Below are 57,492 nucleotides of genomic sequence, written 5' to 3'. Positions count from 1 at the left end.
TTGGGCAACGGCGTAGGCGAGGTGAAAGACGGTGGTGGTCTTACCCACGCCGCCCTTCTGGTTGCAGAACGCAAAGATGTCAGCGGGCATGGTGGGTCTCACTTTCCATGGATGAATGGGACGAACTGGCGGTATTGCGGGTATGGGACGTCATGCACGCCTTGGAACCGAGGGATGAGTCGCACCCTGTAAAAGGGTCGGGTGAATTACAGGTGAGGGGCGCGATGCGTGAGTCGCGTGCCATAGGCGAAAGACGCGCCATAGTGGCATGAGAAGCATTTACCAACAACACATCCCGAGCTTGACTCTCTACCTTTGCAGGCATTGGAGGTATGGCCACTGCGGGATGTATGACGCCCGTCGCCAGCGAGTCATCTGAGGCACTCTTTGCGGGTAATTCAGGTACGTCAGTTTTGCGGAACGCCGCCGCACCGCTAGCGGGAGCGGCCTGCACCGGCGAACTGCCGCGCTCGAGCTGAAGCAGCCAAATATGTTGCTCTGCTTGGATCTTCACGGAATCGACGTTCACAACGGATATGAGTAAGCGAGCGGCGTGGACTGAAAGATCGAGGCCTGCATGACGGTTCGTCATGCAGGATAACTTGGTCATGTCAGCATTGCAGATGGGTCGAGAACTCAATTGGTACCTCCATAGTGGTGACGTATGAAAGACAAGGGACTTCGTTCGTTCCCTCCGGACCCCCCATGGCCCCTGAGCCAATTTCCGCACCCACGTTGTCCGCTCCACGCCCGATAGCCCCGCGCCTCAGTGGGCGCGCGGCTAATCGGTATCGCCACCGGTTCGATGATCAGTCGAGCTGGTGGTGCCTCGGGGCCGGTCTCCGAGGATTTACAAAGGGTGCACAGGCCGGCGGCAGGCTGGTGTTACGTCGGGCTCTGCCAGAAAACGACGCTGCTGCGGCACATCAGGCCTTGCTAGGAAGTCCCGTAGCCAAGGCTTGTGCGGCACGAGCAGAAGAACTCGACCGCGCTGTCGCGGGTCAAAACATGCGTCATCGCCCGCTCGGCCCCTGACCTAAATCGAGGGCGGAGAACGGTGACTCGGCGAAATGTCTTGAATGACTTATCAAGACGCTCTATGATCGGTGGCGAAGCTCCTTCCTCACGGGTTGTGGTTTCGACGCCCTCGGCCTCGGTGCTGGTAACACTGAGATTTTCCGGGGGCGTTTCAGTTTCCTGAGGGACAGTTGGCTCTCGGCCTCACGCGACGCCTGAGCTGGCGTCGGATTGCGCCTCGAGACCTTCGATGTACTCATCGATGGCCGTATCCGGGATCAGCCGGCGCTTGCCGACCTTCACGCTCCGGATTTCTCCGGACGCGATCTTGTTGAAGAAGTTGGAACGTCCAAGTCCCGTGCAAGCCATAGCCTCCGGGACAGACAACAACCGTCTGGGCATCTTCAGCACCTCCACTGAATTGTGTAGTAGAGCCACATTCTGCAGGACATTTCTGGTCAGTCCACGTGGTTCCACCACAGAGTACCAAGTACGTAGCCATCCCACAACGGGGAGACATTCTCCGCTAGACTGCGTAACCATGACGCAGTCGTGGGCGGAATCGATCGTTGCCCGGGTCGCCTCGGAAGTGCGCCGACTTCGAGGTAAAGACCACTCCGCTCTGTCCGCAGCAAAGCTTGCCGACAGGACGGTTGACTTCGGGTGGGGGATCTCGCGATCTGTAGTCGCGGACTTGGAGACCGGACGAAAGAAGAGCTTGGACGTCTCGGAACTCTTGATTTTGGCTGCGGCACTGGGAGTCTCACCAGCACAACTGGTCTATCCGGACCTCCCCAAGGGAAGAGTCGAAGTACTCCCAGGGCTCCAGCAGGAGTCTCACGATGCCCTCCGCTGGTTCAGCGGGGAGGCTGGGCTGATGCGGCCGAGCTCCGAGTGGACCGAGGAGGAATCCGACGCTCCTTTCGAAATGTGGGTACGTGACACCTTCGACCCGAAGAACGATCGCGTTGGGATCACTCGTGAATGGCTTGATGCGTTGAAGGCGATGCGGCGTGCTCGGGTGCAGCTCCGAAGCGGCCTTTCCAAGAATGAATCAGCTGAGCACATCGAGTCGATGCAATATCTGTACGAGGATGCTCGACGGCGTTCGGAAGAGCTCTTTAGACGGATGACCGAACTGGGCATGAACACGCAGGACGAAGAGGATGGCTAGGCAGCAACTGCCGCCACAGATCAAGAAGATCTACGTCACCAATCGGTCTACAGGCAGTACCGAGTTGCGGTATCAAATGACCGTCGACGCTGGTGGTGCCGACGCCACCGGCACCCGGGCGTCGAAGCGAACGCAGTTGCGTCGTCGATTTCTTACGGAGAAGGACGCTCGCGCAGCCCTATCCAAGGTGCTCGAGGAAGTCTCGAAGGGGACATTCGTTCCCTCCTCGACCACCACGGTCGAGGAGGCTTGCGCTGAGTGGCTTGCCGGACGACGCGTACGAGAGTCCACTAAAGCCGCGTACACCCATGCCATTCAACCGCTGCGCGATACTTACGGCGCGCTAGCGGTGCAGAAGTTGACCAAAGGTCACTTGGACGCTCTGGTGAACGATCTGTTGGCCGGCCGCTCGGTCAAGCCCGATGGCCAACTGCGACGTCCGTGGAAGGCCACTTCGATCAATCCGATGCTCAACCTTGTAAGCGCAGTCCTCACCGGGCTGATGCGAGAAGGGCGATTGGTACGAGACGTTGCCGCGCTCGTCGACCGCGCGCCCCGTGTGCACGTCGAGATGCAGACATTCACGGAGGACGAAGTGCAACGCCTCCTGGAAGCATCGACGTGCGATCGGAACGGCCACGCTTGGCTGCTTGCTCTGAGCGGCCTCCGACGCGGTGAGCTGTGCGGGCTTCGATGGAACGATGTCGATCTTCACGCCGGCAGCCTGACAATCAACAACACGCGAGTCTCGGTCAATGGACGTGTCGTAGAGGGCCCTCCGAAGACAGAAAAGTCCAAGCGCACGCTTCCCCTCACACCAGCCCTAAAATCCGCACTCGAAACTGCACACCGCTTGCAGGGTGTGGAACGAAAGAGCTCGACCTACGTCGGCCCTGGCACCTACGTCGTGTCCGACGCTGTTGGGCGACCTTTCCATCCCGATACGGTCAGCGACTATTGGCGCAGGCTATGCACCAACAGCAAGGTGTCCGACATCCGCCTCCACGACGCCCGCCACACGTGTGGGACTCTGCTGCACCTTCAGGGTGTGCCGATTGCCGTCATCTCGGCATGGCTTGGGCACTCGGACAACGCATTCACAATGCGCACCTACGTCCATTCCCAGAACCATGCGCTACTGGGCGCAGCCGACACTTTGCAGTCACTCGTCCAGCGTCGCGACGAGCCATCCGACGATGCGCGTTGACCGGCGTTTGTCCGCAACCGTCCACATAGGAGCAGGCGGTCTCACCAGGCGCTGTTCCGGCGAGTTCTGCGGCACTTGTGACATTCTGTGACACTGAGCTCGCCTAATCGGCAATGAATCTCATTACTAGTAGCTCAAAAAGCCAGTTCAGAACCCTTTTTCAGTGGAGCCTCCTAACGGGATTGAACCGTTGACCGCTCGCTTACAAGGCGAGTGCTCTACCGCTGAGCTAAGGAGGCAGTGAAGCGACGCAATCATATCCGTTCATCGGACGCTCAGTGTCAACAGGTACCTTGTCGGTGGATCACCCCAGCTACGTGTAAAGACGGTCATGACTTTCCTGCAAGACCTGACGGCTTCGTTGAGCCGTCTCACCGGTGAGCGTCGGGCCACCATCGATACGCCGACCGCAGCACCGTCACCTCTACGCCCGATCGACCTGACCGACGATGCGTCGGTCGCAGAGGTTCTGGACCTCGCAGTTCGCGTCGGCGAGGTGTTGCTGGCCTCCGGCACTTCGGCGGTGGATACGGCGACGCAGGTGCAATTCATCGCCGCGAGCTACGGCCTCGCGCGGTGCGACGTCGACGTCACGTACAACTCGATCACCCTCAGTGCCCACCGTGGCCCGACGCGTCCTCCGGCATCGACGATGCGCATCGTGCATTACCGCTCGATGGACTTCACGCGTCTGGCCGAGGTGGATCGTCTGATCCGCGCTGTGCGCGTCAAGATGATGCCGCCGAGTGCAGCGCTGGATCGGCTCGAGGAGATCACCAAGGCTCCACATCCCTACAACCGCTGGATTGCGACGTTCGCGTGGTCCGGCATGGCAGCGGCCGTCGGCGTCCTGCTCGGGGGTGGCCTCTTGGTGGCCGTGGTGAGCTTTCTGACGACGATGGTGATCGATCGAATCGGTCGGATCCTGAACCGAGCCGGTCTGCCGTTCTTCTTCCAACAGGTCGTCGGCGGGTTCATCGCGGCCACCCCCGCGATCACGCTCTACAACTTCCAGGACCAACTCAACATCAGCATCTCTCCGTCGATGGTCATCGCGGCCGGTGTCGTTGTGTTGCTGTCGGGCCTGTCTCTCGTCGGTACGTTTCAAGATGCGATCACCGGGGCCCCGATCACGGCGTCGGCCAGGTTCTTCGAAGTGTTGATGATGACAGCAGGAATCATCGCCGGTGTCGCGACTTCACTGCGATTGGCCGCCCTCATCGGCAGCGACCTTCCGCAGATCAGCAACCTGGCACCACCGGACATCCTGGAAGTACCGACGAAGGTGCTGGCGGGTGCGGCGGCGTCGTTGTTCTACGCACTGGCCACCTACGCCGAGCAGCGTGCGTTGCCGGCCGCGTTCATCGGCGGCTTCGCGGGCTCACTCGTGTACTTGCTGTCTCAGACATTGACCGTCGGACCGATCATCGCCTCGGCCATCGCGGCGACCGTCGTCGGGCTGGCAGGTGGCCTGTTGGCCCGTCGTGCACTGATTCCGCCGTTGATCGTCGCCGTGGCCGGCATCACGCCGTTGCTGCCCGGTCTGTCGCTGTACCGCGGTCTGTACGCGATCCTCAACGACCAACTGTTGCTCGGAATCAGCTCGCTGTTCGCGGCCCTGGGTGTCAGTTGCGGCCTGGCCGCGGGCGTCACCCTGGGCGAATGGGGTGCCCGCACGCTCCGTCGGCCACGCATCATCGCGCGCACCGAGGAGCTACTGCGTCCGACGCTTCGCCGCATAGAGGCACCGCGCCGACCGACGGTTCGTCGGCGGCGCGGCACGGGTACTTCGTAGAGCGGAGCTCAGGCCTCGGTGCTGGGGGTTCCCTCGGCAGAGGCGCGGGCAGCAGCGTCGGCTTCCATGGCCTCACGCAGGCTGCGCGGGCGCATGTCGGTCCAATTCTTCTCGACGTACTCCAGGCAGGCGGCGCGGGTGTCTTCACCGAAGACGACACGCCATCCCTGTGGGACCTCGGAGAACGTCGGCCACAGCGAATGCTGGTCTTCGTCGTTGACCAGCACGAAGAAGCGTCCGTCTTCGTCATCGAACGGGTTGGTACTCATCTCGCCTCACTCGTCGCGAACGTTTGATTGGTAAGTCTGCACCGTGAGGTGCCACACGACCCTAGCAACGCAGGTCGGGCCGTGGTGCCGTCAGGCCATGAAGAAGGTGCCGTCAGGCCATGAAGAAGGTGCCGTCAGGCCTTGGAGAGGGTGCCGTCAGGCCTTGAAGAAGTCGAGCATTTCCTTGTTGACGGCCTCGGGGCGCTCGAGATATCCGTAGTGCCCGGCGTCCGCGATCTCCACGAACCGGGCGCCCGGAATGGCGTCGGCCAACTCCTTGCCGAGGTAGGCGGGGATCATCCGGTCATCGGCGAATCCGACCGATAGGCATGGCACCGACACGGCAAGGTAGGCGGACGTCCGATCGAAATCGTCCTCCATTCCCAGCTGTGCGCGGACACCTGCCGAGGGCGACGACGCCGAGAACTCGAACAGATCGAGCCAATCGCGAGCACTGCGCCCGTCACGCAACGTCGCGGGCGACAGGTTCATCACTGCCGTCACCGCCGCCGAGTACGTTCCGGGTAGCTCGACCCGCTTGTCGTACAGCGCTCGTTCACCGTGGGCGAGGGTCTTCTGGAACTCGTCGACTCGGGCGTGACCGGCGAGGAACACCGCCTTGCGCACCAGATCGGGCCGAGCCAGTGCCAACTCCTGCGCGACGCGTGAGCCCATGGACGTACCGACCACGAACGCCTTCTCGTCGCCGTCACGAACGAGTTCGATGAGACCGGCCGTATCGGCGACCATGGCTTCGATGGTGATGCCGTGAGCACTCTCCGACGACGGCGCGATACCTCGATTGTCGAAGGTGCACACCCGGTACCCAGCCGCTGTGAGAGCGGGCACCTGATGCAGCTCCCACACGCGGCCGGGGCTGCCGGTACCCATGACGAGAACTACCAGGTCTCCACTGCCTTTGACCTGGTAATTGATGTCGATGCCGTTGATCTTGGCGATAGGCATAGGTCTCCTCACTGCTCATACGTTCGTCGGCGATCGTATCGTTCGGAACCGCCACGGGGTTACTCGAAGAGCCAGTGGGTACCCGCGATGACATGACTGACGAGAACGTAGCGGGCGATGCACGCAAGGGATTGCTCGACGGAATCAAGGGCAAAGCCAAAGAGGTCGTGGGCGCGGTGACCGGCAACGACTCGTTGACTGCCGAGGGCCAGTTACAGGCCGCCCAGGCCCGTGAACGCAAGGAGGCGCAGGCCACCGAGCGGGTGTCGGAGGCTCAGGCCTCCGAGGCCGGGGAGGACCTGGCCGATGTGCGCACCGCAGCGGAGAGCCGCCGTGACGCGGCCGAGGAGAACGCTGCCGTGACCGAGGCCAACGCGGCCCGCGTGCAGCAGACCCAGGTGGCTGCTGCCGAGCAGGAGAAGCGCGAGACGGTGGCGCAGGAGCGAGCGGCCGCCGAGGTCGACGCCCAAGCCGAGCAGATCGAGGCCAACGAGGATCGACGCATCGAGCAGGCTGCCGCAGACTCCGACGAGATGGTGGCCGCGCAGAAGCACCAGGAAGCACTCCGGCAGGCAGAGGCCGATCGCAAGAAGGCCGAAGAGCTCCGCAATCAGGCCTGATCCACTACCCCATACCAGGAGTTTCGCTACATGAGCGTTTTAGCCATACCACTGACCATCCTCCGTATTCAGTACAAGATCGCTCGCATTCCACTGCAACTGATCGAGACCAACGTCGTCGAGAAGATGAACGCGGAAGCACCCGCGCGTCTGGTCTACGAGCACACCCTCGGTTCGCTGGACCGCGCCGTCGGAAACCTGCTGGGTGACAAAAGCCTTGCCGATCGCGGCGAGACCCTCGTCGACAGCACCGAGAATCGAGCGGAGGCAGCACGCCTCGACGCCGAGGCCCGGGCCACGAAAACTGCAGCGAACGACGAGCTGAAAGCAGCCCGCGAGGCCGCCGAGAAGGATCGCCGTGCAGCCGACGCTGCTGCTCAGGAAGCAGCCCGCGACGCGCGCCAGGAAGCGGAGCAACGCAAGCGCGAGGCCGCGCAGGATGCCGAGCGCGACGCAGCGGCCAAAAAGAAGAAGGCCGACGAGCAAGCCGCAGCCACCGCGAAAGCCGCCGAGGATCGCAAGAAAACTCAGCAGGCTCAGGTCGACAAGCAGGAGAAGTTGGCAGCCGCGCCGTCGGAGGCCGCATTGGCCGAAGCAGCAGAGCGTTCCGAGGAAGCCGACGCCAAGAAGGACGAAGCAGAGCGGATCGAGAAGCTGTTCCTCGCGGAGAAGAACAAGGACTGAATGCTCGATCAGCTCTGTTGACAACCTTTTCCAGCCCCGCACCGTGTTCTCGGTGCGGGGCTGGATTGTTCTCGCGGTTGCTTATGCGATGCGGGTCGCAGCGACACCGGGATCAACCGATGATGCGAGCGAGGAACGCACCGATGTTGTCTTCGACTGCCGCAGTGCGGGTCTCGACATGGAAGTCTTCCTTGAACTGCCGACCCAGTGCCGGGGTCTTCTTCTTTCGTGCGTAGAGCGAGCATGCAAGATCCGAGCAGATGTACGTTCCGACGGTATTGCCGCGCCTGCCCGATTCTCCGGCTTTGGCGGCGACCATCAGCGAAACCCCACCGTTGGCGTGCATGGTGAGACAGATGCTGCACATCTGCGCCGTGCGGGGCCCTCCGGGCTTGTAGCGCAACGCGATTCCCCGCAGACCCTCCTCGGTGGGAACCACGATGTAGCTTCGTCCGGCGAGTTTCGGATCCACCCAACCGAGGAAGTCGAGATCGTCCCACGGCACCGCGTCGAAAGCGTCGGGAAGGGTGATCCGCTTGGCGTCGCCCTTGGACGAGTTGACGAACGACGACCGGATGTCGCGTTCGGAGATCGGTTCCATCGTCATTGCCTCCACTGCTCCAAGAGAGTATCGATTCCGTCGAGAATGCGAACCCAGGACTCCTGCGAATCGGGCGCACTGTGCGCGAACGAGCCCGATGCGTCGAGGCTCGCGTAGCCGTGAAACACACTGCCCAACAGTCGAACAGCGTGAACCTGATCCGCCTCGCTCAGCTGGTACCCGCGGAGAATCGCTTTCATCATCGCCGAGTGACGCACTCCCGCACTCGCACGAGCGGTGTCGTGATCGAGCGGAAACTGCGTCGCGGCGTAGCGACCGGGATGCTCGCGCGAATAGTCGAGATACGCATTCGCCACGGCAACCAACGCGTCCTTGCCCGCTCGGCCTGCGAGAGCGTCCGACACCCGGTCGGCCAACTCGTCCAAGGCCAGCAGTGCGATGCCGACATTCAACTCGTGCGAGTTCCTCAGGTGCGAATACAAACTCGCCACCTTGACGTCGAAGCGCCTGGCGATCTCACTGGCCGTGACGCGATCGAAGCCGACCTCATCGGCCAGGTCGGCTCCCGCGAGCACGATGCGCTGCGCATTCAGTCCGGCGCGTCCCATAGCGGCCTCCTCGATTCGAGAAGACCGTAACCGAAACTAATACCTATAGGCAAATCACTAAAGCCATCAGCGGCCCTGCCACGCCTCCCACAGCTGCGCGTAACGCCCACCGGCCGCGACCAGGTCGTCGTGCGGACCCTGCTCGAGGATCTTGCCGTGCTCGAGAACGACCACCCGGTCGGCCGCAGCAGCCTGCGTCAGGCGATGCGCCACGATCAATGTGCTGCGATTCTTCGTGGCGGCCTCGGCGGCAGCCTCGAGTTCTCGCGCACCGGAACTGCCCGCCTCCGCAGTGGCCTCGTCCAGTACAGCGACGGCTGGGTCGGCGAGAACCAAACGCGCCAGGGCCAATTGTTGCGATTGCGCCGCAGTCAACTGATGCCCACCCTCGCCGACGGCGGTATCGAGTCCATCGTCGAGCGCCTCGACCCACCCCCATGCCCCGACGGTTCGCAACGCCGCTTCGACGTCGGCGCGGTCGGCATCCGGTGCGGCCAACAGCACGTCGTCGATCAGCCTGCCGGCGAACACGTGCACTTCCTGACTGACGATTGCGACGTGTCGCCGCAGTCCCGCGCTGCCCAAGGCGTCCAGCGTTGCGCCGCCGACGCGAACCGTCCCCGACGTCGATGCCATGGAACCGGCCGCTATGGCGGCGATGGTCGATTTCCCGGCACCGGTGGATCCGACGAGTGCAACCGTCTCGCCGGCATCGACACGCAGGTTCACTCCGTGCAGTACTTCGTGACCCTCGTCGTACGAGTGCCGCAGCTCGACGACCTCGAGGGTGGCGTCGGCGGGAACGGAGCCGTCGCCCACCGGTCGCTCGTCGGCGATGTCGATGACGCCGACCAGACGCGCGAGAGACGCTCCTGCGGACTGGATGTCGTCGAACGTGTACATCAAGGTGCCGATCGGATTGAACAGCCGATGGAACAGCAGCGCCGCGGCCGTCGTCTCACCCACGGTGACGTATTCGCCTCGTACCAGCAGGAATCCGGCCAGCAGGATCACCGACAGGCCGACACACTCGGCACGGTTGCTCCGAGATCCGAATCGGGTGAACAGGCGGAACACGTCGACGCCGATATCGCGCGCCTTCGCCGACGAACGATCGATGCCGCTCAGATGGACGGCTTCGAGTCCATACGCCCGCACCGTCTTTGCACCCTGCATGCTGCTGACGAACGACTGCGCACGCTCCCCCATCGCCACGCGTTCTGCCGCATACAGCGGAGCCGACCGCGGCAGATACCACCGCAATGCCAGCACGTACATCGGTAGCGCCACCAGACCGGCGAGGCCGAGACGCCAGTCGATGCCGAGCATCGTGACGATGCTCAGAGACACCAGCAGGAGAGCTCCGACGAGCTGCGGGATCACTTCACCGATCGACTTGGCCATCACCGCCACGTCGTCGCCCACCCGAGAGAGCAAGTCGCCCTTACCCACTCGTTCCAGCGTGGCGACGGGCAGGTGAAGCGCCCGACCGACGACAGCTTCTCGCAACGACGCCAAAATCCCTTCCCCCAGAGTGCTGATGAGATAGCCGCTGAAACCGGTGAAGACTCCGCCGACCAGCGCGGCCACCGAAATCACCACGACCACCTCGACGATCGCCGAAGGTTCTGCGCCGTCGCGGACGCGGTCGACCAACACACCGAGCACGTACACCGGCACCAACGACATACCGGCGGCGACAGCGCCGAGCAGAAGTGTGGCTGCGGTGCGGGCCTTCCGCAGACGCAGCTGTTCCAGCAGCCACCGGCCGGAGCGGGAACCGGTGGCGATGGGAAGTAGTTCCGGGTCCGTCATCGCAGCACCGTCTCCTTGTACTGCGCGTTCGAGGCCGCGAGATCGTGGTGCGTTCCCTCGGCGACGACGCGTCCGCCGTCGACGACGAGCACGCGATGGGTCACCGACAGCAGCGCGGGGCTCGTGGTGATGAGGATGGTTGTCTGCGAGCCCTTTTCGGTGTGCCGTAACTCGGCGATACCGCGGGCGATGGAATGTTCGGTGACGGCGTCCACGGCGGTGGTGGGGTCGTGCAGCACCAGGACCGGCGCGTCGACCGACAGTGCTCGCGCCAACGCGACTCGTTGACGCTGTCCGCCGGACAGGCTGGCTCCGCGGTCGGTGACGGCGTGATCGAGACCGGCTTCGTGCAATTCGACGACGTCGGTGGCCGCGGAGGCTCGGAGGACCGTGTCGAGCTCGGAGTCGGGCCGCTCGCGCCCCGCGGTGACGTTGCTGCGGACGGTTCCGGCGAACAGGTCGGTCAGATGCGGCTCGACGAGGACGGTCTCGCGGGCCCGTCGGAGATCGATCTGCCCCGCCGAAATTCCGCCGATACGAACCGCTCCGGTGTAATCGGCGTCGGAGATCTGGCCGGACAGCAGTGCGGCGATCGCTTCGCCGTCCTGCGGCCGGTAGGCAACCACTCCGAGCAACTCTCCCGGAACCGCCCGGAAGCCGAGGCCGTCGAGCGATCGGAACCGGACGTCGTCGACGGTCAGTTCGGTACCTACCGGCACCGCGGACTCCGATTGCGGGAGAACGTGTTCCGCACCGAGGACGAGGGCGAGCCGGTCGGCCGATCCCCGCACCACGGCCACCACGCCGGGGATCCGCGACAACCCGGTGAGCGGCTCGATGACGAATTGCGACAGTCCGATGACGGTGATCAACTCACCGACCGAAATCCTGCCCTGCAACGCGAACCATCCTGCGGTTCCGGCAATTCCGACGGCGAGCAGCGCGTTGACCGTCGCCGCAAGGCCCTGATAGACGTTGTTGGCGCGAGCCATCCGCAGCGTGGCCGACAGTGCTGTTCGGCTCGACGTCACGAACCGCTGGGTTGCGGCGTCCTCGGCGCCGATTCCGCGCAGAGGCCGCACCCCGCTGACCAGATCGGTGGCCATCCCCGACACACTCGCGATCTCGGTTTGCTGAGCGGTTGCGGCGCGGGTGAGCAGCGGAGCGAGGCGCTGCAGCGCAATAAGGATCACCGGAGTGCCGATGACGACAGCGAGGCCAAGAGGAATGTCGACGATCAGCAGAGCCACTGCCGACGCCACCACTGCCACGGCCGCCGCGAAGACCCGCGCGATGAGATCGAGAATCCAGGACTCCTTCTCGGCGTCGGACGTCGAGACCGTCAGCAACTCTCCCGCCGCCAGATCGGTGCGCAGTCCACGGGGATCGAGGACCCGGCCGGCTACCTCCACGCGCACGTCGTGGGCCTCTCGCTCGATGGCGACGACGATGATGCGGGCACCGAACCGGAACGCATACGACAAGGTGACGAACAGAGCGGCCAGACCGACCAGCGAGATGATCATCGCGGTCACATCACCGGTGTCGATGGCCCGCGAGACGATGAGACCGATGGCCACCGGGACCATCGTTTCGCACAGCTGATGCACTCCGAACAGCAGAGAAGAGACGATCAGTCGCGCGCGGTGGCGTCGTACGGTGCGCCGCAGAATCGCGGAGCCGGTGGCCGGAGGAGGGGCCTCCACCACCGTTCGAGCATGGCGGAGCGGCACAGAATCGGTCATTTGCTGCAGCCTATGGCATCGGGAACTGGCGAGGGGGTGCCCCGTTTACATAGAGTCGGGGCCAGGAACACCACGAAAGTCCAGTAGAAAGTACGGAGAACGCCATGCCTGCGAAGACTTCCACCGACAACGACATCGCCGACGAGGACATCGTCCCACTCGAGTACGAGACGGCCAGCCAGGCTCAGCGCGTCGTCGCCGCCTACGCGACCGATGCGGACGAATGCCGCATGTTGTTGTCGATGCTGGGTATAGACCCCGTAGCGAAGACCGACTGACAGGTCTTCGCAGGTCTGTTTTCCCAGAGATCTACAAGCGGATTGGACAGTTGTGGCTGACGCCTCGCAGGGTTCGGATTTTGTCGTCGTAGCCAACAGGTTGCCGGTCGATCTGGAAAAGCTTCCGGACGGAAGCACGCGATGGAAGCGAAGCCCCGGCGGGTTGGTCACCGCTCTCGAACCGATCCTGCGCGCCAACAAGGGTGCGTGGGTGGGGTGGGTCGGCGTATCGGACGTCGACGTCGAGCCGTTCGTCGAGGACGACCTACAGCTACGACCGGTGCCGATCAGCGAGACGGAATACGCCCAGTACTACGAGGGATTCTCCAACGCCACCCTGTGGCCGCTCTACCACGACGTCATCGTCAAGCCGGTGTACGACCGCGACTGGTGGAACGCCTACGTCGAGGTCAACCGACGCTTCGCAGAGAAGACGTCGGAGGCGGCGGCGCAGGGAGCGACGGTCTGGATTCAGGACTATCAGCTCCAACTCGTCCCGAAGATGCTGCGGATGCTGCGCCCCGACCTCACCATCGGGTTCTTCCTGCACATCCCGTTTCCGCCGATCGAGCTGTTCATGCAGATGCCGTGGCGTACCGAGATCGTCGAAGGCCTACTCGGTGCCGACCTGATCGGTTTCCATCTGTCCGGCGGCGCGCAGAACTTTCTCTACCTTGCCCGACGCCTCGCCGGGGGAACTACATCACGCGGCACCGTGGGGGTGCGGTCCAAGCTCGGCGTCGTGCAGGTCGGCTTCCGGACAGTGCGCGTGGGTGCCTTCCCGATCTCCATCGACTCCGGCGACCTCGACACCAAGTCGCGCTCGAAGGCCGTCCGCGATCGCGCGAAGCAACTCCGCGAAGATCTTGGCAATCCGAAGCGGATCATGCTCGGTGTCGACCGACTCGATTACACCAAGGGAATCGACGTCCGACTCAACGCTTTTCGTGAATTGCTCGAAGAGGGCCGCGTCGACCCAGCCGAGAACGTCATCGTGCAGTTGGCCACCCCCAGCCGTGAACGCGTCGAAAGCTACGTCGCGATGCGCGGTGAAATCGAGCAGCAGGTAGGCCGCATCAACGGCGAGTACGGCCAGGTCGGCCATCCAGTCGTTCATTATCTGCATCGGCCGATCCCCCGCGACGACCTGCTGGCCTACTTCGTCGCCGCCGACGTCATGCTGGTCACACCATTACGTGACGGCATGAACCTCGTCGCCAAGGAGTACGTGGCCTGCCGCAGCGACCTAGGCGGCGCTCTGGTGCTCAGCGAATTCACCGGTGCCGCAGCAGAACTGCGCCAGGCGTACCTGTGCAATCCACACGACCTGGACAGCGTGAAGGACGCCATCACCGGCGCGCTGGAACAGGAACCCGAGGCCGGCAAACGCCATATGCGCGCCATGCGTCGGCAGGTACTCGCCCACGACGTCGACCGCTGGGCTCGGTCGTTCCTGTCCGCTCTGGCACAACCGGCCGAGGGCACCAACCTCAGCAGGTAGTAACAGACGTGAGGTAGGTCAGCTCTCGTCGAACAGTGAGGGACTGTCGCTCTCCGCCTCGGCCTGTGGGCTCGAACTCCCACTGCTCGACGCTTTGCGCACCACCTCGACCGTGGTGGTGCGTACCGACAGCCGATGCCCGTCGTGGTGTTCGAGCAACGCCAGACCCTGACGAATCTCGAGCACCTTCCACGGGCCGGCGTGCCCGGACGCCTGAACCAGGTCGCCTGGTGCGATCTCGGAAGCCACTGTTGTTCTCCATTCAGCGAGCGAGCGGGTTCGAGCAAGTCTGTGACACACACCCTATCGGGCACCGTCCGGCGTCCACTCACTTGCTCGTCGAACAACTTAGGAGTAGTCATGTAATAGTTGTAGATATACAAGCAATAGTGCGGAGGCGCACATGGCCGAGCTGACCCGACGGCATCGATATCTCGTGCTCGGCATCTGCTGCCTGAGCCTGTTTCTCGTCAGTACCGACAACACGATCGTCAATGTGGCACTGCCGTCGATGCGCACCGACCTCGATGCGTCGGTATCGGGCCTGCAGTGGATCATCGACGCATACACGCTGGTCGTGGCCTCCCTGCTGATGCTCGGCGGCTCGATGGCCGACAAGTTCGGCCGCAAACGCTTCTTTCTGATCGGCACCGGAACGTTCGTGCTCGGGTCTCTGCTGTGCAGCATTGCGCCGTCGCTCGGATGGCTCGTCGCCTTCCGCATGCTGCAGGCCGTTGGCGGCTCGATGATGAATCCCGTCGCGATGTCGATCATCACCAACACGTTCACCGACCCCAAGGAACGTGCCGGAGCCATCGGCATGTGGGGTGCCGTCGTCGGAATCTCCATGTCGGCAGGCCCTGCCCTCGGCGGCGTCCTCGTCACCGGTGCCGGTTGGCAATCGATCTTCTGGATCAATGTCCCCGTCGGCATCTTCGCGCTGGCGATGACGCTGAAGTTCGTGCCCGAATCCAAGGCCGATCACGCGAGAAAGTTCGATCCGGCCGGCCAATTCCTCATCTTCGCGTTCCTGGCATCACTGGTGTTCACCATCATCGAGGGTCCCGCGAAGGGATGGGGATCGCCTCTGATCGTGCTCACCGGTGCCGTGGCGATCGGATCCCTCGTCGGCCTGCTGGTGGTCGAAACTCGCATCGAGGAACCGTTGATCCAGCTGAAGTTCTTCCGCAGCGCACCCTTCAGCGGAGCGACGGTGATCGCGGTATGTGCATTCGCGTCCCTCGGCGGATTCCTGTTCCTCAACACTCTGTACCTGCAGGACGTGCGGGGCTACTCGCCACTGCATGCCGGTCTCTACACTCTGCCGATGGCCTTGATGACGCTGATCTTCGCGCCGATCTCCGGGCGCATCGTCGGCAACCTTGGAGCGCGCCTTCCGTTGCTCGTTGCCGGAATCGGATTCGTGACCTCGGCGCTCATGCTCACCCGACTGACGCCGACGACCTCGTTCGCATGGCTGGCCGTCGCGTACGTCATCTTCGGAATTTCGTTCGGCATGGTCAACGCCCCGATCACCAACACCGCAGTGTCCGGGATGCCGCGCAGCCAAGCCGGAGTGGCGTCCGCCATCGCGTCGACCAGTAGGCAGGTGGGCCAATCACTCGGCGTGGCCGTCGTCGGTTCCATCGTCACAGCGAGCATCGTCGGTGAAATATCCGACGGCTTCACCGCTGCCGCAGTTCCCGCGTGGTTCGTCATCGCCGGTGCCGGCGTGGTGGTCACCGTGCTCGCCATCGTCACCACCGGTCGATGGGCCCGCTCTACCGCCGAGCGTATCGATCAACCGGTACTCGTATGACCGACTCGGAAGCCGCCCACGTCTGGCGCGAGATGCGCGCCCTGATGCTGGAGAAGCACGACACCCGACGAGCCGTCGCCGATGCCACCGGCATGAGCTTCCTGCGGGCGAAGCTGCTCACCAAACTCCTCACGGGTGACCGGACAGTCACGGAGCTGGCCGAAATCCTTGCGTCCGATGCGCCGTACGTTTCGCTCAATGTTCGCGAGCTCGAGAAACGCGGATTGGTCGTCCGCACCGAAGATCCGGACGATCGCCGACGCCGCATCATCGGACTCACCGAATCCGGCCGCCGGCTCGCGGAGAGAGCCAGAACCATCGCCGACGCACCGCCGCCGGATTTCACCGCCGTGTCCGCTGAGGATCTGGCCCATCTGCGACGGATTCTGCAGCTGCCCTGATTGTCCGGGACAGCGTTTGTCAGCGTCGGATTGCCTCTGATGGTGTGCCGATTTCGACGAGTGCGCGCACGGTGGCCGCTTCCATTCCGGGGGATCCGCACACCAGAATTTGGCGGTCAGGGAAGGGGCCCTGCGTGGCGACGACGTCGGCCACACTGCCTTCCCAGCAATGTTCCGGCTCGAAAAATGAAGCTGTTGACGCCATTTCGGCATGAATCCGATCGCTCCATCGGTCCGAGGCCCACGGCTCGTGCAGTTGATCGACGACGGGCACGACGGTCAACCACTGCAATTGCGACGCCATCAACCACAGCATGTCCCCGGCATACAGATCGCGAGGCGACTTTCCGCCGACGAACAACGTCACGTTCGGTGGCTGCTCCCAGCGTGTGAGGTCGAGCAGAATCGCTCGCAACGGAGCCAAGCCGGTACCGCCCGCGATCATGACGACATCGCGACCCGAATCATCGACATGCAGGCCTCCCTGCGGATCACTGATCTCCCAGACATCGCCGGGCCGAGTCTCGTTGACAATCCCACCGCTGACCCAGCCTGCCGGAACGGCTCGAACGTGAAATTCCAGTTTGCCGTCACGCGAGGGCGGCAGCGCCGGTGAGTACCGCCGCGTCGACGCAGAATTCTGCGGAACCTTCACCGACACGGATTGGCCTGCCCTGAACGGAACCGCGTCGCCTTCGAGTCTGATCACCGCGAGGTCGTTCCGAAGGCGATGATACTGAACGACTGTCGATCTCCACCCCTGCATGAGAACCAGGATAGGTGCCCTCGCCGGGTGTCTCGCACACGCGCGCAGGGTTCGCGCCGGGTCGAGGCCGCAAACGCACGCGCGTCTGTTGAATGCGCGCGGATCAGTGACCGAATCGCTCACGAGAATGCGCGCACCTGACAAACGCACACGCGTTTGCGGGAAACGGGGATCTAGCGCTGGTGTTTCGGCTTCCAGACCACCAGAGCGTTGCGTTGAATGGGCACCAGGTCTCGGCGGTAGCTCGCGTGCACGGCGGCCAATTCCTGAGCCAGTTCGCTGATGCGCGACTGCAACGCCTCGACCTGATTGGTCAGTTCGATGATGCGCTTGATGCCGGCGAGGTTGACGCCCTCGTCCTGAGAGAGACGCTGCACTTCGCGGAGCAGTGCGACGTCACGCGCGGAGTATCGTCGACCGCCGCCAGTGGTGCGGTGCGGGATGACCAGGCCGAGCCTGTCGTAGGTACGTAGAGTCTGCGCGTGCATGCCGGCCAGCTGCGCGGCAACCGAGATCACGAAGATCTGGGCGTCGGGATCAGCTTGAGCTCCACCAGCTTTGGCAGATCCAGCCTCGGGAGGGACCGACATCACACACCTGCCCACCCGGCCCGCGGGTCGAATCCGCTGGCCTTCTCGGCTTCCAGATAGTTCTTCAGAGCGTCGGTAGCAGCATCGTCGAGTTTCTGCGGGACGGCAACTTTGACGGTCACCATCAGATCACCGGTACCGGATTTCTTCGGGATACCGCGACCGCGCACGCGCAGCACTCGGCCGTCGACCGTTCCCGGTGGCACCTTCACACCGACGCGGCCGTCGAGGGTGGGCACCGACAGCGTCGTGCCGAGCACCAGCTCGCCGTAGCTCACCGGGACGGTCACCGTCAGATCGTCGTTGTTGCGGCCGAAGACCTTGTCGGGTTGGACCCGTACGGTGACGAACAGATCGCCCGACGGCGCACCGCGAAGCCCTGCTTCTCCCTGACCGGCGAGCCTGACCTTCTGGCCGTCGCTGATGCCGGCCGGTACCCGCACGGTGATGGTTCGGGTGCGGTTCTGAACACCGGTTCCGCGGCAGTCGGCGCACGGCTCATCGATGATGGATCCGCTGCCTCGGCAGTCGTCGCACGGCTCGCTGAAGCCGAACGCGCCTTGATTGCGGTTCACGACGCCCTGTCCGTTGCACCTGGGGCACACGCGCGGGCTCGTTCCGGGCTTGGCACCGCTGCCGTGGCAGGTGGTGCACGAGGACGGGCTGGTCAACCGCAAGGGGACCGTCACGCCCTGTGCCGCTTCACGGAACTGCAGCGAGGTCTCGGTCTCGACGTCGCTACCGCGTCGGGGACGGTTGTTCTGGGTGCGTTGCTGCCCGCCGCCGCGGTTGAACAAGCCACCGAACAGGTCGCCGATTCCGCCGTCGCCGCCGCCTTGACCGAAGATGTCGCCGACATCGAACGTCTGGCCGCCACCACCGAATCCGCCTGCGCCGGGCGAGAATCCACCGCCGCCGCGGCTACCGAAGCCGCCGGAGGCGAACAGCCGTCGGGCCTCGTCGTACTCTTTTCGCTTGGCTGGGTCGGCGAGGACGGCGTGCGCCTCGCTGACCGCCTTGAACTTGTTCTCGGCCGCGGCATTACCTGGATTGGCGTCGGGATGGTTGTCCCGAGCCAACTTTCGGTACGCCTTCTTGATTTCTTCTGCAGACGCGCTGGAGGAAACGCCCAGCTCCTTGTAGAAGTCCTTCTCGATCCACTCCCGCTGGCTCACCGGGCGTCTCCTCCTCTCGCGCTATTTCTTTTTACTGCTCGTCGGACGCGGGTGCGTCCGATTCTTCTGTTGCTGCATCCTGGCCGGTGCCGTCCACGACGCCCACCATTGCGGTCCGCAAGACGCGCTCGCCGAGCTTGTAGCCCTTGCGCATCAGCGTTCCGACGACGGGACTGCTGCCGTCGCCCTCGTGGGAGACGGCCTCGTGAATGGCCGGGTCGAAGGCGTCGCCCTCGGCCCCGAAGGTGGTCAGGCCGATGTTCGAGAACACCCCTGCCAACTTGTCTGCCACAGACTTGAGCGGTCCGGTCTCGAGATCGCCGTGCTGGCGAGCCCGCTCGAGGTCGTCGAGAACCGGAAGCAGCTGCGAGACGACGGATGCTTTCGCATTCTCCGCCCCGGTCTGCTTTTCCCGATCGGTACGACGACGGTAGTTGGCGTACTCCGCCGACACGCGCTGCAGATCTGCGGTGAGCTCTGCAACCTGCGTGTCCCGCGGGTCTTCCACTACCTGGGCGTCGACCTCTGCATCGTCGTCCCCTGCGTCAACCGAGCCGGGCTGGGGCGCAGTACCGGTGCCCGCAAGGGGCTCCGGAACTGCGTCACCTTCCCGTACTTCACCGGTCTCGGGATCGATCTTTCGCTTGTCCACGAAAGTGACCGGTTCTTGCTCGGTGTTGTCGGACGTCACTTCTTGTCCGTGTCGTCGGCCGGCTCGTCGACAACCTCTGCGTCGACGACACCGTCGTCAGCGGCCTGCGCGCCACCCTCTGCGCCGCCCTGCTCCGCGGCCTGAGCCTCGTAGATAGCGGTGCCCAGTGCCTGCGACTCGGTCGAGAGCTTCTCCACGGCGGTCTTGACTGCCGAGATGTCGCTGCCCGCGAGAGCCGTCTTGGCGTCGGCGATGGCGGTTTCGACGCGTCCCTTGAGCTCGGCGTCGACCTTGTCCTCGTTGTCCTTGACGAACTTCTCCGTCTGGTGGACGAGGGACTCGGCCTGGTTGCGGACCTCGGCCTCTTCGCGACGAGCCTTGTCTTCGTCTGCGTGAGCTTCCGCGTCGGCGACCATGCGGTCGATCTCTTCCTTGGACAGGCCGGAGCCGTCCTGGATCTTGATCGTGTTCTCCTTGCCGGTGCCCTTGTCCTTGGCCGTGACGTGCACGATGCCGTTGGCGTCGATGTCGAACGTGACCTCGATCTGCGGGACGCCGCGAGGAGCCGGGGGCAGCTCGGTCAGCTCGAAGGAGCCGAGGAGCTTGTTGTGCGAGGCGATCTCGCGCTCACCCTGGAAGACCTGGATCTGCACCGAGGGCTGATTGTCGTCAGCGGTGGTGAAGGTCTCGGAACGCTTCGTCGGGATGGTGGTGTTGCGCTCGATGAGCTTGGTCATCACGCCACCCTTGGTCTCGATGCCGAGGGACAGCGGCGTGACGTCGAGGAGCAGAACGTCCTTGACCTCACCCTTGAGGACACCGGCCTGCAGTGCAGCGCCGACGGCCACGACCTCGTCCGGGTTGACGCCCTTGTTGGGCTCGCGTCCACCGGAGAGTTCCTTGACCAGCTCGGAGACCGCGGGCATACGCGTCGAACCACCGACGAGCACGACGTGGTCGATGTCCTTGACAGCGATGCCGGAGTCCTTGACCACTGCCTGGAACGGCGCACGAGTGCGGTCGAGCAGGTCGGAGGTGATCTTCTGGAACTCGGAGCGGCTGAGCTGCTCGTCGAGGAAGAGCGGGTTCTTGTCGCCGTCGACCGTGATGTAGGGAAGGTTGATCGAGGTGCTCTGCCCGGAGGACAGTTCGATCTTCGCCTTCTCGGCAGCCTCACGCAGACGCTGCAGAGCCATCTTGTCCTTGGTCAGATCGATGCCGTTCTGAGCCTTGAACTTGTCGACGAGCCAGGTGACGATGCGCTCGTCCCAGTCGTCGCCACCGAGGTGGTTGTCGCCGGACGTCGCACGAACCTCGACGACGCCGTCGCCGATTTCCAGCAGCGAGACGTCGAACGTGCCGCCACCGAGGTCGAACACGAGAATGGTCTGCTCGCTGTCGCCCTTGTCCAGGCCGTATGCGAGTGCGGCCGCGGTGGGCTCGTTGACGATGCGCAGGACGTTGAGGCCGGCGATCTGGCCGGCTTCCTTCGTGGCCTGACGCTGTGCGTCCTCGAAGTACGCGGGAACGGTGATGACCGCGTCGGTGATTTCCTCACCCAGGTAGGCCTCGGCGTCGCGCTTGAGCTTCTGCAGCGTGCGCGCGGAGATCTCCTGAGGGGTGTACTTCTTGTCGTCGATCTCCACGGTCCAGTCCGTGCCGACGTGGCGCTTCACGGAACGAATCGTGCGGTCGACGTTGGTGACCGCCTGGTTCTTCGCGGGCTGGCCGACCAGCACTTCACCGTTCTTGGCGAAAGCGACGATCGACGGGGTGGTGCGTGATCCCTCGGAGTTGGCGACGACAACCGGTTCGCCGCCCTCGAGGACGGACACGACCGAGTTGGTGGTCCCGAGGTCGATACCGACCGCACGAGCCATAATGTTTCCTCCTGTTATTGCTGGGGTTCAGTCCCTGGGTGAGCGAACTCCGCTCAAGTTTGCACAACGCAATCTGTCGCGTCAACTTCCAACTTGAGCCTCATCCACTCAAGGCTGCTGACCTGCACAACGGAGGGTGTGGCGAATTTGTTCCCGAGTGCGCCTGCGGCGCAGTGGTGCGGTTGAGTGCCGCCTGGGGCACCTAACCGCACCACTGCGCGGAGCGCACAACGCCGCGACGATCAGCAAGGATCGTCGCGGCGCAGCGGGGAGAAAGTGCGATAGGAAGAACTACTCGGCAGGCTCCTCGACCGGTGCGGGGATGCAGTTGACGCTGAGCAGTCCGGCGGTGATGTTGTTCATGAAGTCGGCGTCGAGCGCGCTGGCGAAGGCTGCTGCACCTGCGGGGCGGGCGACCCACTCACGATCGCCGGAGGGCACGGTGTACGTCGCCGCCTGGCCTGCCTCGATGGTCGCCTCGGTGTTCTGGCCCTGAACGCCCGGCAAAGCGCCGTAGTTGACGTTGACGTTCGACGCGTCGTCCGCGCCGACGTTCTCGACCTTGACCTCCAGTGCGACGAAGCCGCCTTCGGGTGCGTCCTCGACCGTGGTGTCGCAGACGGCGGCCATGGTCACCACCAGGTCGGGGCTCTCGAGCACCACGGAGCCGAGGGGCATCGGAGGCTCTTCCGCTTCGGGCTGGGCCGAGGCCGTGGGCACGAGGGCAACCGCACCGATGGCGGCGGCCAGTGCGGCCGTCGAGGCCAGGACAGATGTGCGGGCAAGACGTCGCATGGACAACTCCTGTAGCTGTGGGGGTGTGACTGATGAGTCTGATGTGACTGAAGGGACAGTTGGTACGTATCCCACTATGGCCCACAAGAAACAGACATTCCACACCAGGCGGTCTCGATTCGATGACGTTCGCATATCGAAGGAAAACGACCCCAGCGAATGACATTGGTGTGATTCGACGTAGATCTCACCGGTCTGCGTGCAAGGTTTCACGGGTTCGAGATAAGGGGAACCACAACTCTGCGGATCGGCCGCGCCCTACGTAGGGTTGAGGAAAAGCGAGGCTACGGAGGCACATGGATCCCGAAGTGCAGCACGAACCGAGCGAGATCACCTACGACGAGAAGTTCTACCCGGCTCGGCCGAAACCACTTCGACCCTCGGTGCGCCGTGCCAACCGAACCGGCGGCCCTACCCCGGACAGCGAACCGGTGGCCTCGAACCCCGAATACGTGGACTGGCTCACCGAGCAGTCGATGCTGCGCGACGCCAAATTGATCGCCGAGCAGCTCTCGGGCAAGGGCAGTATGTGGCAGAACCCATATGCAGATCCCGACCCGCGCGCCGCCGTCGAGCGCGCGCCCGTGTGGTTCACCGCGTACCCCATCTCGGTGATCAATGCTCCGCAGACGAGCTTCCTGAGCACCCTCGGCGACGAGAAGCTGTGGCAGGCATTCTCCGAGATCGGCGTCACCGCAGTGCATACCGGCCCGGTGAAGGTGGCGGGCGGCATCCACGGCTGGCGGCCGACCCCCTCGGTCGACGGCCACTTCGACCGCATCGGCATGCAGATCGACCCCGCCTTCGGCTCGGAGGAAGAGTTCCGACGGCTCTGCGTGGTGGCCTCGGCGTACGACGGCATCGTCATCGACGACATCGTCCCCGGCCACACCGGCAAGGGTGCCGACTTCCGACTCGCCGAGATGGCCGTCGCCGATTACCCCGGCATCTACCACATGGTCGAGATCGAACCGCAGGATTGGCATCTGCTGCCACGAGTGCGCGCCGGTGCCGATTCGCAGAACATCGACGCCGATGCCGAGGCCAATCTCGCCCGCGCCGGCTACATCATCGGTCAGCTGCAGCGAGTGATCTTCTACGAACTCGGCGTGAAGGAAACCAACTGGAGCGCAACACCTCCCGTCGTCGGCATCGACGGCGTCGAACGTCGATGGGTGTACCTGCACTACTTCAAGGCCGGTCAGCCCTCGATCAACTGGCTCGATCCTTCTTTCGCCGGCATGCGATTGGTGATCGGCGACGCGTGCCACTCCATCGCCGATCTGGGCGCAGGCGCTTTGCGCTTGGACGCCAACGGTTTTCTCGGCGTCGAGCGACGAGCCGAAGGACCGGGCTGGTCCGAGGGCCATCCCTTGTCCGAGGCCGCGAACCACCTGATTGCCAGCGTGGTGCGCAAGATGGGCGGGTTCACCTTCCAGGAATTGAACCTGACGATCGACGACATCAAGGCCATGGGTGAAAACGGTGCCGATCTGTCGTACGACTTCATCAACCGACCCGCCTATCAGCATGCCCTCGTCATGGGGAACACCGAATTCCTCAGGCTCACTATGACTTTGGCCTGCGATCACGGTGTCGACACAGCGTCGCTGGTACACGCTCTGCAGAACCACGACGAGATGACGTTCGAGCTCATCCACTTCGCGACGCTGCACGCAGAGGACGAATTCGCCTATGGCGGAGAGTCGGTCAAGGGCTGCGACCTGGGCGACCGCATTCGCGGTGAACTCACCGACCGACTCACCGGACGCTGGGCACCGTACAACCGAACGTTCACGACCAACGGAATCGCCTGCACCACAGCCAGTGTGATCACCGCTTCGCTCGGTATCCGCGACCTCGATCGGATGGACGAGCAGGATATCGAGACGGTCAAACGAGCCCACTTGCTGCTCGCGATGTACAACGCACTGCAGCCGGGCGTGTTCGCGCTGTCCGGCTGGGACTTGCTGGGCGTTCTTCCTGTCGCGGCCGAAGAGGTCGAGGATCTCATTCGAGAGGGAGACACGCGCTGGCTCAACCGCGGTGCACACGACCTGATGGGGTATTTCCCGGACGCGGTGCGCTCGGAGTCGGGTATTCCTCGCGGACGCAGCCTGTACGGGTCGCTACCGGAGCAGTTGGCCGACCCGCAGTCGTTCGCCCGTCAGCTCGCGCGAATCATCGAGCTGCGCAACAAGTACGGCATCGCCACTGCGCAGCAGATCGACATTCCGACGGTCTCGCACAAGAGTCTGCTGGTGATGGTGCACGAGCTCGGCCAAGGCACGATCCAGGCCACGGTGCTGAACTTCTCGTCCGACGAGATCAGCGCAACCATCCAGTCCAAGCACCTGGTGCCCGGCACCTGCGCAATCGATGTCTTCGACGACAACGAGATCGCGACGGTCGACGAACTGCACAGTTTCCCGATGAACCTCGGCCCGTACGAGGGAGTCGCGGTGGTGCTGCGGTGAGACGGCCGCCGGATCCGATTGCTGGGTCGACGACTCCGCGCCCCGACCGGTAGCTACACTCCGTCGCACCGTAGTCGACAACTCATATCGGGGGATTGAATGTCGGGCACTGCCCTCTATGTGACCGGCATCCACGAATCTCTGGCGGCATTGCTGCCGATGCATGCACCGGAGTCCGGTACTCGTGCCTTCCGAGGACTCGCTGCCTCCGGAAAGACCTACTGGATCAAGGTGCCGTTCCAGGATCAAGGACCGAGGATCCTCGCAACCGAACAAATTGTGACTGCTCTCGGTCACTTGATCGAGGCCCCGGTCCGCGACACCGCACTGATGGACATTTCCGACGACTGGTCGGGTCAGTTGTCGGGATCAGGGCTTACCCTCAGGGCCTGCGTCGCTCACGCTTCATTGGAACTGAACGATGCAGAGGAGCGACGCGATCAAACGTACCTTCGGGACGACGACAATGCTCGTCGTTGGCCGAAGTGGGCCGCTCTGTGGGATTGGTGCTTCGGCAGCGACGAGCAGTGGTTGTACGAGCACGGCGATGCGAATCGAAGTATGTGGAGCTTCGACCACAACATGTGGATTCACGACGCTCGAAATTGGGACGCCGATTCGTGTCTTCGATCGCACGACGTTCCGTGGCGTTGGCGGGGATCCTGGGATCAGTTCGACAAATCGGCGATACTGGATACAGCAGACCGACTCGAAGCTGTGACGAGAGCGGATCTGGTGGGAGCGTGCTACGCCCTTCCTTTGGAGTGGGGTGTACCAAAACCCGACATCGACGCCTTGATCGACATGCTGGACTACCGTCGAGCAGGGGTGTCGGCAAGGCTGAGACTGAATTCGACAAGTTGACAGGGAAGGAAGGAACGATGCGCTACTCCTACTGGATCCTCCGTTACCTGCCTGACGCCGGCCGTGGCGAGTTCGTCAACATCGGATTGCTCGTCGGACGAGATGGTGCCGATTGGGCCGCTCGTACCGTGGAATCGTTCGACAGGGCGAGTCGGCTCGGTGGCAGTCTCGACTCGGCCAAGTCGTGGGCGCACTCGATCGAAAGTCTGGCTGCGCGCGAAGTCGAAGCTCTGTCGGGCCTGGTGCTGAGCGAACACACCGTGCACGACTGGGTGGGATTTCACAACAACGTAGTTCAACTGAGCGCTCCCTTACCCGTTGTTGCCGAATCAGCGGAAGCCGCCATCGACCTTCTCTACCCGCGGCTCGTTCTCGAACACGAGAAGGCCGCACGTTCGACCTCTCATTACGCTGCTTTGGCAAAACTGGAGGCGGCGTACAACCGGATACGTCCCGACCTTGCTCTCACACGCAAGGTGAAGGTCCGAGCGGGCAAGCAAACCCTGGATTTCGATTTTGCTTTGTCCGGACCTCGAGTGGAAGAAGTATCGCGAGTCTGGGCGTTCGACCTAAAAGAGACAACGCCATTGGTGGACCGTGTCCTCGCATGGGGATTCAAGATGCACGAATTACGCAGTTCAGGTGGCGAGGTGCGTGGACCCAACCGCCTCGAGGTCGCTCGCGATGTGCCGGTGAAGGTTCTGTACGTACCGCCGCGAAACGCAGATCAGATTGCGTCCTTCGAGGTAGCGCTGGACGCATGGAAGACTATCGGCGCAGTCTCGTTTCCCGTCGATCGTGCGGATCAATTGGCCCGGGCAAGCTGACGGGCAGACCCCCACAGGCCGATAGACTCCTGCACCGTGGCAGACGAACCGAACGATTCGACAGCGAACAGGCCTCGGCCTGTTCGCCCGCAACCACCGCGGCCGGAGGTGTCCGTCGAGCCGCTTCGGCCACGGCAGGAGACCACGTCCTCGGTTCTGCCGAGGCTGGCGACCGGACTGTGGACGTGCACTGCGGTGCTGGTGTTCGCGTTGGCGGTAGTCATCGCACTGAACTGGGAGGCTGTACTGTCCGGCGTAGAAACTGCAGTCTCGCAGCAGGACTCGACGGCCAGCGCGGCCGACATCCGCAACACCGCCTCGGCCACGCTGTTCTCCAGCGGTGCCGCTGGATCGGTACTCGTACTGCTCGGCTTCGTCGCACTCAATCTGTTGCGCGGCGCGGCGACGTCGTCCAAGGTTCTGATGGGCGCAGTCGGGATCTTGACCGTCGGTGCGGCCGTCACGTTCTCGACCTTCGTGTCCGACGCCTCCGCGCTACTCGGCGGCGTTCTGCTGTGGGGACCGTTCGTGGTCGCAGCAGCGGCAGCCGCTGCGACCGTCATCGCCCTACTCCCCCGGAGACACTCCTCCCGGTAAGGCTCAGGCCGCCAGGGAAGCGAGTATCCCCTCCGCGCTGCGGGCGGCGAGTGCGCACGAGCCCGAGGTGAACTGATCCAGCAGCGGGTGCTCGGACAAGCCGCGCCACTTGCGCACGGCCGCCAGCGCGGCTTCTCGTTGTTGGGCGAGACCAGCATCGGGTGGCAAGTTCAGCCGTTCGGTGGCGGAAATACCGAACCCACCGATGATGCGCTGCAGATCCAGCAGGCCACCCTCCGGGAGTTTCGGTGTGGTGGAGCGCAATCGGCCCAGCAGGCGTAGTTCCGCAAAGCCGTGCACGTCCGCCAGCATCCGGCCGGCCTCGGTACGCAGGGCATGCGATTCCGGCCGAAACTCCAAAATCCGCTGCAGTGCAACCAGCGCCGAATGCAGCTTGAGTTGATCGGCCCGTTGTCCGAACTGCACGTCGATCACCGAGCGTAGTTCGCTCAGGCCGCTCCGCTCGATCAGATCAGCAGCAAGCGTGGGCGAATCGCGCACCCCGAGCCGAATCAGAGTGACCGCCATACGAATTCCGAACAGGCCGAAGCGGTCGACGATGCTGGCTCTGAGCGCGGCGTCGACCGGCAGCGTGCTCTCGGGGCGTACGAAGCGGTCGGCCGAAAGCATTGCCAATTGCAAATCCTCCGTGGGCACCGTCGCCAACATCTCGAAGGCAGCAAATTCGCTCTGCCGCAACGTTTCTGCACCGAGTGCGAGCAGACCCGCAACCGGGACCACTGCCTGACACAGGCCGGTGGCTTCGAGCTCGGACGCGAATCGCGCGGCGACCTCCTTGGCCGACATCATCGCGTCCATCCGTCCCGAGCCGACCTCGTCGGCCCGCGAGACCACACCGATGACGCCGAGGGGTCCGGAGTCGCCGCCCACGTGCGCCCCGATCTGCCCGAGAAAGGACACGTCGGATGCGTTGAGCGTGCGAAGCAAATAGACGACGGCGTCGGCTCCGGAGGACGAGTTCTCGGGAGTGAGCATCGCCAATGTGCGCGCGGAGACATCGCGCGAGAGCGACGACGTGCCGGGTGTGTCGATGATCGTGGTCTGCGCCAACGTGCTGGCCGGCCATTCGACATCCAGGCGATCGACCTGCGCAGCCGTCAACGACCCCAGATCGAAGGTCAACCGGCCGTCGCGCCGCTGCACCGGTACGTTCGCGGCGCGGTCACCGTCGTACCAGGCCGTCACGGCGGGGGTGACGCCGTTGCGGTACCACGTGACGACTTTGGTGCACTCTGTGGCATCGGTCGGTGCAATGTCTTGCCCAACAAGCGAATTGAGCAGTGTGGACTTGCCGGCCTTGAGCGATCCGGCCAGTGCCACTCGCAGCGGCTCGTCGAGGCGGTACAGGCACTCGTCGAGCATCCAGGACGCCTCGGCGTCCCCCGCGTACGTCGACCTGGCAGCCGAGATCAGGTCACGAGCGCGGTTCAGAGCCGTCGCGCTCATACTGCCTCGTTGTCGACGAGAGCCTGTGCGCGAGCATTCAATTCGGCCGCCACCCGCATGTCCTTCTCCAACTGCGCTATCCGCGCAGCGCGGTCGGTGTTGTCGGCGGCGGCGGCTTCCTGCGCAGAACGGAGCGACTCGTTCAGCGACCGCAACGTCTGCTCGGCGATCGAGGTGAAATGATCACGCAGCACCCGCTGTATCTGCCGCAGACGGTCTTTGGACTCCTTGCCCACCTGAAAACTCACGTCGTCGGTGAAGCGTCGGATCGCCATCTTGGCCTCGGAGCGGCGTGCCTTGACGCGGTTCTCCTTGTCCTCCTTGTACGCCTTGGTGCCCAGCAGGACACCCGCGCCGATCGAGATCGGGTTGAGCAGACTCAGTCCGACGAATGTGGTGATCAAACCGAACATCAACACACCGCCGTACGAGCCGCGCATCCCCACGAGGACCTTCTGGGTGATCCCCACTCGGCCGGATTCCAGCTCGGCCAACGACGAGACGGGTTCGAGCACATTGTCGAGATCACCGAGGTCGAGATCGGGCAGCGCCGCCGCACCGGAGGACGCGAAATGCTCGGCCACCAACTCCGAGAGCCACAGTGCCCGTTCGTGAGCCCACACGAAGTTGTCGCCGACCGACGCGGCGATCTGCTCCTCGAGCCACTCGCCGAGTTGCGGCCAGTCCTGACCCGGATCCCCCTCGTCGACGGTCTCTTCCGCTTCCCGAGTCACGCGGCGCAGCCGGTCACGCAGATCGTGATCGATGTCGGAGGCAAGATCGGCAATGCCGTCACCGAGCGTCTGCTGCCACTGCGACGAGCGCTTGTGCAGTTCCTCGGCAGCGGACTTGGCGCGTTGCAGACCGGCCACGGCCGCAGCCGCCCGCTCCGGATCCTTCAGCGCCGCAAGCTCACTGCCGAACGACAGGGACAGGTGCTCGGTGACGGAGCGAACGTCGAGCGAGACCGAGGCGCGCGCCAGCACATCCGCGCGGGCCACCACGTCGTCGCGCAGAAATGCATAGAGCTGCTGGAAGCCCGACTCGGCGTTGAGCTCCTCGTCGTTCAGACGCAGTGCGTGAGAACGCAACAGTGACGAGACCGGAAGCATCTGCACGTCGAGACCCGCACGCTCGAGGTGGCCGCGGTTGGCCTCGACGATCTGCCGCCAGTGCGGATACAGATCGATCTTGGTGATCAGCACGGCCACAGCAGGACACAGGCCTTGCACCTGCCGAAGAAAGGACAGCTCCGGCTCGGTGAACTCACGGGACGCGTCGGACACCACGAATACGGCGTCGGCCGACGGAATGAGACCCAATGTGCCTGCAGCGTGCGGGTTCCCGTGCCCACCGACACCCGGTGTATCGACCAGGACCAGGCCATCGGCGAGCAGTGGACTCGGCACCCCGATGTCCAGACGCAACACTTCGCGGCCCTGAGCTCGTGGACTCGCCGGAGTCACGGTCGTGATCTCTTCGAGAGGAACGTCGACGCGAATGGGCTCGCTGCCCGGATCTGCCAGTACGAGCTGCGCGGAGAAGCTTTCGGCGTTGGACACCACCGTCGGGATGGCCGTGGTCTCGTCGTCGCCCACCGAGCACACCGTCAGATTGAGGAGCGAATTGACGAACTGGCTCTTGCCCTGTTTGAGCGGACCGACCACGATGATGCGTCGCCGCGGATCCAGGACCCGCGTTCGCGCTGCCTCGACTCGATCGACCAGGTCGGATCTGCCCGCCGATGTGGCCACCGCCGCGGTGCGACTCAGCAGCTCGGCCAGCTCCGTAGATTGCCCGTCCATACGCTTGTGTTCACAACCATTCTCGTCGACTTCCGCAGTACCAGGCGTCACTTTCGCGCCCAGGAACGAACTCTAGCGACGACACGGCCCCGAGTGTGACGAACACACTCGGGGCCGTGCACGACCGATGCTGCGAACGATCAGGGCTGCAGCGGGTCGAAGTCGTGATCGACGGTCACATGTCCCAGCGAATCGGCTGCCGAGTCCACCGAGCCGTTCAGGCTGCCCTCACCGAACAGGCTCGAGTCGCTCTCGGCCTCGCCGAAGACGTTGGAGTCGACGCTCGACCAGCCCGTGCCGGACCCGGTTGCGCTGCTGTCGAAGGAGCTGGAGTGCTCGAACGATCCCGACGCAGCCGAGGAGAGGCTGCCGCCTGCACTCGCCAGTCCTTCTGCACCGGATTCCAGACCGCCGGTGAGGCTGCCTGCTGCCTGGCCACCGAGGTCGGCAGCGGAATCAAACCCGCCGGCCACGGACCCCGCAGCGTCGGCACCAGCATCCAAACCCGCATTCACTCCTGCGCCCAAGCCGCCGCCCACGGTCGAGGTGACCTCGCCCCCGAGCGATGCGCCGGTATCGAGACCTGCGCCGACGTTCGACGCGATCTCGCCACCCACCGAGGTGCCCGCGTCGACCGCTCCACCCACGGCTCCTTCGAGGCCACCGGCCACCGAACCTGCCGTGTCCAGGCCGGTGTCGACCGCGCCACCCACGGCTCCCTGAAGGCCTGCGCCCACGGAACCTGCCGTGTCCAGGCCGGTGTCGACCGCGCCACCCACGGCACCTTCGAGGCCACCGGCCACCGAACCTGCAGCACCAGCGGCACCTTCGAGACCCGCCGCGGCAGATGCTGCTGCGTCGGCACCGGCGCTGATGCCGCCGGTCACGGTTCCTTCGAGTCCCGCCCCGGCCTGAGCTGCCGCGTCGACGCTGCCCGACACTCCGCCGGCAATTCCGCCTGCGATGCCGCCACCGAGGCTGCCGAGTCCGGCGAGCCCTCCGGTGAGACCTGCTCCGGCGTCGGCCAGTCCCGAGAGACCTCCGGTGACGCCTGCACCCGCGTCGGCGACTGCTGCCAACCCACCGGTGACATCCGCACCCACGTTTCCGACGGCTCCGAGGCCGCCGGTCACGTCTGCGCCGACCTGGCCGAGTCCGGCAAGTCCGCCGGTGAGACCCGCGCCCACTCCGCCGAGTCCGGCCAGTCCGCCGGTCAGTCCTGCGCCTACTGCGCCCACTCCGGCCAGTCCGCCCGACAGGTCTGCGCCCACTCCGCCTACTCCGGCGAGTGCTGCGTCGACGGTTCCGGTGAGGTCGGCTCCGGCGGCCACTGCTGTATCGATTGCTCCGGACAGTCCTGCACTGAGCTCGGCTCCGGCACCGAGTACGGCTCCGAGGTCGAGGGCTGCGCTGGTGTCGAGCACGGTGTCGAGTGCAGTGCCGAGCTGAGCTCCGGCAGTGCCGCCGACGCCGAACGCCGCGCCGAGGAGGCCTTCGAGATTGCCGGCGACTCCGCCTGCAAGTCCACCTGCGAGATCGCCCGACAGTGCACCGTCGAGGCCACCCATCACACCACCGGCGAGTCCTCCACCGATGCTTGCACCTGCGCCGATGACGCCGTCAACCGCGGTGTCGATGGCTGCGGTCAAGCTGCCGATCGCGCTGGTGTCCAGGTCGAGGGCCGTTCCCAGTGCGCCACCCACGAGCGCACCGACGTTTCCTCCTGCTGCCAGCAGGGCGTCCACGTCGAGGTCTGCGAGCGCACCGGCGTCGAGGACGGCTCCGAGTGCGGTTCCGATGGATCCTGCGATGGCACCGTCGGCTGCGAACAGCCCGCCGAGGCTTCCGCCGACGCCACCGGCGATGTCGCCGACCAGCGCGCCACCGGCACCGAGGGCACCGTCGAGTGCGGCACCGATGTCAGTGGTGAGGTCGGCACCGACAGAGCCGAGACCGGACAGTGCGCCGCCGATTCCGGCGGTCAGAGCAGCACCCAGGTCACCCGCGATGTCGAGTCCGGCTCCGGCACCGAGGACGGCGTCGAAGGCTCCGGCGAGCGCCGTGCCGAGCTCGGCCCCGACGGTTCCGCCGACTCCGAAGATCGCGCCGAGCGCGCCGCTGAGTCCGCCCTGGATGTCGGCCAGTGCGCCGAGGTCGACGGCTCCGGTCGCACCGATGGCGGCGTCGAGGGCTGCCTGCAGCTGCGCGGTGATGTCGCCGCCGATCGCTCCCCCGATGTCTGCGCCTGCCCCGAGGAGGCCGGTCAATGCTGCGCCGAGGCCGACGGTTCCGCCGAGCAGCCCGTCGAGATCGAGCAGCCCGTCGAGGTCCAGATCCACACCGCCGCCGAGGCCTGCACCTGCGCCGATCAAGGCGTCGAGTGCGCCACCGAATGCGGCACCGAGTTCGACGCCGATCTGCCCGCCGACCGCCAGTGCTGCGGCGAGTGCTGCCTGCAGCGATCCGGCCAGTTCACCCGTCACGTCGATTCCGCCGGTCAGGCTGCCGCCTGCTGCGAGTCCGCCGCCTGCAACTGCGCCCGCGGCCAGTCCGAGTCCGGCCGACACTCCGCCGCCGAGGCTTGCGCCTCCGGCGAGTGCGCCGTCCAGGCCGGCCGATCCCCCGGCTCCCAAGATGGCCGACAGCTGGCTGCCCGCTCCGGCGAACAGGCCCGACTCGGCAACCAGGGGTGCCACCGCGACGATGTCGGCGTGGGTCACGTCGCCGAGACCGGCGGCGGCCAGCGTCGTCTCGGGGTTGGCGCAGTAGGCCGCTGCGGCCTGGTCGTCGCGCAGCAGGCCGAGAATGAAATCGAGTACGGCGTTGGTAGCCATCGTGGGTCTCCTTGACGAGTGGTACTTCGTGGTTGATCACAAAGCTATGCATCGGCGAGCTCGCGCCCAACGGGGCCGATCCCCCTACTACCCCGGGGGCCGCCAGGGGGCTTTCGTTAGGGGATCTGGGCGCTTTAGGGGATTTCACTCGTTTCACGCTCTAACCTGCTGTGAGACGTAACGAACAGCGAACGCAGTCCGACAGTGCGAGTGACGGCAGTACCACTGACGGCTGGGGCGAGATGAAGGCGGCGACACCACTATGAATGCAGGGCTTGGCATACGCATCGGTTCGGTGACGGCAGCTGCTGCACTCGACACCGACCCCGTGACCTCTGGGGTCAAGCGCTCTGCACTCGATCTTCGTCCGGGTGTGGCGCCGGCCCTGGCCGAGCTGTGGGACCGATCCACGCGACATCTGATCAGCGGATTCGCCGATCGCGTGGGCGACCCGGTGGAACTGATCGACGACGACGGCCGTAGTCACCGTGCCGAGGATCTGTACGCCACCGCTGCTCGCGCACTCGTGGCCGAGGTGTCCGCCGGAGTCGATTCGGCACCGGCCGTCGTCGTTGCTCACCCCACCCGGTGGACGGAGTACACCACCGAGGTTCTCGGCGGGGCGCTGGACCGCGCCGGACTGACCGACGTCACGCTGGTACCCGAATCCGTCGCCACGATGCGCTGGCTCGAGGTCGATCGCGGACCACAGGCCGACGGCCTCGCGGTGATCTACGACCTGGGTGCCAGCGCACTCGACGTCACCCTGATGCGGACGGGCACCGACGCAGGCGTCGTCGGCAACGGCGTCCACTCGCAGGAGTTCGGCGGTGCGCAGTTCGATCACGCGATCATGCAGTACGTCCTCGATACCGTCTCGGGAAGTCAGGCCTTCGAGTTCGATCCCTTCGACCCGGACACCGTCGGCGCGTTGGTGGAACTGCGAGCCCGCTGCGGCGAGGCCAAAGAGCAGCTCTCCTACGACACATCCACCTCGCTCACCGTCGACCTGCCCGGCTTGCACACCGAGGTTCGGCTGGTGCGCTCCGAGGTCGAGGAATTGGTGCGCGCATCCCTGCTCGCCTCGATCGGGGTCGTTCGGGATGCCGTGTCCTCCGCAGGTCTCGAGATCACCGACATCGATCAGGTAGTGCTCGTGGGTGGCAGCTCGGCGATCCCCCTCGTCGCCGAGCTCATCTCGTCCGAGCTACGCGCTCCAGTGGTGGCCGGGCCGCGTCCGGAATTGACCGTCGCGATAGGAGCCGCGATACTCGGCAGCGACATCGCCGACGCCACCGCAGCCGACAACGCCGCAGCACTGGCGGCAGTGCCCACCATGGCTGTGGCGTCCGCTGCGGCGGCCGCGCCGAAGGCCCGCCCCACCCCGAGGCCGGCACCGACACCCACTGCGGTCGAGTCCGACCCCGGTATGTCCGGCCGCAAGAAGGCCGGCCTGGTCGCCGCATCCGTCGTGGTTCTCGCACTGCTGGCCGGCGGCGGTCTGTCGGTGGGCACGGCGTTGACCTCCGACAACACCGCGCCGACCGAATCGAACGCCGAAGTCTCGAGCACGGACGCGCCGGGAACCACCTCCGCAGTTGCCGAAGCCCAGCCGACGACGGCTGCCCCCGGCGAGAACGACGCTGCTGCAGTCGGATCCGACGGCACCCCGACGACCACGGTGGTCAACGCCGACGGCACGGTGACGCAGATCGATCCGGTCACCGGTGCACCCGTCGCCGGATCCCCGGTCGCCGGTGCCCCCGCTCCGGCACCTGCCCCGGCCGGCAATGGTGCGGCGACCGTGCCGACCATCCCGTCGGTCGCGGCCCCGACGGTTCCCAACTATCAACCACCTGCAGTGCAGGTTCCGCAGGCACCGAGTGTCCAGATTCCGAGCTACCAAGGCCCCACCCTCGGTGGCGTCGGTCAGGGCCTGGGCGGTGTGGTCGGCGGGGTCGGTACCGGACTGGGCGACGCGGTCGGTGGCGTCGGGACCGGTGTCGGTGACGCTCTCGGTGGCCTGACCGGCCGCTGAGTCGATCGTGACCAGCATCCGACCCTCTCTCGTCGGTGTCGAACGCGCCGATCGTTTTGTTCGTGATGTCCTCGACAACAGGGGTTTTCACGTTGTCGTCGGGGTGAACGGGTCCGGTCGATCCGCTGTTCTCGACGCGATCGCAGCGTCGGCGGATCCGTATCCGGGCCGTATCGCCGACGCGCCGTCCGGCTCCACCATCGTCGTCGACGACGCGCATCTCCTGGCCGAGCAGCGGTTGGACGAGATCGCCGCGGCCGCAACCCGATCGGACATCACCCTGATCGTGGCCACCGCACCGCGCGAGTTCGATTCTCGTATCGACAAGTTGATCGCGTCCGCGGGGGCCGGTCGTCTGACGCTGGCTCCGCTGGACAAGACCTCCATTTCCGCACGTGCAGCCGCCACCGCACGGCCCATCTCGGCGGCGTTGGCCAATGCGATCGCGAAGTCCACCGGGGGAATTCTCGCCGTGGTCGACGCGGCACTCGCGGCGCTCGACTCGGAGCTCGCCGACCCGGCACCCCTACGTGCGGTCTCCGAAGCCGTTGCAGCGCAACATCGTCGGATGTTGCTCGACGCCAACGACGATACTCGAGCACTGCTGCTCGCCGCTCGATTCGGGATCGTCCCCGAGCCCGCTACCGCCGCACAGCTCGTGGGGCGCTCGAGCGACATCGAGTCCTCGGTCGATCTCGCCTGCACCTCCGGCGCGCTCGACGCCACCGGAGCGTTGATTCCCGCCGCGGAAGGGCCATTGATCGAGCTGATCGGCGACCGGCGCTGCCGCACCCTGCTCGATTCCGTCACCGACATCGCAGTCCGATCCCGCCTGCTCGACGCCACCGCCGCGCGAGCGTTGGCGCAGCGTGGCGTCGTCCATGCCGGTCTCGCGGATTTCATTGTGCAACAAGCCGACTCGGCGTCGGTCGAGGCTGCCGGCGCGCTGTACGACGCGGCTGTCGACGCCGGTTTCGATCCGGCGGTGCTCGCGGCCCGCAGATCCGAGGTCGCGGCTGCCACCGGAGATCTGGACGAGGCGGCGCGCTACGCCGATGTGGTGATAGACAGTGCCGCCGTCTGCGATGGCGCGGATCTACGCACGGCGGTGCGGGTGTCGGCGTCGGTCGCCGCACAGCGCGGAATGCTCGCCCGCAGCGCGCAACTGTTCGGCTGGCTCGGCGAGGATCGGCTCGGGCCGGACGCGGTGTGGGCGGCGCTCTCTGCTGCCGCAGCCGGAGATCGCGGTGCCGCAGACCGGTCGATGGCTGCGGTGTCCGCGCTGGCACCCACATCGAGCACTGCGTCGGGCACCTTGCTGGCGGCCGGCGTGCTGGGGTCCATCGATTCCCGTAGTGCAGCCGCCGCGAGCGTTGCCGCGCATTCGCTGATGCGCGCAACCACGTTGACCGGCAACACATCCGGTCGTTCGTGCAGCACCGATACCGCGGCGGCCGTCGCGGCACTGCACGCTGTGCATTGCGGCGACCTCGCCCGTGTCGATTCCATCCTGGCGCGGGCGCTGCCCGAACAGCGTCCGGGATCCGAGGCGCACACCCGCTTGCTCCTCGTCGGGGCCTGGGCGTCCATGCTGCGGGGGGATTCGGCCGAGGCGAGCTCCACGCTCGACACTCTGCGGGTTCCTTTGTCGCACATGCGCAATCAGCTCTTCCTGCACGCAATCCGAGTGGGTCTGGCTCGCCGATCGGGTGATGCAGGCTCGCTGATGACGGCATGGACCGGCGCACAGAACGTCATCGCCGAGTACTCCGCAGACCTGTTCGCGCTGCTGCCACTGGGCGAATTGCTCTTGGCTGCAACCCGACTCGGTCAGGTCGACCGCGTCGAGCATCTCGTGGCGCAGGCCACCGACCTGCTCGCTGCGCTCGGAGATCCGCCCGTCTGGGCGTCGGCGCTGCATTGGTACCGGGTTCAGGCCGCCATCGTGGCCCAGACCCCCGATGCGCTGGTGCCGCACGCCAGGGCTCTCGCCGCAGCCGCTCCCACTCACCCGTACAGCGCCGCGCTCGCCGCGGCCGGTCGCGCCTGGCTCGGCGTGTTGCAGGGCAGGCCGGATCCGACCGAGGTGGAGATGTCGGCGCGCACACTCACCGCGTTCGGACTGCCCTGGGACGGGGCCCGATTGGCGAGCGAGGCCGCGCTGACCGTCACCGATACCGCGACGGCCACCGCGCTGCTCCATATCGCGAGGTCGTTGCGCCAGCCCAGCTCGGCGGGGCGCGAGGGCCCGAGGTCGACGCCGCAGCCGACGGGCTCGCTGAGCGAACGTGAGGCCGAGGTCGCCGAGCTGCTCGTACTCGGAGTCACGTATCGCGAGGTGGGCAGCCGCCTCTACATCTCGCCGAAGACCGTCGAACATCATGTGGCGCGCATACGGCGCAGGCTCGGGGCGGAGTCTCGCTCGGAGCTCATCTCGATGCTGCGCGCCATGGGATACGGAGGCTCCACCAGCACATCGAGCAGCGATGTAACTGTGTGAGGGCCCGGAGCGACATAACGACCGACCACCGGTAACCGATCAGAACAGGCAGCATCCCCATGACCGAGCAGCCCGGCAGTGTGACGATCGGCACACCGGACGTCGGTCTCTACCTGCACGACGATCGCGCCGTCGCGGCGGTGTCGCATCCCATCGCGCCCGGGCCGTCGCTGCATCTGGCGTCTCTGCACTCCACCGTGCTCAACACTCATCCCGACGGCACCGTCTCGCTCGGTGACGCCACCGACGAGAATTCCGAGGCGTACACGCACTTCCTCGACGCTCTCGCCGACGGCGTAGGCGTCTCGGGCAGCAAGGGCACCGTCTTTCCGGCCGAGCAGTTGACGTCGATGGCCCTGTTGTGCCTGCTCACCGAGGTGGCGTCGTCGATCGATCGGCACTCCGGCGAGCTCGCCGCCGCCGCGACCTACCCGGCCCGCTGGACGGCCGAGCAGGTGTTCTCGTTGCGTTCGGCGATGAACGCGCACGGCCTCGCGCACGTGGCGTTGGTGGCCGAAGCGGAGGCCTTGGCCGCGTGGAACGCATCGGTAGGGGCGACGCTCGAGAGCAAGGACACCGCCGTCGCCGCGGCGCGCGGTGCTGCGATTCTGGCCGCGGCGTACCCCGTCGACGCCGTCACCGAATCGTTCGCGGTGCTGACCCCGACACGATCCGACCGTCGGCCACTGTTCGCTGCGGCGGCGTTCGCCGCGGCACTGACCGTCGGCGCGGCCTTGTTTGCGCTGCAACTGGGCGCGTCCACCGACACCGCGGTCCCCACCATCGACAGCGCACAGCTGATTCCGCCGACGACGTCGTCCGGGATCGGAGCGGGCGGCCCGATCGACTTCCCCACTGTCGTCGTCGAGCCGGCAGCCGACATCGCTCCCGCCGTAGCCGGTCCCGTCGACACGAGCGAAGCGACGAGCCCGACCGACACCACCGACACCGACACCACCGACACCGACACCGACACACCGCGACGGGAGCCGGACCCGACCGAGATCGACACGCGCCCGGCAGTCGAGACGCCCGAGAGCAGCGACCGCGAGGAACCGGCCGATACCGTCGACGAAGTCGAACCCGAGGCCCCGGTCGAGAACGACACCGACACCGGCGACACGGACACCGGCACCGACACGGACACCGACGAGTCGCCCGAACCGGAAGCGACCGACCCGCAGTCGAATACCGAGCAGGCACGTAACTCAGGGACAGAGGGCACTCCATGAGCGATGCGGGGCATCTCGGGATCACCGTCGGCAACACCAGGTCGGTGGCGGTACACCGCGTCCGCGCCGAGGACGAGCCGACGGTCGTCGTGGTACCGACGACTCTGCGATTCGACGAGGACGGCCGCGCCCACCTCGGCGAGCCTGCCGAGACTGCGCCCTTCACCCGGTTCGTGGACCTGGTCGGTCAGCAGGAAAACCGCGAACCGGACGCCGCCGTGTACCGCGCCGAGGACCTGATGGCCAACGCGGCGAATTGCCTCGTCTCGATGATGACTGCCGAGGGAGAGTCCGCCGACACCCCCGTCACGACCATGACCTACCCGGCACGGTGGCCACGCGAGTGCGTCGCACTGCTGCGTGACGCCCTCGATCACACCGGCCTGGCCGCAGTCGCACTGGTGCCCGACGCCAAAGCCGCGAGTACCTTCGCCCAGCGCAATCCGGGCACCGGTGCCACGGTGATCGACATCGGAGCCACCGGCACCGACATCTCTACGTATCCCGGCGGTGGAACGGTGCGCACCACGGCCGTCAGCGGAGACGTGTTCACCGACGCTTTGTTCGACCACGTGGTGACCGATCGTGAGCACATCGATCTGTCCGACGCCGCAGTTCGGGCCGCCCTCGCCGGCGTCGTCGCCTCCTGCGAGGCAGCCAAACATGCGCTCAGTACCGACGAGGACGCGGTCATCTCGGTCGATCTGCCCGGCCAGTCGCAGTCCACGACGGTGACACGAGCAGAGTTCGCGGACCTGGTAGCGCCCTCGGTGCGCACCCTCGATGTGCCGCAGGCCGGCACCGTGGTGCTCACCGGCGGCAGCGCAGTACTCGAGCCGGTGGCCACCGAGATCGCCGAACGGTCGTCGGGTCGGTTGGTCGTCGAGCCGCTCGCCGCGCCCCGAGGGGCCCTGCTGCTCGCCGAGGTCGACGACGTCGACGGCAACTCCCTGGTCACCGGTGCCGCGCCGATCGTGACCCGAAACGATGGCAACGACGCCGCCGATACCGACGCCATTCCTGTTGTTCCGCAGTCGAAGTCACTCGCCTTCTCGGAGGCGTTCCCCGCGGTGGTGCCGGTGTTCGAGACCTCGGGATTTCGGTCCCAACCGATCGAACAGGTCGACGAGAACGAGTCGCACACCGGTGCCGTGGCTGCCACCGCTGCTGCTGCGCCCACCGAGCCGAAGAACGAACGCAGCGAACGCTCACGCACCATCGCCACCATCGTTGCCGGTGCCGCGGCAGGTGTGGTGATCGTCTTGGCGATCGCCGCGGTGAGTGGGGTGTTCGGCAGTGACCCCGCTGCTCCGCCCCCGGCCGTCACCGACGCCGGCTTGCCGGTCGTCACCTCGACCCGCGCCCCGGTTACCACCACCGTTCCTCCGGCTCCGGCCGTCATCGCGCCGGAGGTGGTCGACGAACCGACGGTCGAGCAGTTCATCCCACCCCAGCCGGCTCCATTACCTGTTCCGCCGCCTGCGCCGATCCCCGCGCCCCCGCCCGTCGTCGAGACCACCGCCGACCCGGTGCCCACCACGACCGCGACGACGACCACTCCGGCCGAGACGACGACGCCCGCTGCTACCACCACGACCGCAGCAACCCCCACGCCTACCGACGCCGAGATCGTTACCCCCTGAGCTGCGCGAACACTGGTTCGGTGACCGATGCCCTATGGTGGGGCGCTGATACCAAGCACCCGATGAAGGGATTTCATGCGTAACACCGGGGCTCTGCGTGCTGCAGTGCTGTGCTCGACGGCTTTCGTAGTTCTTGCGTCGTTCTCCGGAACGGCGGCAGCAGAACCCGTCGTTCAGTCTCCTGCCGATCGGCTTCCCGCAGAACTCGTCGAGGCTGTGCAGCGTGATCTGAAGATGTCCCCGCAGGAGTACCTCGATCGCGCCGCTCGCGCCCAGGAACTGTCCGCTTACGCATCGGACTTCCGCGCCAGCCGCCCAGCCGATTTCGCCGGCGCATGGATCGGACCCGACGGCAATGCCGTCGTCGCCGTCACGTCCCCGGCCGCAGCGCAGGCGGTGGCCAAGGACGGTTATGCCACAGCTCAGTCACCGGTGTCGGCGGACGGGCTCGAGAAGTCGCTGGCAGACCTCAACGGGTGGATCGCCGGACTTCCCCGGGAGATCTCCGAGCAGATCAACGGGACCGCAATCGATTTCATCGACAACCAGATCGTCATCGACCTGGCCAACAGCCCGATCGGCAGCGCACTCAACCTCCCGACGTTGCTGGCCAACATCAAGGTGATCCTCTCCCCGGGTGGAAACAAGCCGGTCGACCCGACTCCCATGGGCGGCGACACCTACGTCACCAGCACCGGTCCCATCGCCGACGCTCCGCCCACCGACATCAGCGTCTGCTCGTTCGGGTTCAACGCCGTCGACGAGTCCGGTGACGCCGTCAATCTGACTGCCGGACACTGCAATCCGAACAAGGCCAGCGGCATCGGCGGCGCGCCGGTCTATCTTCCCGATCCCGCCGACGTCGCGCGCAGCACGCAGATCGGGTCGTTCGAGCGGTCGAGCCTCGGCGCGCAGGACGGCCTCGACTGGTCGGTGATCTCCCTGAACGAGAGCGGCATCGCGTCCGGCCTGGATCGTCCCACGGTCCGCGGAGCCAACGGCAGTACCGTCGCGATCACCGGAACCGCAGCGCCCGTCATCGGAGCGCCGGTCTGCAAGTCGGGTCAGTCGTCGTCGTTCACCTGCGGAGTGGTGGCCGCCGACCGCGTCGAGACACAGCTGTACATGGAGGACGGCACCTCCCGAACGGTCCGTGGATTCGCCAGTACCGCGTGCACGCTGGCGGGCGACAGCGGCGGTGCCATCGTGACCGGCACGCTCGCCCTCGGCATCACCAGTGGATCCAACAGCGGCGGAGCACCGGACTGCAACGAGGCGAACTTGGCGTTGGCGCAGTACGGCGGCACCGCAAGCCTGGGCATCCCCATCGATCAGGTCGTCGACGCCACCGGAGCCACCCTGCGAACCGAGTGAGCCAGTAGGTTCGCAGCCGCGCACCCCCTATAGTCGTACGGGAAGTGAACGGCATCACAATCGTGGATGCCTTCGGGGGAGGGGTAGTCATGCGTCGCCGTGCGCTGGGGTTGTCGATCATTGCTGTGTCGTGCCTGCTCACGACGGCGGTGTCTGCTCCTGACGCAGTTGCCGCGCCCGCGGTGACAGGTTCGGCGTTGCCGCCCGAGCTGGTCGACGCCGTCGCCCGCGATCTCGCATTGACTCCACAGCAGTTCCTCGATCGCGCCGACGCGGCCCGCCGCCTGGCGGAGTTCGCAGCTGCTTTCGGTTCCGAGAGTGTCACGGGTACGTGGCTCGATGCGGACGGGCAGCCGGTGATCTCGGTGGCGGACGGCCCCTCCTACACCGCGGTGTCCGACGCCGCGTCGGCCAACGGATTCACCACTGCCGCAACCGGAATCGAGATTCCGGAGTCCGTGCGCAGCACCGTCGATCCGCTGCTCGAGCTGCTGCCCTTCGATCTCGCCGACACTGCCGGTCCGATTCGTGCCAGTTCCTATCTCGGCGGAGACAGCTTTCTCGCGGGCACCCCGGCCGGTCTCGGACTGCGCTGCTCGCTCGGGTTCAATGCCGTCGACGCGGTGCGCGGACCAGTCAATATCACTGCGGGCCACTGCGATCCGGCCACCACCGGTTCCGCAGCGTCGACCGGTGCTTACCCGATGTACGGGAGTCTCATCGGATCGAAGTTCGGCTCGTTCTACCGAACCAACCAGACGCACAACGACTATGCGTTGATCGAGATCGACGATGCGAACGTCGGAGGGTTCGAGGGCAATGCGGTGCGCGTGCCGGGCTCGGCACCGCTTCACGTCACCGGAACGGTGGATCCGGTCGTGGGGGCACCGGTCTGCAAATCCGGCTCCAGAACCGGATTCAGTTGCGGCACAATTTTATCCACGGGCCAACAGATCGCCATGGGTGCGGCCGTCATGGAGCGTAGCTTCTCCACCTCCATCTGCGCTCTCCGCGGCGACAGTGGTGGACCGATCGTCAGCGGCACCCTGGCCGTCGGCATCGCCAGCGCATCGAATGTGGGCGATCAACCGTCCTGCGAAATCGCGACGGTGTTCAGCATGCTGCAGGGCCAACGACCGGAACTGTTCGCCACACCCATCAACGAGGTGCTCGCCGAGAACCCCGGTCTGGTTATCCGGACGTCTTAGTTCCTCGCCTGTCTCAGACGAGAGAGAGCCGCGTAACCGACCCTGCGCGCGTGCGCGAACCTGGGCGACAGCTCCCACCGACGCAGCACGCCGACAAGGGCTCGCGATCGCACCGTGCGCGCGGGTACGCCCACCACAGCCAACACCTCGTATGACGAGGTGGACCAGGACTTCTTGATGTCGTTGACACCGACACCCAGGTCCAGCACGGTCACGTCGAGTTCGTCGTGCGTCTGGACGAACCATTCCATCATCTGATGCCCGGGTTGATACTTCGCGACCTCGGGATCGTAGTGCGTCAACCACGCTTCGAGCCGCGCTCCGGTACGAACGCAGATCTGATGAGCGCGCCACTGCCCGTCGACGCTCACCCCGGAAAGAGCCAATCTCCCGGCTGCTGCCTCACGAGCCAGGAAATCCTTGGCCGACGCCGAAGGATCGGCGGGCGATTGCTCCGCGAGGTAGTCGGTGCGGTCGGTGCGATGCGTCGACGCGGCCGCGAGTCGAGAAATGTCGTCCCACCGACGCTCGAAGTGCGCCGCGTCGCGGACGGCCTCCATCGTGAGGGGAGTTCCTGCCCGCTCGGCCTGCCGTCTGTACTTCCCGAGCCGCTTCAGTGAACTGCGGCCGCGCACATGCCCGGCGGTACTTCCCTCCGGCACGTCGATCACCGGAACTCGCTCCCGCACGATCGCCTCGGAACTCCACCGCGGGTGCGCCCCGAGCGCCGCGACGGCGGTCCGGTTGCCGATCATCGAGTCCGCATAGAAGGCCAGACCACGATCTGCGATGGCATCCCACAGGGCGTACGAGGACGCGTCGTCCTCGCTGAGCAACTCCGTCGGAACGCCCTGCCCGGCCCCGAGAACCTTCGCCACCGTAAGCGGACCGAGCTTCGTGACGAACATCGGTGCCAGCGCCACGAGCCGAACGCCGCGACGTACCTGCACGACGACGAGCTCGCTTCCCGCAGGGCGAGGGGCATTCAACGCGTAACTCGGACGGGAGGAGAAGACCGTGCCGACCCGCTCCGCCAGAGCGTCCCACTCTTCGCACAGCTCGTCGGTCAGATTTCCGTCCACGACCCCGCGAACGGATGCATAGTCTGTTTCCATAGCTTCGACGTTACGGAACGTTTACTAAGCGTGTGAAAACAAGTGTTAAACTTGCTTTCATCAGCACGTCCACTCAGGCCCAGACGACCTCAGCCGACGATTCGCCCGCGACACGAAAAACCCGCACCCTCGATGAGAGTGCGGGCTTCCTGTGAGACTTGCCTAGTTGGCGTACGGCGTGGTGCCCGGTGCCGCGTTCAGGGTGTTGATCAAATCGATACCGGCAACGACGAGGGTCGGGCCGCCGGCCGTTAGGGTTCCCGCGAGCGCTCCAATCGGGGCCCCGATGAGTGCACCGCCGATGCAGGTAAGCACCGCTGCCGGGATTCCTACAACAGTCAGTGCGGGCGGCGTCCCGCCGATCACACAACCGACACCTGCGCCCACCAAGGACCCAGTGAAGCTGCCGACGGCGGTCGCAAGAGCGAGCTGCGACTGAAAATTGTCCTGAGCCGCCATGTTCTCCTGAGGCGAGGCCACCGTCGTGGCACCGATGCTGCGCGAGTTCGCCGAAGCCTTGGTGAAGTCGAGGTTCGGGATCAGACGCAGGGTCTTGCCGTTGTCGTCGACGTTCTGCTCGTACGGGAAGTTCAGGCCGCCCAGGTTGAACGAGAGCGGCAGTGTCACCAGGGTGTTGTCGGCGGCGTCGAGAACATCGACCGTCTTGCCGTCGTCGGCGACCTTGAAGACACCTGCGTCGATCGTGGTGACGATCGTGCGATCCTCGAGATCGACGGTGTAGGTGGTGTCCCCGGGGGCTGTTTCCTCGGCGGGCTGCGCGTACGCGGTTCCGCTGGCCAGGCCCATCGCAGCTGCGACGAGGGCCGATGTGACGACCAGTTTGCTGAGTTTCATGTAGAGCTGTTCCGTTTCTGTGATGTGCACGCTCGACGGTCCACCAGGTCCGTCGAGCTCAAAGCCACCCCGATGACCTTTCGCGACGTTCGATGCGCCCGAAGTGTAGCGCACAAATCGGACCATTCGTTGTCTTTTTGACACTGCTCCGACACCGAACCGTTGTCAGCTGTCACAACATTCGCGATTTTTCCAGCGCAAAGAGCATGCGTGCTCGATCTGACCTACACCGCTGATCGTTCGACCGAATGACGGGCAGATGCGACGCGACGAGCCCGCGCGGGAAGGCGCGGCGGACGCATCTCGGGGCGGCATTTCGGCTAAGTAAGGACTGCCTTCTCGACAACCCCCGAATGTCCTACGCCTAACGTGATGCGGGAGACAACCTACCGACGAGTTCAGCCCGCTCGTCGGACGGCCTCACTTCGATGCCCACCAGCGTCGATCGCGTCGACGATGCCCAAGTTACCGGCGAGTACGATGATATAGCTACCGGCGAGTAACATTGGTCGTCGTATAGTTCGACCCGCTTGAACCAACGGCAGCGTTCCCAGCTGCCACCTACAGCGAAAGGCCGCGACATGAACGCCCTGACGATCACGTTGGGCACAGTCGGTGCTCTGCTCAGTCTCGTGTGTTGGTACGTCTTCATTCGCGGAGGCCTGCGGATGTTCAACATCGTGCGCATCGGCCAGCCGGCACCCGACCGCTGGCGCCCGATAGTCCCTCGCTTCAAGCAGATGGTCGTCGAGTTCCTGGCCCACACCAAGATGGTCAAGTTCCGCACCGTCGGCTGGGCGCACTGGCTGGTCATGATCGGCTTCATGCTCGGTGCCATCGTTTGGTTCGAGGCCTACGGCCAAACGTTCAACCCCGAGTTTCACTGGCCGATCGTCGGTGACACCGCGGCGTACCACCTCATCGACGAGCTTCTCGGCCTCGGCACGGTCATCGGCATCACCACACTGATCATCATTCGCCAGCTCAACCACCCGCGGAAGCCCGAGCGTCAGTCTCGCTTCGCCGGCTCCGGGTTCAAGGCTGCCTACTTCGTCGAAGCCGTCGTGCTCATCGAAGGCCTGGGCATGGTGTTCGTCAAGGCAGGCAAGATCGCAACGTACGGCGACGGCAACGCGTACACGGACTTCTTCACGATCCGCCTGGCCGAACTGCTGCCGGCCAACTCGAACATGGTCGCGGTGTTCGCGTTCATCAAGCTGATGTCCGGCATGATCTGGCTCTACATCGTCGGTTCGCGCATCAACTGGGGTATCGCGTGGCACCGTTTCACCGCCTTCCCCAACATCTACTTCAAGCGCATGGACGACGGCACCGTCGCCCTCGGCGCGGCCAAGCCCATGATGTCCGGCGGCAAGGTCCTCGAGATGGAAGAGGCCGACCCCGACGTCGACGCGTTCGGCGCAGGCAAGATCGAAGACTTCAGCTGGAAGGGTTGGCTCGACTTCACCACGTGCACCGAGTGCGGCCGCTGCCAGTCGCAGTGTCCTGCCTGGAACACCGGCAAGCCGCTCTCCCCCAAGCTGCTGATCATGTCGCTGCGCGACCACAGCCACGCCAAGGCTCCGTACCTGCTGGCCGGTGGCAAGAAGGATATGGCCGGAGACGAGGTCGGACTCGTCGACGCCGAGGGCAACGTCGACCAGAAGGCACTCGACGCCATCCCGCAGAACGCCCGTGACGAGGCCGATCGCAAGCTCGTCGCCGACGCCATCGAGGGCGGCATCATCGATCCCGAGGTGCTGTGGAGCTGCACCACCTGCGGTGCCTGCGTCGAGCAGTGCCCGGTGGACATCGAGCACGTCGACCACATCATCGACATGCGCCGCTACCAGGTGCTCATCGAATCGGAATTCCCGTCCGAGCTCGCAGGTCTGTTCAAGAACCTCGAGAACAAGGGCAACCCGTGGGGTCAGAACTCCAAGGACCGTCTCAACTGGATCAACGAGATGGACTTCGACATCCCGGTTTTCGGCAAGGACGCCGATTCGTTCCAGGACTACGAGTACCTCTTCTGGGTCGGCTGCGCCGGTGCCTACGAGGACCGCGCGAAGAAGACCACCAAGGCCGTCGCCGAACTGCTCGCCACCGCAGGCGTGAAGTTCATGGTGCTCGGCGCGGACGAGACCTGCACCGGCGACTCCGCTCGCCGCGCGGGCAACGAGTTCCTGTTCCAGCAGCTCGCGATGCAGAACATCGAGACTCTGAACAACCTGTTCGACGGCGTCGAGCAGAAGAAGCGCAAGATCGTCGTCACCTGCGCCCACTGCTTCAACGCACTGGGCAACGAGTACCCGCAGGTCGGCGGTGACTACGAGGTGGTCCACCACACGCAGCTGCTCAACCGCCTGGTGCGGCAGAAGAAGCTGATTCCGGTGGCCTCGGTCAGCCAGGACATCACCTACCACGATCCGTGCTACCTCGGCCGTCACAACAAGGTGTACGACGCGCCGCGTGAGCTCATGGCCGCGTCGGGCTCCAACCTCAAGGAGATGCCGCGTCACGGTGAGAGGTCCATGTGCTGTGGTGCCGGTGGCGCTCGCATGTGGATGGAAGAGAACATCGGCAAGCGCATCAACATCGACCGGGTCGACGAGGCACTCGCCACCAACCCGAAGAAGATCGCGACAGGTTGCCCGTTCTGCCGCGTCATGCTCACCGACGGTGTCACCGCACGTCAGGAAGGCGGCGCACACGAGGGCGTCGAGGTTGTCGACGTCGCGCAGCTGATGCTCGAGTCGATCACCCGCGTCGAGTCCTCGGTGCTGGCCGAGAACATCAAGGTCATCCCCCGCGAGCAGACTCCGGAAGAGAAGCTGGCCACCGAGAAGGTCGCCACCGTCGAGGAGAAGGCCCGAGTCGAGGAGATCGAGGTCGCGGCCGAGGGCGGAGACCCCGAAGCCGAGACCAAGAAGGCTCAGCCTGCCAAGGCTGCCGGTGGCCTGAAGATGAAGGGACTCGCCAAGGCTCCCGGAGCGAAGACACCCGGTTCTGCACCCTCGAACGCCGAGGCGGACAAGACCTCCGGGCACTCTGCCGACACAGCGGCCGACGCGTCCAAGCCCAAGGGCCTCGGACTGGCCGGCGGCAAAGCACCCGGCGGCAAGGGGCTGCAGATGAAGGGCAAGGCACCGGGCGCGAAGGCTGCGGCACCTGCGCCTGCTGCGGAGGCGTCGACTGCCGACACGTCTGCGTCGACTGAGTCCACTCCGTCCGTGAAGCCGAAGGGCTTGGCGGTGAAGTCGGGCTTCAAGAAGCCGGGTGCCAAGGCACAGGGTCAGCCTGCCGAAGCCACCCCGGCGTCGACGACTGCCCCGGAGGCCACGGGCGAGTCCGCGGAATCGGACGCTCCCGCAAGCGAATCCAAGCCGACCGTCCAGCCGAAGGGCCTGGCCGTGAAGTCCGGATTCAAGAAGCCGGGTGCCAAGGCTCCGGGTAAGCCTGCTGCCGAAGCGACTGCGGCACCCGCTGCCGAGTCTGAGGCGTCGGAGGCACCAGCTGCTGAGCCTGAGTCCTCGGAGGCACCCGCCACCGAGACTGCAGCCGAATCCAAGCCGACCGTCCAGCCCAAGGGCCTGGCCGTGAAGTCCGGATTCAAGAAGCCGGGCGCACGTACGCCAGGTGCAGCGACGGCCACACCGGCCGAGTCGGAGAAGGCAGAGCCCGCGAAGGCCGAGGCACCCGCTGCACCCGCTGCACCCGCTGCACCCGAGGCACCGAAGGCAGAGGCGACTCCTGAAGCCGCTGCTCCCGAGGCACCGGCTCCCGAGGCCCCAGAGGCTGAGGCGTCGGACATCGCGACCGACGCAGCGTCCAACGGTTCGGACGATCGCACTCCGCCCAAGCCGAAGGCCGGTGGACTCGGATTCGCTCCGGGAGCCAAGGTTCCCGGTCGCCGGAAGTAACCTCACACCCTTTCTACCGACTGCGCGCCCCCACTCACTTCAGAGCAGGGGCGCGCAGTCGTCAATGGCAGTGTGAGCTCCCCCGCCCCCCGGTTTCACCCGACGCGCACACACCTCCAGGCCCTCAGAACCAACCTCACACCCTTTCTACCGACCGCGCGCCCCCGCTCACTTCAGAGCAGGGGCGCGCAGTCGTCAATAGCAGTGTGAGCTCCCCCGCCCCCGGTGTCACCCGACGCGCGCACACCTCCCGGTCGCCGGAAATATCCTCACACCCTTTTTACCGACTGCGCGCCCCCGCTCACTTCAGAGCAGGGGCGCGCAGTCGTCAGTAGGGGTGTGAGCTCCCCGGCGCGAGTTATCCACAGGCATCGAGTTATCCACAATCGGGCAGATGGGGCTTGCCGAAAGCGATTGCGCTGGAGAGCATTTCTCCATGACCCGCATCGTCTCGCGATCCGACGCGCTCTCCCGCGGCACCTCCGATGCCGAATTGCAGCGCTACTGTCGAACACGAGCCTGGCGGCGTCTACGGCCAGGACGGTTCGTCAGCAGAGTTCACTTCGACTCGTTGACGCCGGAGGAGAAGCATCGCGTCGTCGCGGAGGCGGTATTCGACGCCGCCTCGGCTCCCGACGCCGTCGTCAGTCACGTGTCTGCGGCAATCTTTCACGGTCTCGATGTCTGGAATGCCGATCTGAGCCGCGTGCACATCACCCGCAACCGGGCCCGCGGCGGCGGACGCAGCAGCGGCCTCAGAAGTCTGCACACCTCTCCCTACACCGACGAGGAAGTCGTCGACATCGACGGCGTGCGCGTCACAGCGTTGGCGCGGACCGTCGCCGATTGCGCTCGCACACTTCCCTTCGAGACGGCTGTCTGCATCGCGGACGTCGCAGCGAGAACTCACGGACTCGCAGCCGAAGCTGTTGTTGCAGCCTTGAATTCGTGCCCGAACCATCCCGGCAATCGGATGGCACGTCGAGTCGCGGATGTCATGGACGGCCGGTCCGAGAGTGTGGGTGAATCGCGCACCAGGGTGTTGCTGCTCAACCTGGGCTACACCCCGGCGCTGCAGGTACTGATCATCGATTCCCGAGGCTTCGTCGGCCGCGTGGATTTCGACCTCGACGAGGTTCGCACGGTTCTCGAATTCGACGGAAAGGTGAAGTATGGACGCTTCGTGCCCGAAGGGAAGTCCGCGGCAGATGTGGTGTGGGACGAGAAGCGTCGAGAGGACCGCATTCGCGCAACCGGACGCCAGGTGGTGCGTATCGCCTGGGCAGATCTCGACCATCCCGAACTGGTGGATCGGATGATCCGCGACGCCGCCGAACGCACCCGACAACTCGAGTGAGCGCCCCTTCTACCGACTGCGCGCGCACATTCACGTCCGAGCGCAGGCGCTCACCCGGCAAAAACGGTGTGAGGTTCCCACCCCTTCCCAACCGCCCCAGGAATCGCTGCTAGGCCACGGATCGCGCCAGACACCTCGAGCGAGCGCCCCTTCTACCGACTGCGCGCGCACATTCACGTCAGAGCTGCGTCGCTCACCCGGCAAAAACGGTGTGAGGTCCTCACGCGCCCCCGGAACCCCCGCGGCGCTGCTGAGCGCGCCCGACACCTCGAGCGAGCGCCCCTTCTACCGACTGCGCGCGCACATTCACGTCCGAGCGCAGGCGCTCACCCGGCAAAAACGGTGTGAGGTTCCCACGCGCACCCAACCCCCGCGACGGTGGACGAATCGGACATCGTGAGTATGGTCGGAACCGAACTGCAACCCGAAGAAGTAGGAGCAGGCATGACCGACGACGCGGACAAGCTCTTTCGCCGCTACGACGAGTGGTGGACGGCGTTGTCACCGGACGACCGAGCGCATGTCGAGAAGTGTTGCGATTCGGGACGCACCGACGATCGACTCTGCTCACTCATCCGTGAGCACGACGGCCCGTCGAAGGCAGCGTTCGAGGCGGGCAGCAAGTTGTCCGAGGGCAACAGTAAGTACTGCGCCATCCCCAGCGCCTTGCTCGAGTTTCTCGAAGCGAAGCGCGCGCACCCACCGCTCAGTTAGAGGGACGCCACAGCTGCAGTTCGGGAATGCCGGGCGGCGTGAAGCCCATGACCTGCCCGTAGAAGGACAGTTCGGATTCTCGCGCGTTCACCTGTGTTTCGAGTTTGCGGAATCCATGCGCTTCTCCAGCGTAGGCCAGATAGGCATGCGGTATCCCTTTCTGCACCATGGCATCTCGGAATCGTTCGGCCTGTGACGGCGGCACGATCGGATCGTCCAGCCCTTGCAGCAACAACACCGGGCACGAGAGTCCGTCCACGTTGTTGACCGGCGCTCGGGTGCGGTACAGGTCGATGGCCTCGGGCAGCGGTCCGATGAGACCGTCGATGTAGCGCGACTCGAAGTCGTGGGTTTCGGCGACGAACAGCTCGAGCTCGGCGACACCGAAGTACGAAGCACCGCAAGCGAAAACGTCGGACGACGTCAACGCTGCCAATACCGTCCACCCGCCTGCGGATCCGCCTTCGATGGCTAGACGGCGAGGGTCGGCAAGTCCACTGTCTGCCAACCCCTGCACCGCGGCGATGGTGTCCTCGACATCGACAACTCCCCACTGCCCGCGCAGGCGATTGCGGTATTCGCGCCCGTAGCCGCTCGACCCGCCGTAGTTCACATCGACGACGCCGATGCCCCGACTGGTGAAGTATGCGAACAATGGATTCAGTGCGGGTGCCACGTGCGCGGTCGGCCCGCCGTGCACGAAGGCGACGTACGGCGGGAGTTCGCCGTCGAGCCCCTCGTAGGACGGATTGCGTGGTGCGTATGCGATCGCGTGCACCTCACGACTCGGCCCATGGAACGTCACCTGACGCCCCTCCGGCAAATACTCCTCGTCAGGGATGGAATCGAAACCCGAACGGACACTGCGCATTTCCCGCGTCTGCAGATCGAGTGCGAACAGTCCGGCGGCAACCTGAGCTCCACCGCCCTTCAGCAGAACCGTCGATCCGGATCGTCCACCGAGCCCTACGGACGTCATACCGTCGAGCTCGATGTCGTCGAGACTGCCGGTGGCGGGGTCGAGAACGGCGAGCGTATCCGTGCCGACGGTCCGCACGGTCAGCAGTGTTCCGTCGTCCAACACGTCGTACCAACTCGATCCCAGCCGCCACAGCGGAGCCCCGAAGTCGGCGTCGAGAGTCAGCAGCGGGGTTATCGAACTGTCCACCGTGACCGAATGCAAGTTCCACCAACCATTTCGGTCGCTGATGGCGTAGAGCGACTCGTCGTCGATCCATTCCGGCTGCATCACCGATTCCTCGGTCGAGCCCATCAACACGGTCCAGGACGAGGGATCGGACAGCGAAGCCACTCGCAGTTCCGTTCCGTCCCAGGGCATCTGCGGATGATCCCACGCGATCCAGGCGATGCGGGTGCCGTCGGGAGACAGACGAGGGAAGGCCAGAAAGTCCGAGCCCGCCACCAACGAGCGGACTCCCCCGCCGCTCAGGTCGATCGCCACGATGTCTCTCGATACCGCGCCGGCGTCGTGCATCTCGCGGACTGCGATGACGTCGTTACCGACCACCGCAAGATCGGCGTACCGGATGCTCGACGCCACAGCAGGTTTCGGAGTCAGCGGCACGGGTGCCTCGCCGGGGGTGAGCCGGTAGACGCGTTGGTCGGAGAACTCGGCGAACACCAGATCACCGTCCGCTGTCGCAGTCCACGCTCCTCCGCCGTATTCGTGGACGCGCGTGCGGGCGTTGAACGGTGCGGGCAGAATCGGTTGCGCTTGTCCGTCGACGTAGCGACAGATCGCCGTCCGCCCCTGCTCGGCAGGTCGCAACTCCGACCACCAGATCTCGCCTCCGACGTAGCGACCCCCCTCGACGGGATGACCCGCCGACGACAGATCTGCTGCGGTGATGGGCGAAGGCCAGGATCCGAAAGCGAGTGCAGTCACGCCGTCCACCTTAGTGACCTGACGTGTCCGTAACGCGGTGTTCACCGGCCCTTCAACAGTGACCGGAATGATGGAGGACAAGTACCAGTAGGGGGAACACCATGCGCCGGACCACTACCCACTCGGTGGACCACGAAATTCTGACCTTCGGCCGAACCTGGCGGGGATACGGCGGCGGCAGCGTCGAGGACATCTACGTCGCATTCGGCGTCGACGTGCGTACCTACTTCCAACGACTGCGTCGAATCCTCGATTCGCCGGTGGCCGAGGGGCTCTCCCCGGACGAGCGGTCCGCGATACTCGACATCTGCCGAACGCGTCTCGCCTGAGGCACCGCTACACCGGTATCAGCAATTCCGGGCTGTTGTTCTTCACGCTGTTCACTGCTGTGCTCACCTCGTAAGGCTCGAGCCGCGGTTCGGGAATTGCCGCCAACATCTCCTGTACCGCGCCCAGATCGGTCACGGTGGGATCGAGCCAGCTCGAGCGGAGATCCGGCGGCAGCACCACCGGTGATCGATCGTGAATGTGACCGAGCGCGTCAGCCGCCGGTGAGGTCAGCACGGTGACCGACCAGACCCAGCGACTCTCGTCGTCGTCGGCCTTGGTGGGGTCTCGCCAGAGCTCGTACAGGCCGGCCATCGCGAGCACACCCTGCTCGTGCAGGAAGTACGGCACTTTTGCGCCGTCGCGCTTCTCCCACTCGTAGTAACCGTCGGCCGGGACGATGCACCGTCGACGGCTGGCCGCCTTCTTGAACGACGGCTTTTCGGTGATGGTCTCGGATCTGGCGTTGATCAGCCGGGAACCGATTTTCGCGTCCTTCGCCCAGGACGGAATCAGACCCCAGCGCACCGAACGCAGCTGCCGCACGGCGTCGGACTCGGGTTGGTCCTTGGGGGCGCGTTCGAGCACCGTTCGCACCGTCTGCGTGGGGGCCACGTTGTACGACGGCGGCACCTCGTCGCCCACGGTCTCGGCGATGTCGAACACCGCCTGTAGGTCGGTGTCACTCCGGGTACTGGCATACCGTCCGCACATCGTTCGATTGTTGCACTTGCCACCGACAACCCGGCCGCAACTTTCCTCGCAACGAAACAACCTTGTGGAAACCGATACCGCCCACCTGGCACGATGTGACGGGTGACCACTCCGCAGATTCACTCCCAGCCGCGTTATCGCACGTTGCAGCAGTCGACCAAGCTGCAGAACGTGCTGTACGAGATCCGCGGACCGGTACACGCCCATGCCGCCCGGCTCGAAGCCGAGGGCCATCGCATCCTCAAGCTCAACATCGGCAATCCGGCTCCGTTCGGCTTCGAGGCTCCGGATGTGATCGTGCGAGACATGATCGCCGCTCTGCCCGTCGCCCAGGGTTATTCGGAGTCGAAGGGCATTCTGTCGGCGCGGCGTGCGATCGTCACGCGCTACGAGCTCGAACCGGGGTTCCCGGAGCTAGACGTCGACGACATCTACCTCGGTAACGGGGTGTCCGAGCTCATCACGATGACGATGCAGGCGTTGCTCGACGACGGTGACGAGGTGCTGATCCCGGCCCCGGACTACCCGCTCTGGACGGCGATGACGACGCTGTCCGGCGGCAAGGCCGTGCACTACATGTGCGACGAGGAGAACGGGTGGAATCCCGATCTCGCCGACATCGAGTCGAAGATCACTCCGAAGACCGTCGCGCTGCTGGTGATCAATCCGAACAACCCGACGGGTGCGGTGTACTCGAAAGAGGTGCTGCAGGGCATCGTCGATCTGGCGCGCAAGCATCAGCTCCTGCTGCTCGCGGACGAGATCTACGACCGGATCCTGTACGACGACGCCGAGCACACCTCGCTGGCGAGCCTGGCTCCCGATCTGCTGTGCTTGACATACAACGGGCTGTCGAAGGCGTATCGCGTGGCCGGCTACCGTGCCGGATGGCTTGCGATCACCGGGCCGAAGAAGCACGCGGCAGGATTCATCGAAGGCATCGACCTCCTCGCGTCGACGCGGCTGTGCCCGAATGTGCCTGCGCAGCACGCCATTCAGGTCGCACTCGGCGGTTATCAAAGCATCGAGGATCTGATCCTGCCCGGCGGCCGACTGCTCGAGCAGCGCGACGTTGCGTGGGAAAAGCTCAACGCAATCCACGGCGTCTCGTGCGTCAAGCCGCGGGGGGCGCTGTACGCGTTTCCGCGACTCGATCCCGAAGTGCACGAGATCTACGACGACGAAAAGTTGGTGCAGGATCTGTTGCTGCAGGAGAAGATCCTCGTGGTGCAGGGCACCGGCTTCAACTGGCCCGGTCACGATCACATCCGCATCGTGACTCTGCCGTGGGCGCGAGATCTGGCCATGGCGATCGAGAGATTCGGCAACTTCCTCTCGTCCTACAAGCAGTGACGCCGGAAGTTACTGGAAAGTAGTTGAAAGTGACGCAAGAAACTCGGGTGTGATCGCGCCCCGAGGCCGAAATATCTGTAGATTGGCGGACGGCACTTCGGTGCCCGCGAGCCCTGGTCGCCCCTACCCCCCCCCCCCCCCGGGTCGGCCAGGTGGTGGCGGGGGACGCCCCCCCTGCTCCCCGCCACCGAGCTCCTCGCATCTGCCACTAACCTTGCACCGTGGCATCACACGGCAATCATCCCGACGGCACCAGGCCGGGTCTCGACTCCCACGTGGGTCATGGTCACGGGCACGGCCACAGCGACACCCCCGCACCATTGGGCCCGGTCGCTGCCAAGGTCGTCGTCGGACTGCTCGTGGCCATTGCCATCGCCGTGATCGGCGGTGCCATCGCTCTGTGGCCCAGCCAGCAGAGCATCGACATCCCGCTGCCGTTCCAGACCTCCGGCGGAGGCGCTGTGTCCACCGAGGCGGGCACCATCACCTCGCAGAGCATCGGGACCTGTGGCAGTCCTGACGCAGGGAGGGCGTTCACCGGCGACCCGACGCCTCCGGTCAACGACTCGTACGAATGTCAGCGCAGCATTGTCGACATCACCACCGGTGAGGACGCAGGCAAGCGGACGGTGCTCGAGATCGCGCCCGGTCCCGGCCAACCGACACTGAGCGCCGGTGAGGACATCCGGCTGGTGCTCCAGACCGACCCCGCCGGTGGAGTGCGCTACTCCTTCAACGACTATTCGCGCGGGCTCCCGCTGGGGCTGATCGTCGGCGTGTTCGCCGTGGTCATCTGCGTCGTCGCCCGGTGGCGTGGATTCCGCGCACTGGTCGGCCTCCTCATCGCGTTCGCCGTGCTGGTGGTGTTCATGCTGCCCGCCCTGCTCGACGGCGCACCCGCCATTCCGGTCGCCCTCGTGGCCGGCTCGGTGATCCTCTACGCCGTGCTGTATCTGGCGCACGGAGTGAACCTGCGCACCAGCTCGGCACTACTGGGCACCCTGACCTCGATGGGCGTGGCCGCAGTGCTGTCCTACGTCGCCATTCGGATGACACACCTGACCGGATTGTCGGAGGAACAGAACACCGCCGTGCAGACGTACATCGGCAACGTCAGTGTCACCGGTCTACTACTGGCCGGCTTCATCATCGGCTCGCTCGGCGTACTCAACGACGTGACGATCACTCAGGCGTCGGCCGCCTTCGAGTTGGCGTCGGTGGACGAGACGGCCACGCGACGCGAAATATTCACCGCCGCGATGCGGGTGGGTCGCGATCACATCGCCAGTACCGTCTACACCCTCGTGCTCGCCTACGCCGGTGGTGCGCTGCCGCTGCTCCTGCTCTTCAGCGTCGCCGACCGGTCGATTCAGGACGTGTTGACCGGCGACGCAGTGGCCATCGAAATCGTCAGATCCTCCGTGGGCGGCGTCGCACTCGCCCTGTCGGTACCGCTCACCACTGCGATCGCCGTTCTGCTGGCACGCCCGATCACCTCGTCCCGGACGGCCGAGCCCGCACGAGCCAAGCCCGTCCGATCGCGGGGTTCGGGGCGTCACAGCGCGTAGAGCGGCTGCGCCGCAGGTGGGTAGAAGCTCGTAGTGAGCTACGACTTTTCGTGCACGTGCGGCGCAGCCGCTCCTCAGGCGAAGGCAGCCGCGACGGTCTCGGACAGCAAGGCACCGTTGTGGGTGCTCAGGCCCGCCTTCAGACCCGGGTCCGCCTCGCAGGCAGCTTCCCAACCCTTGTCGGCGAGTGCGACGACGTACGGCAACGTGGCATTGGTGAGCGCGTACGTGGACGTGCGCGGAACGGCACCGGGCATGTTGGCGACGCAGTAGAAGACCGACTCGTGCACCGTGTACGTGGGATCGGCGTGAGTGGTGGCGTGTGAATCCTCGAAGCAGCCGCCCTGATCGATGGCGATGTCCACCAGAACCGAACCGGGCTTCATTCGCTGAACCAGGCTGTTGGAGATCAACTTCGGAGCCTTGGCCCCGGGCACCAGCACTGCACCGATGACCAGATCGGCGGCGAGAACTG

48 protein-coding genes and 1 tRNA gene (2 of these 49 only partly in view) are annotated in these 57,492 nt (G+C 65.2%); 25 read left to right on the top strand and 24 right to left on the bottom strand.

Translation table 11 applies throughout. The features are described from left to right. Together ACIGGF_RS04025 and ACIGGF_RS04020 are read right to left on the bottom strand one after the other, a co-directional pair. Window positions 1-90, bottom strand: the 5' end (the start) of a protein-coding gene (locus tag ACIGGF_RS04025; RefSeq protein ID WP_094650939.1) for a ParA family protein. Its footprint begins 699 nt before the window's first position; 90 of the gene's 789 nt are visible here — the first part of the coding sequence; its start codon is at window positions 88-90; the stop codon falls past the left edge of the window. Between the two features lie 1,131 nt (window positions 91-1,221). Then, window positions 1,222-1,434 (bottom strand): AlpA family transcriptional regulator, encoded by a 213-nt coding sequence (locus ACIGGF_RS04020; protein WP_230074464.1) that lies wholly within the window; start codon window positions 1,432-1,434, stop codon window positions 1,222-1,224. A gap of 124 nt (window positions 1,435-1,558) precedes the next feature. Here ACIGGF_RS04020 and ACIGGF_RS04015 point away from each other — a divergent pair, with 124 nt between their 5' ends. Together ACIGGF_RS04015 and ACIGGF_RS04010 are read left to right on the top strand one after the other, a co-directional pair. Beyond that, complete coding sequence (locus tag ACIGGF_RS04015; protein ID WP_094650940.1) at window positions 1,559-2,191, top strand: helix-turn-helix transcriptional regulator; 633 nt, start codon at window positions 1,559-1,561, stop codon at window positions 2,189-2,191. Beyond that, the gene (locus ACIGGF_RS04010; protein ID WP_094650941.1) at window positions 2,184-3,398 is read left to right on the top strand and encodes a tyrosine-type recombinase/integrase; all 1,215 of its coding nucleotides are present in this window, start codon (window positions 2,184-2,186) and stop codon (window positions 3,396-3,398) included. The genes ACIGGF_RS04015 and ACIGGF_RS04010 overlap by 8 nt, the downstream gene beginning before the upstream one ends. A gap of 164 nt (window positions 3,399-3,562) precedes the next feature. On the opposite strand, the gene ACIGGF_RS04005 is transcribed toward ACIGGF_RS04010, so the two are convergent. Then, window positions 3,563-3,637, bottom strand: a tRNA-Thr gene (locus ACIGGF_RS04005). 92 nt (window positions 3,638-3,729) lie between these two features. Between ACIGGF_RS04005 and ACIGGF_RS04000 the strand changes: the two genes are divergently transcribed. Next, window positions 3,730-5,193 (top strand): threonine/serine exporter ThrE family protein, encoded by a 1,464-nt coding sequence (locus ACIGGF_RS04000; RefSeq protein WP_397520142.1) that lies wholly within the window; start codon window positions 3,730-3,732, stop codon window positions 5,191-5,193. An 8-nt stretch (window positions 5,194-5,201) separates the two neighbouring features. Here the strand turns inward: ACIGGF_RS04000 and ACIGGF_RS03995 are convergent, their stop codons facing one another. Beyond that, complete coding sequence (locus ACIGGF_RS03995; RefSeq protein ID WP_008710007.1) at window positions 5,202-5,462, bottom strand: MbtH family protein; 261 nt, start codon at window positions 5,460-5,462, stop codon at window positions 5,202-5,204. Window positions 5,463-5,618: 156 nt separating this feature from the next. Next, entirely contained in the window at window positions 5,619-6,428 is an 810-nt protein-coding gene (locus ACIGGF_RS03990; protein WP_397520141.1) for an alpha/beta fold hydrolase, read from the bottom strand. 92 nt (window positions 6,429-6,520) lie between these two features. Here ACIGGF_RS03990 and ACIGGF_RS03985 point away from each other — a divergent pair, with 92 nt between their 5' ends. Both ACIGGF_RS03985 and ACIGGF_RS03980 read left to right on the top strand, forming a co-directional pair. Beyond that, on the top strand, window positions 6,521-7,048 hold the full coding sequence (locus tag ACIGGF_RS03985; RefSeq protein ID WP_397520140.1) for a general stress protein CsbD: 528 nt from the start codon (window positions 6,521-6,523) through the stop codon (window positions 7,046-7,048). Between the two features lie 30 nt (window positions 7,049-7,078). After that, window positions 7,079-7,732 (top strand): hypothetical protein, encoded by a 654-nt coding sequence (locus tag ACIGGF_RS03980; protein WP_397520139.1) that lies wholly within the window; start codon window positions 7,079-7,081, stop codon window positions 7,730-7,732. A 112-nt stretch (window positions 7,733-7,844) separates the two neighbouring features. On the opposite strand, the gene ACIGGF_RS03975 is transcribed toward ACIGGF_RS03980, so the two are convergent. The 4 genes from ACIGGF_RS03975 to ACIGGF_RS03960 form a co-directional block, all read right to left on the bottom strand. After that, the gene (locus ACIGGF_RS03975; RefSeq protein ID WP_397520160.1) at window positions 7,845-8,333 is read right to left on the bottom strand and encodes an FBP domain-containing protein; all 489 of its coding nucleotides are present in this window, start codon (window positions 8,331-8,333) and stop codon (window positions 7,845-7,847) included. A 2-nt stretch (window positions 8,334-8,335) separates the two neighbouring features. Next, on the bottom strand, window positions 8,336-8,902 hold the full coding sequence (locus tag ACIGGF_RS03970; RefSeq protein ID WP_397520138.1) for a TetR/AcrR family transcriptional regulator: 567 nt from the start codon (window positions 8,900-8,902) through the stop codon (window positions 8,336-8,338). Between the two features lie 66 nt (window positions 8,903-8,968). After that, on the bottom strand, window positions 8,969-10,717 hold the full coding sequence (locus ACIGGF_RS03965; protein ID WP_397520137.1) for an ABC transporter ATP-binding protein: 1,749 nt from the start codon (window positions 10,715-10,717) through the stop codon (window positions 8,969-8,971). Further along, a complete protein-coding gene (locus tag ACIGGF_RS03960) occupies window positions 10,714-12,462 on the bottom strand; it encodes an ABC transporter ATP-binding protein (RefSeq protein ID WP_397520136.1) in 1,749 nt (582 codons plus the stop codon). Before ACIGGF_RS03960 ends, ACIGGF_RS03965 begins: the two co-directional genes overlap by 4 nt. 104 nt (window positions 12,463-12,566) lie before the next feature. Here ACIGGF_RS03960 and ACIGGF_RS03955 point away from each other — a divergent pair, with 104 nt between their 5' ends. Further along, on the top strand, window positions 12,567-12,740 hold the full coding sequence (locus ACIGGF_RS03955) for a hypothetical protein (protein ID WP_008710019.1): 174 nt from the start codon (window positions 12,567-12,569) through the stop codon (window positions 12,738-12,740). Window positions 12,741-12,792: 52 nt separating this feature from the next. Beyond that, window positions 12,793-14,241 (top strand): trehalose-6-phosphate synthase, encoded by a 1,449-nt coding sequence (locus ACIGGF_RS03950; protein ID WP_397520135.1) that lies wholly within the window; start codon window positions 12,793-12,795, stop codon window positions 14,239-14,241. Between the two features lie 18 nt (window positions 14,242-14,259). Here ACIGGF_RS03950 and ACIGGF_RS03945 read toward each other — a convergent pair whose 3' ends face one another. Further along, complete coding sequence (locus tag ACIGGF_RS03945) at window positions 14,260-14,490, bottom strand: hypothetical protein (protein ID WP_397520134.1); 231 nt, start codon at window positions 14,488-14,490, stop codon at window positions 14,260-14,262. A gap of 154 nt (window positions 14,491-14,644) precedes the next feature. Between ACIGGF_RS03945 and ACIGGF_RS03940 the strand changes: the two genes are divergently transcribed. Together ACIGGF_RS03940 and ACIGGF_RS03935 are read left to right on the top strand one after the other, a co-directional pair. Further along, window positions 14,645-16,060 (top strand): MFS transporter, encoded by a 1,416-nt coding sequence (locus tag ACIGGF_RS03940; RefSeq protein WP_397520133.1) that lies wholly within the window; start codon window positions 14,645-14,647, stop codon window positions 16,058-16,060. After that, complete coding sequence (locus ACIGGF_RS03935; protein ID WP_397520132.1) at window positions 16,057-16,461, top strand: MarR family winged helix-turn-helix transcriptional regulator; 405 nt, start codon at window positions 16,057-16,059, stop codon at window positions 16,459-16,461. The genes ACIGGF_RS03940 and ACIGGF_RS03935 overlap by 4 nt, the downstream gene beginning before the upstream one ends. A 19-nt stretch (window positions 16,462-16,480) precedes the next feature. On the opposite strand, the gene ACIGGF_RS03930 is transcribed toward ACIGGF_RS03935, so the two are convergent. The 6 genes from ACIGGF_RS03930 to ACIGGF_RS03905 all read right to left on the bottom strand — a co-directional run bounded on the left by ACIGGF_RS03930 (window position 16,481) and on the right by ACIGGF_RS03905 (window position 22,319). Next, complete coding sequence (locus tag ACIGGF_RS03930; protein WP_397520131.1) at window positions 16,481-17,227, bottom strand: FAD-binding oxidoreductase; 747 nt, start codon at window positions 17,225-17,227, stop codon at window positions 16,481-16,483. Window positions 17,228-17,400: 173 nt separating this feature from the next. Next, window positions 17,401-17,817 (bottom strand): heat shock protein transcriptional repressor HspR, encoded by a 417-nt coding sequence (locus tag ACIGGF_RS03925; protein ID WP_397520130.1) that lies wholly within the window; start codon window positions 17,815-17,817, stop codon window positions 17,401-17,403. Further along, on the bottom strand, window positions 17,817-18,992 hold the full coding sequence (dnaJ, locus tag ACIGGF_RS03920) for a molecular chaperone DnaJ (protein ID WP_397520129.1): 1,176 nt from the start codon (window positions 18,990-18,992) through the stop codon (window positions 17,817-17,819). The genes ACIGGF_RS03925 and dnaJ overlap by 1 nt, the downstream gene beginning before the upstream one ends. Window positions 18,993-19,023: 31 nt before the next feature. Beyond that, window positions 19,024-19,683 carry a nucleotide exchange factor GrpE gene (gene grpE / locus ACIGGF_RS03915; protein WP_397520128.1) on the bottom strand — a complete coding sequence of 220 codons (660 nt, stop codon included), beginning with the start codon at window positions 19,681-19,683 and terminating at the stop codon, window positions 19,024-19,026. After that, window positions 19,680-21,524, bottom strand: coding sequence for a molecular chaperone DnaK (dnaK, locus tag ACIGGF_RS03910; protein WP_397520127.1), 1,845 nt, complete (start codon window positions 21,522-21,524; stop codon window positions 19,680-19,682). Before dnaK ends, grpE begins: the two co-directional genes overlap by 4 nt. 291 nt (window positions 21,525-21,815) lie before the next feature. Next, entirely contained in the window at window positions 21,816-22,319 is a 504-nt protein-coding gene (locus tag ACIGGF_RS03905; protein WP_397520126.1) for a Pro-kumamolisin, activation domain family protein, read from the bottom strand. 296 nt (window positions 22,320-22,615) lie between these two features. Between ACIGGF_RS03905 and treS the strand changes: the two genes are divergently transcribed. From treS to ACIGGF_RS03885, 4 genes are all read left to right on the top strand, one after another. Further along, window positions 22,616-24,796 carry a maltose alpha-D-glucosyltransferase gene (gene treS / locus ACIGGF_RS03900; protein WP_397520125.1) on the top strand — a complete coding sequence of 727 codons (2,181 nt, stop codon included), beginning with the start codon at window positions 22,616-22,618 and terminating at the stop codon, window positions 24,794-24,796. Window positions 24,797-24,895: 99 nt separating this feature from the next. Next, complete coding sequence (locus tag ACIGGF_RS03895; protein WP_397520124.1) at window positions 24,896-25,660, top strand: hypothetical protein; 765 nt, start codon at window positions 24,896-24,898, stop codon at window positions 25,658-25,660. 17 nt (window positions 25,661-25,677) lie between these two features. Next, on the top strand, window positions 25,678-26,487 hold the full coding sequence (locus tag ACIGGF_RS03890) for a DUF3037 domain-containing protein (RefSeq protein ID WP_397520123.1): 810 nt from the start codon (window positions 25,678-25,680) through the stop codon (window positions 26,485-26,487). Window positions 26,488-26,523: 36 nt separating this feature from the next. Next, complete coding sequence (locus tag ACIGGF_RS03885; RefSeq protein ID WP_397520122.1) at window positions 26,524-27,084, top strand: hypothetical protein; 561 nt, start codon at window positions 26,524-26,526, stop codon at window positions 27,082-27,084. A 3-nt stretch (window positions 27,085-27,087) separates the two neighbouring features. On the opposite strand, the gene ACIGGF_RS03880 is transcribed toward ACIGGF_RS03885, so the two are convergent. The 3 genes from ACIGGF_RS03880 to ACIGGF_RS03870 form a co-directional block, all read right to left on the bottom strand. After that, window positions 27,088-28,551: a dynamin family protein gene (locus tag ACIGGF_RS03880; RefSeq protein ID WP_397520121.1), complete on the bottom strand. Its 1,464-nt coding sequence runs from the start codon at window positions 28,549-28,551 to the stop codon at window positions 27,088-27,090. Further along, a complete protein-coding gene (locus ACIGGF_RS03875) occupies window positions 28,548-30,356 on the bottom strand; it encodes a dynamin family protein (protein ID WP_397520120.1) in 1,809 nt (602 codons plus the stop codon). The genes ACIGGF_RS03880 and ACIGGF_RS03875 overlap by 4 nt, the downstream gene beginning before the upstream one ends. Window positions 30,357-30,496: 140 nt before the next feature. Further along, window positions 30,497-33,190, bottom strand: a complete 2,694-nt coding sequence (locus tag ACIGGF_RS03870; RefSeq protein ID WP_397520119.1) for an IniB N-terminal domain-containing protein — start codon at window positions 33,188-33,190, stop codon at window positions 30,497-30,499. Between the two features lie 262 nt (window positions 33,191-33,452). Between ACIGGF_RS03870 and ACIGGF_RS03865 the strand changes: the two genes are divergently transcribed. The 6 genes from ACIGGF_RS03865 to ACIGGF_RS03840 all read left to right on the top strand — a co-directional run bounded on the left by ACIGGF_RS03865 (window position 33,453) and on the right by ACIGGF_RS03840 (window position 43,185). Further along, a complete protein-coding gene (locus ACIGGF_RS03865; RefSeq protein WP_397520118.1) occupies window positions 33,453-35,228 on the top strand; it encodes an Hsp70 family protein in 1,776 nt (591 codons plus the stop codon). 7 nt (window positions 35,229-35,235) lie between these two features. After that, the gene (locus ACIGGF_RS03860; RefSeq protein WP_397520117.1) at window positions 35,236-37,728 is read left to right on the top strand and encodes a LuxR C-terminal-related transcriptional regulator; all 2,493 of its coding nucleotides are present in this window, start codon (window positions 35,236-35,238) and stop codon (window positions 37,726-37,728) included. A gap of 59 nt (window positions 37,729-37,787) precedes the next feature. Continuing rightward, window positions 37,788-38,960 (top strand): hypothetical protein, encoded by a 1,173-nt coding sequence (locus ACIGGF_RS03855; RefSeq protein WP_397520116.1) that lies wholly within the window; start codon window positions 37,788-37,790, stop codon window positions 38,958-38,960. Beyond that, complete coding sequence (locus tag ACIGGF_RS03850) at window positions 38,957-40,603, top strand: Hsp70 family protein (RefSeq protein WP_397520115.1); 1,647 nt, start codon at window positions 38,957-38,959, stop codon at window positions 40,601-40,603. The genes ACIGGF_RS03855 and ACIGGF_RS03850 overlap by 4 nt, the downstream gene beginning before the upstream one ends. A gap of 75 nt (window positions 40,604-40,678) precedes the next feature. Beyond that, window positions 40,679-41,977 (top strand): S1 family peptidase, encoded by a 1,299-nt coding sequence (locus ACIGGF_RS03845; RefSeq protein WP_397520114.1) that lies wholly within the window; start codon window positions 40,679-40,681, stop codon window positions 41,975-41,977. A 44-nt stretch (window positions 41,978-42,021) separates the two neighbouring features. Beyond that, window positions 42,022-43,185: a S1 family peptidase gene (locus ACIGGF_RS03840; RefSeq protein ID WP_397520113.1), complete on the top strand. Its 1,164-nt coding sequence runs from the start codon at window positions 42,022-42,024 to the stop codon at window positions 43,183-43,185. Here ACIGGF_RS03840 and ACIGGF_RS03835 read toward each other — a convergent pair. Both ACIGGF_RS03835 and ACIGGF_RS03830 read right to left on the bottom strand, forming a co-directional pair. Then, window positions 43,182-44,300, bottom strand: a complete 1,119-nt coding sequence (locus tag ACIGGF_RS03835) for a GNAT family N-acetyltransferase (RefSeq protein ID WP_397520112.1) — start codon at window positions 44,298-44,300, stop codon at window positions 43,182-43,184. The two genes, ACIGGF_RS03840 and ACIGGF_RS03835, sit on opposite strands and share 4 nt — an antisense overlap. A gap of 162 nt (window positions 44,301-44,462) precedes the next feature. Then, window positions 44,463-45,155 carry an ammonium transporter gene (locus ACIGGF_RS03830; protein ID WP_397520111.1) on the bottom strand — a complete coding sequence of 231 codons (693 nt, stop codon included), beginning with the start codon at window positions 45,153-45,155 and terminating at the stop codon, window positions 44,463-44,465. A 581-nt stretch (window positions 45,156-45,736) separates the two neighbouring features. Between ACIGGF_RS03830 and ACIGGF_RS03825 the strand changes: the two genes are divergently transcribed. The 3 genes from ACIGGF_RS03825 to ACIGGF_RS03815 all read left to right on the top strand — a co-directional run bounded on the left by ACIGGF_RS03825 (window position 45,737) and on the right by ACIGGF_RS03815 (window position 51,149). Beyond that, window positions 45,737-49,078: a heterodisulfide reductase-related iron-sulfur binding cluster gene (locus tag ACIGGF_RS03825; protein WP_397520110.1), complete on the top strand. Its 3,342-nt coding sequence runs from the start codon at window positions 45,737-45,739 to the stop codon at window positions 49,076-49,078. 436 nt (window positions 49,079-49,514) lie between these two features. Continuing rightward, window positions 49,515-50,435, top strand: coding sequence for a hypothetical protein (locus tag ACIGGF_RS03820; RefSeq protein ID WP_397520109.1), 921 nt, complete (start codon window positions 49,515-49,517; stop codon window positions 50,433-50,435). A 444-nt stretch (window positions 50,436-50,879) separates the two neighbouring features. Then, window positions 50,880-51,149 (top strand): hypothetical protein, encoded by a 270-nt coding sequence (locus ACIGGF_RS03815; RefSeq protein ID WP_397520108.1) that lies wholly within the window; start codon window positions 50,880-50,882, stop codon window positions 51,147-51,149. Here ACIGGF_RS03815 and ACIGGF_RS03810 read toward each other — a convergent pair. After that, entirely contained in the window at window positions 51,142-53,055 is a 1,914-nt protein-coding gene (locus tag ACIGGF_RS03810) for a prolyl oligopeptidase family serine peptidase (RefSeq protein WP_397520107.1), read from the bottom strand. The two genes, ACIGGF_RS03815 and ACIGGF_RS03810, sit on opposite strands and share 8 nt — an antisense overlap. Before the next feature lie 101 nt (window positions 53,056-53,156). Here ACIGGF_RS03810 and ACIGGF_RS03805 point away from each other — a divergent pair, with 101 nt between their 5' ends. Further along, window positions 53,157-53,384 carry a DUF3263 domain-containing protein gene (locus tag ACIGGF_RS03805; RefSeq protein WP_397520106.1) on the top strand — a complete coding sequence of 76 codons (228 nt, stop codon included), beginning with the start codon at window positions 53,157-53,159 and terminating at the stop codon, window positions 53,382-53,384. A gap of 7 nt (window positions 53,385-53,391) precedes the next feature. Here ACIGGF_RS03805 and ACIGGF_RS03800 read toward each other — a convergent pair whose 3' ends face one another. Beyond that, a complete protein-coding gene (locus tag ACIGGF_RS03800) occupies window positions 53,392-54,096 on the bottom strand; it encodes an SOS response-associated peptidase (protein WP_397520105.1) in 705 nt (234 codons plus the stop codon). Between the two features lie 102 nt (window positions 54,097-54,198). Here ACIGGF_RS03800 and ACIGGF_RS03795 point away from each other — a divergent pair, with 102 nt between their 5' ends. Together ACIGGF_RS03795 and ACIGGF_RS03790 are read left to right on the top strand one after the other, a co-directional pair. Continuing rightward, window positions 54,199-55,449 carry a pyridoxal phosphate-dependent aminotransferase gene (locus tag ACIGGF_RS03795; RefSeq protein WP_397520104.1) on the top strand — a complete coding sequence of 417 codons (1,251 nt, stop codon included), beginning with the start codon at window positions 54,199-54,201 and terminating at the stop codon, window positions 55,447-55,449. Window positions 55,450-55,670: 221 nt separating this feature from the next. Continuing rightward, a complete protein-coding gene (locus tag ACIGGF_RS03790) occupies window positions 55,671-57,017 on the top strand; it encodes a YibE/F family protein (protein ID WP_397520103.1) in 1,347 nt (448 codons plus the stop codon). Window positions 57,018-57,091: 74 nt separating this feature from the next. Here ACIGGF_RS03790 and ald read toward each other — a convergent pair whose 3' ends face one another. After that, window positions 57,092-57,492 carry the 3' portion of an alanine dehydrogenase gene (gene ald, locus ACIGGF_RS03785; RefSeq protein ID WP_397520102.1) on the bottom strand. 682 nt of this gene lie beyond the right edge of the window, so 401 of the gene's 1,083 nt are visible here — the last part of the coding sequence; the start codon falls outside the window, past its right edge; its stop codon occupies window positions 57,092-57,094.

It is taken from the genome of Rhodococcus sp. NPDC078407 (assembly GCF_044542515.1).
GTDB lineage: Bacteria > Actinomycetota > Actinomycetes > Mycobacteriales > Mycobacteriaceae > Rhodococcoides.
The sequence above is the reverse complement of the archived record's forward strand: the minus strand, read 5'-3'. Positions and strand labels throughout refer to the sequence as shown.

What these genes read in the sequence shown, in the direction of transcription:
- ACIGGF_RS04015 (WP_094650940.1), top strand. Translation starts at nt 1,559, where the DNA reads ATGACGCAGTCGTGGGCGGAATCGATCGTTGCCCGGGTCGCCTCGGAA.
- ACIGGF_RS04010 (WP_094650941.1), top strand. Translation starts at nt 2,184, where the DNA reads ATGGCTAGGCAGCAACTGCCGCCACAGATCAAGAAGATCTACGTCACC.
- ACIGGF_RS04000 (WP_397520142.1), top strand. Translation starts at nt 3,730, where the DNA reads ATGACTTTCCTGCAAGACCTGACGGCTTCGTTGAGCCGTCTCACCGGT.
- ACIGGF_RS03995 (WP_008710007.1), bottom strand. Translation starts at nt 5,462, where the DNA reads ATGAGTACCAACCCGTTCGATGACGAAGACGGACGCTTCTTCGTGCTG.
- ACIGGF_RS03990 (WP_397520141.1), bottom strand. Translation starts at nt 6,428, where the DNA reads ATGCCTATCGCCAAGATCAACGGCATCGACATCAATTACCAGGTCAAA.
- ACIGGF_RS03985 (WP_397520140.1), top strand. Translation starts at nt 6,521, where the DNA reads ATGACTGACGAGAACGTAGCGGGCGATGCACGCAAGGGATTGCTCGAC.
- ACIGGF_RS03980 (WP_397520139.1), top strand. Translation starts at nt 7,079, where the DNA reads ATGAGCGTTTTAGCCATACCACTGACCATCCTCCGTATTCAGTACAAG.
- ACIGGF_RS03975 (WP_397520160.1), bottom strand. Translation starts at nt 8,333, where the DNA reads ATGGAACCGATCTCCGAACGCGACATCCGGTCGTCGTTCGTCAACTCG.
- ACIGGF_RS03970 (WP_397520138.1), bottom strand. Translation starts at nt 8,902, where the DNA reads ATGGGACGCGCCGGACTGAATGCGCAGCGCATCGTGCTCGCGGGAGCC.
- ACIGGF_RS03965 (WP_397520137.1), bottom strand. Translation starts at nt 10,717, where the DNA reads ATGACGGACCCGGAACTACTTCCCATCGCCACCGGTTCCCGCTCCGGC.
- ACIGGF_RS03960 (WP_397520136.1), bottom strand. Translation starts at nt 12,462, where the DNA reads ATGACCGATTCTGTGCCGCTCCGCCATGCTCGAACGGTGGTGGAGGCC.
- ACIGGF_RS03955 (WP_008710019.1), top strand. Translation starts at nt 12,567, where the DNA reads ATGCCTGCGAAGACTTCCACCGACAACGACATCGCCGACGAGGACATC.
- ACIGGF_RS03940 (WP_397520133.1), top strand. Translation starts at nt 14,645, where the DNA reads ATGGCCGAGCTGACCCGACGGCATCGATATCTCGTGCTCGGCATCTGC.
- ACIGGF_RS03935 (WP_397520132.1), top strand. Translation starts at nt 16,057, where the DNA reads ATGACCGACTCGGAAGCCGCCCACGTCTGGCGCGAGATGCGCGCCCTG.
- ACIGGF_RS03930 (WP_397520131.1), bottom strand. Translation starts at nt 17,227, where the DNA reads ATGCAGGGGTGGAGATCGACAGTCGTTCAGTATCATCGCCTTCGGAAC.
- ACIGGF_RS03925 (WP_397520130.1), bottom strand. Translation starts at nt 17,817, where the DNA reads ATGTCGGTCCCTCCCGAGGCTGGATCTGCCAAAGCTGGTGGAGCTCAA.
- dnaK (WP_397520127.1), bottom strand. Translation starts at nt 21,524, where the DNA reads ATGGCTCGTGCGGTCGGTATCGACCTCGGGACCACCAACTCGGTCGTG.
- ACIGGF_RS03905 (WP_397520126.1), bottom strand. Translation starts at nt 22,319, where the DNA reads ATGCGACGTCTTGCCCGCACATCTGTCCTGGCCTCGACGGCCGCACTG.
- treS (WP_397520125.1), top strand. Translation starts at nt 22,616, where the DNA reads ATGGATCCCGAAGTGCAGCACGAACCGAGCGAGATCACCTACGACGAG.
- ACIGGF_RS03895 (WP_397520124.1), top strand. Translation starts at nt 24,896, where the DNA reads ATGTCGGGCACTGCCCTCTATGTGACCGGCATCCACGAATCTCTGGCG.
- ACIGGF_RS03890 (WP_397520123.1), top strand. Translation starts at nt 25,678, where the DNA reads ATGCGCTACTCCTACTGGATCCTCCGTTACCTGCCTGACGCCGGCCGT.
- ACIGGF_RS03880 (WP_397520121.1), bottom strand. Translation starts at nt 28,551, where the DNA reads ATGAGCGCGACGGCTCTGAACCGCGCTCGTGACCTGATCTCGGCTGCC.
- ACIGGF_RS03875 (WP_397520120.1), bottom strand. Translation starts at nt 30,356, where the DNA reads ATGGACGGGCAATCTACGGAGCTGGCCGAGCTGCTGAGTCGCACCGCG.
- ACIGGF_RS03870 (WP_397520119.1), bottom strand. Translation starts at nt 33,190, where the DNA reads ATGGCTACCAACGCCGTACTCGATTTCATTCTCGGCCTGCTGCGCGAC.
- ACIGGF_RS03865 (WP_397520118.1), top strand. Translation starts at nt 33,453, where the DNA reads ATGAATGCAGGGCTTGGCATACGCATCGGTTCGGTGACGGCAGCTGCT.
- ACIGGF_RS03855 (WP_397520116.1), top strand. Translation starts at nt 37,788, where the DNA reads ATGACCGAGCAGCCCGGCAGTGTGACGATCGGCACACCGGACGTCGGT.
- ACIGGF_RS03850 (WP_397520115.1), top strand. Translation starts at nt 38,957, where the DNA reads ATGAGCGATGCGGGGCATCTCGGGATCACCGTCGGCAACACCAGGTCG.
- ACIGGF_RS03845 (WP_397520114.1), top strand. Translation starts at nt 40,679, where the DNA reads ATGCGTAACACCGGGGCTCTGCGTGCTGCAGTGCTGTGCTCGACGGCT.
- ACIGGF_RS03835 (WP_397520112.1), bottom strand. Translation starts at nt 44,300, where the DNA reads ATGGAAACAGACTATGCATCCGTTCGCGGGGTCGTGGACGGAAATCTG.
- ACIGGF_RS03830 (WP_397520111.1), bottom strand. Translation starts at nt 45,155, where the DNA reads ATGAAACTCAGCAAACTGGTCGTCACATCGGCCCTCGTCGCAGCTGCG.
- ACIGGF_RS03825 (WP_397520110.1), top strand. Translation starts at nt 45,737, where the DNA reads ATGAACGCCCTGACGATCACGTTGGGCACAGTCGGTGCTCTGCTCAGT.
- ACIGGF_RS03820 (WP_397520109.1), top strand. Translation starts at nt 49,515, where the DNA reads ATGACCCGCATCGTCTCGCGATCCGACGCGCTCTCCCGCGGCACCTCC.
- ACIGGF_RS03815 (WP_397520108.1), top strand. Translation starts at nt 50,880, where the DNA reads ATGACCGACGACGCGGACAAGCTCTTTCGCCGCTACGACGAGTGGTGG.
- ACIGGF_RS03805 (WP_397520106.1), top strand. Translation starts at nt 53,157, where the DNA reads ATGCGCCGGACCACTACCCACTCGGTGGACCACGAAATTCTGACCTTC.
- ACIGGF_RS03800 (WP_397520105.1), bottom strand. Translation starts at nt 54,096, where the DNA reads ATGTGCGGACGGTATGCCAGTACCCGGAGTGACACCGACCTACAGGCG.